Raw genomic sequence first — 57,671 nt, forward strand, 5'->3', positions numbered from 1 at the left:
ATTCTATGTTTGTATTTCTTCATCAGAGCTTCTTTTACTTCTTTCGGAACAAATCCGTGAGAGCTTAGATTCTCGTGATTAGGAACATCATCTTTTGAAATATTTTCAGGTTCTACTGTGTATCCTTCTGTTGGATATTTATTTGCAAATCCTTTTGTTCCAGTAAGTTGATACATACGTGAATAAGGACGAGGAGTCATTACATTATGCTGAATTTGCATTGTTTTTCCTTTTTCGGTTTTAATCATCGTCATTGTATGGTCTCCATTTTGGAAATTATCCCCGTTTTTACCTGTAACCTGCTCATACAATTTTTTCCCTTTGAAAGGTTTTGTATCAAAAGAAACTAAGTAATTCATCTTATCACCTCGGTGGATGTCAAGTGCCTGACAAGCAGGTCCCATACCGTGTGTTGGATACACATCTCCACGATGTTTAGCATTATAATCTAGTCTCCAGTTGTTCCAATAAGCTTTCCAGAAATCATCTAAACTATGAATATACGAACCCTCTGCGTGAATGATTTCACCAAATAATCCTTGTTGAGCCATATTTAATGAAGTTAATTCGAAATAATCGTATACACAGTTTTCAAGCATCATACAATGCAAACGTTTTTTTTCTGCCATATCAATCAATGACCAGATTTCATCCATAGTCATTGCTCCCGGAACTTCAATTGCTACGTGTTTACCTTTTTCCATAGCATACAAAGCCATAGGAACGTGTGACTTCCAATCAGTTACAATATACACTAAATCAACATCATCTCGCTCACAAAGTGCTTTCCAAGCATCTTCTGAACCGCTGTAAGTTGCTGCTTTTTCAACTCCTGCCTTTTCTAAAATTGTTTGAGCTTTCTCAACTCTCTCTGGGCGAATATCACAAAGAGCTGTAACTTTAGCTCCCGGAATATGCATAAAACGCTGTACCGCACCAGGTCCACGCATTCCCAAACCAATAAATCCTACACGAACAGTTTCCAACTTTGGAGTTACTAAATTCACTACATCTTTCTGACCAGCAGCACGTTTTGGCGTAGGCACTTTAATGTGCTGATACATTGTTGTTTTTTCTGTGGTGGGAGTACTCGCTTTTTGTACAGAATTACAAGCCACAAAGCTCAAGCACAACATCCCTCCTAAAAGTACTTGGTTAATTTTTCTTAACATATTATTATGTATTTAGAGGTTAATTACAAAATTCCGAGCAAAGATACTGATTTTCGGATTAATTGCAAAAGTATTTCCATTGAATATTACAAAAAATCTTTCATCAACAATTTACAATGTATAAATGATTATTTTCTCACATTCTGACAACAAACCTCAAAAATAAAGCACTGACTTACAGATAACTACCGTAAAAAATAAAATTCATCACATTATAAAGATATTCCTTGTCTTTAATTTCCTAAACACAAACGTTAAAATCTGAAATACTTTTTATAAATTTGCGACTTTGACAAAATTACGAGAATAGCAATTTTACGAGATTAATAAAAAAATGAGTAAAAACTTAACAAAACGCGGAGAAGATTATTCAAAATGGTATAATGAATTAGTAGTAAAAGCCGAATTAGCTGAAAATTCCGGAGTGCGTGGCTGTATGGTAATCAAACCTTACGGGTATGCTATTTGGGAAAAAATGCAGGCAGAACTTGACCGAATGTTCAAAGAAACAGGTCACGTAAATGCTTATTTTCCGCTTTTCGTACCAAGAAGTTTTTTTGAAGCAGAAGAGAAAAATGCGGAAGGATTTGCCAAAGAATGTGCCGTTGTAACACATTATCGCCTAAAAGCCGACCCTAATGAAAAAGGAAAATTAATGGTTGACCCTGAGGCTAAATTAGAAGAAGAATTGGTAGTGCGTCCCACATCAGAAGCTATCATTTGGAATACATACAAGAATTGGATTCAATCGTATCGGGATTTACCAATCCTTATTAACCAATGGGCAAATGTGGTGCGTTGGGAAATGCGTACTCGCCTATTCTTACGTACTGCCGAATTTTTATGGCAAGAAGGGCATACAGCACACGCCACCAAAGCCGAAGCTATTGAAGAAGCAGAAAAAATGATGAACGTATATGCCGAATTTGCTGAAAATTTTATGTGCGTACCCGTTATAAAAGGTTTTAAAACCGAATCGGAGCGTTTTGCCGGAGCCGATGAAACTTACTGTATCGAAGCCTTGATGCAAGACGGAAAAGCCTTACAAGCAGGAACTTCACACTTTTTAGGACAAAATTTCTCCAAAGCTTTTGATGTAAAATTTGCTTCAAAAGAAGGAACTCTTGACTATGTTTGGGCAACCTCTTGGGGGGTTTCTACCCGATTAATGGGAGCTTTAATTATGACACATAGCGATGATAACGGATTGGTACTTCCTCCAAAATTAGCTCCTATTCAAGTAGTTATAGTTCCCATTTACAAAGGAGAAGAACAATTGGAAGCCGTACGACAAAAAGTATTACCTCTAATAAACGAGCTAAAAAAACGAGGAATTTCAGTAAAACTTGATGATCGTGATACTCAAAAACCGGGATTCAAATTCAATGAATACGAGCTTAAAGGTGTACCCGTTCGTTTGGCAGTAGGGCAACGTGATTTAGAAAACAACACTTTTGAGGTAGCCCGCCGCGATACGTTAACCAAAGAAACCATTTCGGGTGATGTAATTATAGCACATATTGAAAAATTATTAGTTGATATTCAAGAAAATATCTACAAAAAAGCTTTAGATTACCGAAATTCTCATATTACGGAAGTTGATTCGTATGATGAATTCAAAGAAGTTTTGGAAACCAAAGGAGGATTTATTTCTGCTCATTGGGACGGAACTCCTGAAACGGAAGCTGCAATTCAAGAAGAAACCAAAGCAACCATTCGTTGTATTCCTTTGGACGTAAAAGAAGAAAAAGGAGTTTGTATTTTTTCAGGAAAACCTTCTACCAAACGGGTTTTATTTGCTAAGGCATATTAATCAAAGAGTTTAAACAATATGATGAGATTTGAAATTACACATTTTTTTCAAATCTCATTTTTTTGCTTCAAGAGGAGAAAAAAATTATCAAAAAACTATTTTATGTCTGCTAAATTTAATAACTTTGTAGAGTTTTAAAAGCTTAGAAAAATTGTTTAATAACATAAAAATAGAATAAAATGAGTTACAGAATTGAAAAAGACACAATGGGCGAGGTAAAAGTTCCTGCTGATAAATATTGGGGAGCACAAACCGAGCGTTCACGTAACAATTTTAAAATTGGAGCTCCGGCTTCAATGCCAATTGAAATCGTAAGAGGGTTTGCTTACCTGAAAAAAGCAGCTGCTTATGCTAACTGTGATTTGGGTGTGCTTTCGACCGAAAAAAGAGATGCTATTGCACAGGTTTGTGATGAGATTTTGGCTGGCAAGTTAAACGACCAATTTCCGCTTGTAATTTGGCAAACAGGCTCGGGAACACAATCAAATATGAACGTTAATGAAGTGATTGCTAACCGTGCTCAAGTACTTGCTGGCGGAAAAATAGGCGAAGGAGAACCCGTTTTGAAAGCTAATGATGATGTAAATAAATCACAATCGTCAAACGATACTTTCCCTACAGGAATGCACATCGCTTGCTACAAAATGGTGGTTGAAAAAACAATCCCGGGAGTAGAAAAACTTCGTGATACATTGAAAGCCAAAGCAGAAGCCTTCAAAGATGTAGTAAAAATAGGGCGTACACACCTTATGGATGCCACACCTCTTACCTTAGGACAAGAAATTTCAGGATATGCCGCTCAATTGGATTACGGGTTAAAAGCCTTAAAAAACACATTGACACATCTTTCTGAATTAGCTTTAGGAGGAACTGCCGTAGGAACAGGTCTTAACACTCCAAAAGGATATGACGTAAAAGTAGCTGAATACATCGCTAAATTTACAGGACATCCGTTTGTTACTGCACCAAACAAATTTGAAGCATTGGCTTCACACGATGCCATTGTGGAAGCTCACGGAGCTTTAAAACAATTGGCGGTTTCATTAAATAAAATTGCAAATGACATCCGTATGTTGGCTTCAGGTCCGCGTTCTGGTATTGGAGAAATTTTAATTCCTGAAAATGAGCCAGGTAGTTCAATTATGCCGGGTAAAGTAAATCCTACTCAATGTGAAGCACTTACAATGGTCGCTGCACAAGTTATGGGGAACGATGTAGCTATTTCTGTTGGAGGAGCTCAAGGTCATTATGAATTGAATGTATTTAAACCATTAATGGCTTCCAATTTCTTACGTTCAGCAGAATTGTTAGGAGATGCTTGCCTTTCATTTGATGAACATTGTGCTCAAGGTATTGAACCTAACTATAAACGTATCAAAGAATTGGTTGACAATTCACTGATGTTAGTTACAGCATTAAACACCAAAATAGGATACTACAAAGCTGCCGAAATCGCTCAAACAGCTCACAGAAATGGAACTACATTGAAAGAAGAAGCCGTTAGATTAGGTTATGTAACTCCTGAAGATTTTGACGCTTGGGTAAAACCTGAAGATATGGTAGGAAGCCTAAAATAATTTTTTTAAAACGAAAAAGGCTGTTTTTTTAAAAAAACAGCCTTTTTATTTTTCTTCTATTCTTGAGATACTAAACCTGTATAAACTTTTACTTTTTCAAAAATTCAGACAGCTTTATGATTAAAAATTTTGCCAAATGTGAGCTTTGGCAAGATAAAGTATTTTAACAAAATTCGTCGTAAGCTTGTTGAAGATTTTCTGCAATTGTTTCTGCATATCTTCCTTCAATATGATGACGCTCAAGCATATGCACCAATTCACCATCTTTAAAAAGAGCGATACTTGGAGATGAAGGAGGAAAAGGTAACATAAAATGACGAGCTTCCGCAGTAGCTTCTTTGTCAACGCCTGCAAATACAGTTGTTAAATGATCAGGTTTTTTTGGATTTTGAAGACTCATAATTGCCGCAGGACGAGCATTTCTGGCAGCACATCCACAAACCGAATTCACAACAACTAAGGTTGTACCTTGCTTTTTAAGTGCTTCTTGCACATCATCAACTGTTTTTAATTCTTGAAAACCAACCGCTGTTAGTTCTTCTATCATAGGTTTTACCAATTCTGGTGGATACATAATATTTTGCATTTTAGTTAAGTCGCAAAGATAGAAAAAATAATTAACAAATAATCAATGAAGTTAAAAAAGCGAACTAAAATGATAACTTCAAAATTTAAATATCATTTTTCATCATAAAAGCTTAAAAATTTTGAATTTCGAAAAAAAAATGTAATTTTGGAACTTATAAATACATTTTTCACAACAAAACCAATTTTTCGAGCATATATGACTAAATACTCAACCGCAGAAGAAGCTCTGAAAGTAGTAAAGAGCAATGATTTTATATACATACAAGGAGGTGCAGCAGTTCCAACACACTTGGTAGATGCTTTAGTGGCACGTGCCTCTGAATTGAGGAATGTAACCATCGGACATATTCACGTTGAAGGAGATGCTCCGTACGCTGACCTGAAATACAAAGATAGTTTTTTCGTAAATTCTTTCTTTCTATCAAAAAATGTCCGACACGTAATTGCAGCAGGAAATGGGACGTATACACCTGTTTTTTTGAGCGATGTACCTTTATTATTTGACAGAAAACATATATCTGTTGATGTGGTTCTGATTCAAGTTTCGCCTCCTGATAAAAATGGATATTGTTCGATGGGTGTGTCTGTAGAGGCTTGTAAATCAGCTATCAGAAATGCAAAATATGTTATAGCACAGGTTAATAAGTACACGCCTCGTATTTTCGGAGACGGAATGCTCCACATAAGCGAAATTGATTATCTGGTTGAATATGACAGACCTTTATTTTCTGTAAATGCTATCACGACGAACGAAACAGAAAATCAAATAGGGCGGCACATCGCAGGGTTAATCGAAGACGGAAGCACAATACAATTAGGAATTGGAAGTATTCCCGATGCAACTCTCTCGCAAATGACTCATTTGAAAAATTTAGGTGTTCATACAGAATTACTTACTGATGGAGTTTTAAATTTAATTAAAAAAGGCATCGTAAACGGTTCTCAAAAAAACATAGATAAAGGAAAAATAGTTGCCTCTTTTATGATGGGTTCGCAAGAATTTTATGATTTTGTTGATGATAATCCGTTTGTAGAACTCCGAGAATGTTCCTATACGAATGAAGTATCAGTAATACGGCAAAATCCAAAAATGATTTCCATCAATTCAGCCATTGAAGTTGATTTAACGGGACAAGTTTGTGCGGACTCCATTGGAACTCAAATGTATTCTGGAACCGGTGGTCAAGTTGATTTTGTAAGAGGAGCTTCGCTAAGTGAAGGCGGAAAATCTATTATCGCTCTTCCTTCCGTAACCAAAAGAGGTGAAAGCAGAATAGTTCCTTTCTTAAAAAAAGGAGGAGGAGTTGTTACAACGCGTTCGCACGTCCAATATGTAGTTACGGAATATGGTGTAAGTCAATTACATAGCAAAAACATTCATCAACGAATTAAATCAATGATTGATATTGCCCACCCTGACCACAGAGAAAGTTTAGAAAGACAATATTTTGAAGAATTTTGTAAGAAATAGATTTTATTTTTCTATTTTTGTACAAAAATTAAACTAAAAATGACAACACAAGAAATTATTGCATATGTTTTAGTTTTGATTGCTGTTTTTTTTCTCGTAAAGAAATTTTTTTTAACAAATAAAAAGAAAAAATCTTGCGGAAAGGACGACGATCAGTGTAAATGTGGATAAAAATAAAAAGAGTATTGTTATGCAATACTCTTTTTGTTTTATTAATCTGACAAATCTTCATCAGATAAAATTTTGTAACAGAATTACTTGACTACAGCTCCATTTGTAATATTTTCATTATCAGGATTCAAGAAAACAAGTTTTCCTGCTGAATTTTCTGTCATCAAAATCATTCCGTGGCTTTCAACACCTCTCAATTTTCGCGGAGCAAGATTTGCCAAAACAGTAACTTGCTTTCCTACAATATCTTGCGGATTAAAACTTTCTGCAATTCCTGAAACTATGGTTCGCACATCAATTCCTGTATCTACTTTCAAAACAAGCAATTTATCCGCTTTTGGCATTTTTTCAGCTTCCAGAATTGTCCCAATACGAATATCCATTTTCATAAAATCATCATATGAAATCAACTCTTTTTGAGGTTCTACTGACATTTTTTCTTCTTTTTTGTTTTCAATTTTAGTATTTTCCAATCGTTTGAGCTGTTTTTCAATAGCTTCATCTTCTATTTTTTGAAAAAGAAGCTCTGATTTTCCAATAATATGACCACTTGAAAGAATTTTATCGCATTTTTCTATATCATTCCACTGTATTTTCACTTTTAAATCATCAAATTGAAGCATTTTCTTTAATTTTTCAGAAGTAAAAGGTAACAAAGGTTCACTAAGTATGGCTAACGCTCCGGCAATTTGCAAAGCTACATACATTTGTGTTTTTACGCGTTCAGGATTTTCTTTAATGAGCTTCCAAGGCTCTTCATCAGCTAAATATTTATTCCCAAGACGAGCCAAATTCATTAATTCCTGTGAAGCTTCACGGAATCGGTAACGCTCTATTGAATTGGAAATCAATTCAGGAAAAGCTTTCATTAAAGCCAATGTTTGCAAATCTGTTTCAGTAAACTCGTTAGGTTCCGGAACAATTCCATTGTAATATTTATGAGTCAAAACCGTAACCCGATTGATAAAATTCCCAAAAATCGCTACTAATTCATTATTATTCCGAGCTTGAAAATCTTTCCACGTAAAGTCATTATCCTTGGTTTCAGGGGCATTAGCTGTCAAAACATATCGCAACACATCTTGCTGATTCGGAAAGTCTTGCAAATATTCGTGTAACCAAACCGCCCAATTTTTAGATGTTGATAATTTATCTCCTTCCAAGTTCAAAAATTCATTGGCAGGAACGTTATCAGGCAAAATGTAACTTCCTTCGGCTTTAAGCATCGACGGAAATATAATACAGTGAAACACAATATTGTCCTTACCAATAAAGTGAACCAATTTTGTATTTTTGTCTTTCCAATAAGGCTGCCAATCTTTGCCCTCACGCTCAGCCCATTCAATTGTTGATGAAATATATCCGATGGGAGCATCGAACCAAACGTAAAGCACCTTTCCGTCAGCCCCTTCAACCGGAACAGGAATTCCCCAATCCAAATCACGCGTAACGGCACGAGGCTTAAGTTCATCATCAAGCCACGATTTTACTTGACCATAAACATTTGGTTTCCAATCTTTTTTATGTCCTTCTAAAATCCATTCTTCAATAAATTTTTGATAACGGTTCAAAGGTAAAAACCAATGTTTGGTTTCTTTAAGTGTAGGTTTGGTTCCTGTGATGGTCGATTTCGGGTTTATTAAGTCGGTGGCATTCAATGATGTTCCACATTTTTCGCATTGATCTCCGTAAGCCTCTGTATTTGAACACTTAGGACAAGTTCCAGTAACGAAACGGTCTGCCAAAAATTGCTGAGCTTGTTCGTCATACAATTGCTCAGAAACTTCTTCAATAAAATCACCTTGTTCGTACAATTTTCTGAAAAAATCGGAAGCCGTTTTATGATGAACGGGAAGCGAAGTTCGTGAATAATTATCAAACGAAATTCCAAAATCTTCGAACGATTTTTTGATAATGTTGTGATATTTATCAATAATTTCCTGTGGCGTAACTCCCTCTTTTTTAGCTTTAATAGAAATAGCTACACCGTGCTCATCACTTCCGCAAATAAAAGCTACATCGTTGTTTTTCAACCGCTGATAACGAGCATAAATATCCGAAGGCACATAAACTCCCGCTAAATGACCGATGTGTATAGGTCCGTTGGTATAAGGCAAAGCTGCCGTAATGGTATATCTTTTTGACATTTTTTAGAAAAATAAATAGGTTGCAAAGATAAGGTCTTCTTCGGAAATTTGAAAGTTATAAAAGTCGTTTTCCTTTTCAAAAATGAATAATTCCAAACTCAGTAAACTATTTTATCAAACAAACATTTTGAAAAAACAAATTAACACACTAATAATCAAAAACATAACAACAATAAAAGGCTTTGTTTTTCTGTTTTATTTGGTTTGTGTAATGAGATAGACTTCAACAAATTTTCGCTCATAAAAAATTATTATCTAAAAAAAATGAATTTTTAATTTGAAATATAAGCTGATAAACATTGTTTGGCACAAATATTGTGCTTTAAAATATGAAGATTCACAATAAAAAAAAATCTTCCTAACATTACATCATTCCGAAATATTGAGAAGATGTTTGAAGAATTAATTAAATTTTTAGAATTAAAAATTATTTAGCTATGAAAACGAATAACAAACTCAAAAGAAATGTGGCGAAATTTTTAGGTATATTCGCCTTACCTGCTTTGCTTGCCTCTTGTGGGTCGTACTATGTTTATTACAGCGACGGAATTTACGGTGAAGTTCCTCCCGAGCGAGTAACTGTAGTTGAACATTACAACAATTACCCTTCAAGGAATATTCACACTCCTCGAAGTAAATACAGAGATTATTTCAGAGAAAAAGCAGAACAATACAGTAACACTGAAGAAAGTTTCACACACTTTACTGATGTAGATGCCTATACTTCTGATTTTTACACTAATCCAGAAAGAAAGGCTTACGCCGGATGGGGAAGCAACCCTAGCCAAGTAACTGTAAATATATATGATAATAATTGGAATTATCCATATTATGGATACAATTCGTACTGGGGTTATGGAGCTTGGTATCCTTATGAGAGCTATTACGGATATGGTTATTATCCTCATTACAGAAATAGGCTAAACTGGGGATTCTCAATAGGTTGGGGAAACTACTACAATCCTTATTGGAATTGGTATGACCGTTACGGATATGGATATTACGACAGAGGTTATTACCCTCATTATGGATATGGCTATTATCCTTACTATTATGGTGGAAGATATTATCCAAGATATTATAATGATGGAAGATATTATGACAGAGGTTACTACTATCGAAATGATAGCCGAAGATATTCACCTACGGTAGGACGTAGAGGTGATGATAATCGTTATAATAATAACAGACAAGGAAATTATTCGAGAACCTATTCTCCTAATCAACACAGAAACAATTCTGATTCAAGACCTTACAACAGAAGAAATGATAATGATTATAATTACTATAATCGTAATAATGATAACTCTTCCAGAAATTATAATTCAAATAGAGACTATAATAACAATTCTTCTCGTTCGTACAGTCCAAGCAGTAATAGCAATAGTGGCAACCGAAGTAACGGAAGTGGAACTACACGAAGAAGCTATTAAAATCATTAGTCTAAAAGATATAATATATTTGTAATATGAAAAATACTTTTTTAACAGCATTATTTTTGACTGGAATGGCGGTTTCTGCCCAAAATATTACCGATGCTTTGCGTTACTCAACCGAAGATTTAAACGGAACAGCTCGTTTTAAGTCAATGAGTGGGGCTTTTGGGGCGTTAGGAGGAGACTTTTCTGCCATAGGAATAAACCCTGCGGGAAGTGCCATTTTTTCAGGAAGTGAAATCGGATTTACCATTGGAAACGAAACTTTTAAAGATAAAAACACATATCTTTCAACAAAAAGTGAAAGTAAGTCATCTGACTTTTCCTTCAGTCAATTTGGGGCTGCTTTTTCAATTCCGAATTATAGCAAAGATGCTAAATGGAAAAAGTTTTCTTTAACTTTCAACTATCAAACAGCTAAAAACTTTGATGAGAGAGATTTGTATTTCGGCGAAACTACCACAAATAATAATTTAAGTGATTATTTCTTATATTATGCAAGCGGAGTTCAACAACAGGACTTGATGCTTGATGAGTACAAAAATAAAGTCAAAGTGGGTGAAGCTTCTCTTTCGGAACTTTATGATAGAATGGGAAGTTCAAATAGAGCTTTCAAGTTACGCAATGCCATTTTAGGATATACAGTAGGCTTAGTTGATCCTAAAATTGGAAGACGTGAAATATCTACTTCAGATTCAGATCAATTAGCAGATGATATTTTACAAGAAACTGAATATGTTAAAAACGTATCAGAAGGAACGACTACAAAACAATTTTTCAGTGTATTCACAAGGGGTGAGATTGCAAAATACAATTTTAATTTTGCCACCCAGTACGGAGATGACATTTATTTAGGAATTAACTTAAATTCACATCAAGTTGATTACCATAGCGTTACATCACACAGTGAATCTTATGAAACAAATTCAAATATTAAGAGTGCTTTTTTCAAAAATGAATTAAAAACCACAGGTAGCGGATTTTCTTTTCAATTGGGGGCAATTGCAAAAATTACTAAGGAATTGCGTATGGGATTAACTTACTCTTCTCCAACTTGGTATCGTTTACAAGATGAAACTACTCAATATCTCGAAACAAACAAAGGAGAATTTTTTGCAAATCCAAATATAATTGCTGTTTATGACGAATATAAACTCAGAACTCCGGGTTCGTGGACAGGAAGTATTGCTTACATATTTGGGAAAAAAGGTTTAATTAGCTTAGATTACGTGTACAAAGATTATGGTAATATCCATTTTGGTAGCGGAATAAACAACGAAAATACTATTATTCAGCGTGAATTAGGAAGTTCCTCATCAATTCGTTTTGGTGGAGAGTACCGCATAAAGTCGCTCAACCTACGAGCCGGATGGCGTTACGAAAAAAGTCCTTATAAAGGAAATTCCAAATATGTGGGGGACCTTAACGGATATTCTTTCGGGGCGGGTTATTCTTTTGGTGGCATTCGTCTGGACGTTTCATACGATATTGCAAAACAAGATAATATGTTCCAAATGTATGAAGCCGTTTTGACCACTCCGGCAAAAATTTCATCCACAAGAAGTAATTTATTATTTACTTTATCAGCAAAATTATTCTGACAAATTCTATCTACTAACCTATAAATTTAGGCTATCCGCTTTCTGGGTAGCCTATTTTTTTAGTTTTTTCAGAAATAATATCCTACCTTTGTAGCAATTCTTTTTAACCAAAATTTTATTTCCGATGGAGTACAATTCTTTTTACAAAAAGGCAGGAAAAGGAAAAACGGTAATTCTACTACACGGATTTTTAGAGAGTTGCAAAGTATGGAACGAACTAATCGAAGTACTTGAGAAGGATTTTCATCTTATCGTTCCTGACCTTCTCGGACACGGAAAAACGCCCGCAATTTCCAAAATCCATACGATGGAAATGATGGCTCAACAAGTCCTTTCTATTCTGGAAAATGAAAACATAGAAGAATGCATCTTGGTCGGGCATTCGATGGGAGGCTACGTAAGTTTGGCTTTTGCAGAAAAGTATCCGCAGAAAGTAAAGGGAGTCATACTTATGAATTCCACTCCCCTGCCCGATTCTGACGAGAAAAAAGCAAATCGGGAACGGGTTGTAAATTTGGTTGATAACGACAAAACTTTTTTTATTCGCAATTCCGTAACTAATTTATTTAGTGAAGAAAACAAACTATTGATGAAAGAGAAAATAGAAAAAATCATCAATATCGCTTTGCAAACTCCCGCCGAAGGCATCAAAGCGGCTTCCTTAGGAATGAAAGACAGACCTGACAGAACCCTCATTCTAAAAGCATTACACACTCCAAAACACTTCATCATTGGGAAAAAAGATGCGTTAATTCCTCACGAAGAATTGGCTGCTTTGGCAAACGAAATCGGGGCGACTTACTCTCTGCTTGACGGAGGACATATGTCGTTTATCGAAGATAAATTGCAAACCATCAGTATTTTAAAGAATTTTTTCAATGAAGTTTAAATATTTTCTCCCGTTATTTCTCACTTTTCTTGCCGTGAGTTGTGGCGAAAACTCTGCAAAATCCGAGAAAAAGAAAAGCGTCGCTCAATCTGCTAAAAGCCAAGAAAAAACATCTGAAAAAAAAGAAAAAAAGGAAAAACCCCTCGAAACACTGAATACACAAAGCGTTATCCCCTTTTTGTTTAACTATGAGAAGGAAAATAAAGAGCGGTACGTTCGTATCATTACCGACTATGGAAATATTGATATTGAACTATTTAACGAAACTCCGTATCATCGGGCGAATTTCATTTTTCTGACCAAACAACAATATTTTGACGGGTCGGTTTTTCATCGGGTTGTAAAAGATTTTGTAATTCAAGGCGGAAATTCCGATGGCTGGGACATTCGTAAAAAACGCCAAAAGATAGGCTATTATTTACTTCCTCCCGACACCAAAAAAGGATTCAAGCATCATCGCGGAATTGTTTCGATGCCAAGCAGTGATATTGATAACCCGCATCAATTTGCTTCTCCTTATGAGTTTTTTATCGTGGTGCAAAGCCCCGGTGCGTATCACTTGGACGGAAATTACACTGCCTTCGGTAGGGTTATTGACGGAATGGACGTCGTTGATAAAATCAATCAGGTGGAAACCAACGAAAAGAGCGAATGGCCTAAACGTGATGTGAAGATGAAAGTTGTTCTTCTCGATAGATAATCTTCAAGGCAAAAACCGACTTTCAACAGAAGTTTCATAACGAAAAAATCTTTCCTTCAAACACATTATAAAAAAACTGACGTCAAGCTAAAAATTTCTTGACGTCAGGAAATTTATTTTCTCACGGGAAGAAATTATTTTTCTCCCGTCAAGAAATTTTTATGATTCCGTATAAATTTATTTGAGAATTATTCCCGCTTCTATGAGGATTCGTTACAGCAATTCTTACCACTTGAATTGAACCAAAAATTCGTGCGAGTTGCGTGCGTACAAATTTAACTGCGAACGCGTAACACTCTCATATCCGTATCCCACTCCCAGAAAGTATTTCGGAATAAAAAACAGAACGTATCCGCCCAAAGCACTATCAGTGCGGTAAGTTACCCCTATTTCGCTGTTTTTAAGATACACGCCTGCTATAGTAAAATCAAACGACGGGCTGATATCTTTTGCAAAACGAGCCTGAAGCATCGGTTTTAAGGAAAATTCGTTGGAAAGACTCCAATGATATCCGCCCAAAGCGTAAAAATGAAGCCTTTCTGCCACCGAAGTCATCACGTCGTCCTTCAGTTTAACTTCTTTGGAAGCCAACAAATTAGGTATGGATACTCCAAAATAGAACTTAGGATGCTCATAAAAAATTCCCGTTCCTATATTTACTTGGAATTTTCCTGAAATGGTTTGCAAATACGGGTCATAGTGCGTGTTGTGCGGAGTGGTGTAAGTGTGAATGCGGCTTCCGTCGATATTAAAAAAATCACCCCCGAATTTCAATCCCGTGTAGATTTTGGTGCTGTCGCTTATCTGTAACGAATATGAAAAATCGGCATAAATACCCGCTTGTTTTTGTATAAAAACTTTGTTGTTTGCTATGGAAAATCCTAAACCTATGCGGTCATTAATTTTATGCGTGGTAAAGAAGGTTTGGGTTTGGGGAGCATCAACCACTCCTTGCCATTGGTTACGAATATCTATGGAAATCGTATGTCCTTTTTCCGTTCCCACCGCAGCCGGATTGACCAGATTTTTATGCTGATTGTAAAATATATAGCTCGGTTCTTGTGCTTTCAGCCTATTTATTGCCAGAATACTCAATCCTATAAATATGATGTTTTGAATGCGTTTTTTCATCTTCTAATAATTAATAAATATCCTACCTTTAATAATTGATAAATATCCAGCCTTGTCGTTTATGTATTTCTGTATTATCTAACGTAAATATATAGAAATAAGAGCCTTGCGGAACTTTATTGCCATTATTTCCTATACCGTTCCATTGACTTTTATAACCTTTCGTTTCATAAACCAATTGCCCTAAGTGATTGAATACCCGAAGTGTATTTGTCGGATACTTTTCAGCCCGAAGAATCGTGAAATAATCATTCACACCATCTTCATTAGGAGAAAAGGCATTGGAAATCAACACATAATCCAGCGATGTATCGTCAGAATTTACTATTCCGTCCCCGTCAATGTCGTCATCACAAAGGTCTCCGATTCCGTCTTCATCTAAATCGGCTTGATCGGGATTGTACACCATCGGGCAATTATCATCTGCATTTAAAAGACCGTCGCCGTCAATATCGTCATCACAAACATCGCCGACTCCGTCTTTATCCAAATCGGATTGGTCATTGTTAGCCGTTTTAGGACAGTTATCCTTCTCGTTAGGCACATCGTCCCCGTCCCAATCATCGTCGCAAATATCCCCGATGCCGTCGTTATCCAAATCAAGCTGATCAGGATTTGGAATCTCAGGACAGTTATCTTTACTTGACGGAATGCCATCTCCATCAGTATCCTCATCATCTTTGATTGTGATTACTCCCGAATTTACAGCCAAAAAGATATTATCATCAGCTTTAATCATATATTTTCCTTTCGTAGTTCGAAGCGATTCGGGAATGGAAACTCTTGCTTTACCACTGTTTTCAAGCCCCTTTGCCAATGTATGCGGAAAGGTAATTCCTCCATCGGTTGAAAACAAAACAGATACTTTTTTAGCATTTATGTTGCCTGTATTGGTTTTGGCTACATTCCAAGTAATTGTTTGATTCTGCCCTGCAAACCAATTTGAATTTTCACGATGTGAGGTTACTTCAAAAGGTCCTGCCGAGCCATCTACAACCACCTGAATTGTTTTATAAACAGTACCTCCCATTGTGTTTGTTGCCGGCTTTCTGTCCAAAACCATAAACGACCAATTAAGCGTTCGCCCAACAGTCAGAACGGTTTCCCATTCCGAGCCGATAGGTGGGTTAGTCTGCGTAAGTTTTCCTGCTACAATACGGCTTAATCGCGGAATGTAACGTTTGGAGGAGGTTGAAGGAGGAAGCGAACGTGCTATGGCTCCGTTTTTTGAAGTGGGTGAGAATGAATAATCCGCACTTCCTCTGCTGTCCGACTGTTCCCACGTGTAAAGCAACTTGTCTCCGTCGGGGTCTGTAGCCGAACCTTCCAACAAATAGGCCGTTCCTTGAGGAATTGTATAACTCCTTAAATTGTCAATTTCAGGTAATTTGTTTGAGGAAGAAGCCTCTGTAGCACAAGTCCTGTTCTTAGCTACCTGCATAATATCATACACGCTTCTGTGATGAAAATATGCATCTGTTTTTTTCTGTACATTGTGATTTTCAATGACTCCGGCATATCCCATTATCGTTGAACCACTTCCCGGCTCCACTTGGGAACTTGTATTCTCATATTCGTAGGAAAATGTATGATATGCTCCCATTTGATGCCCTATTTCGTGAGACAATATATCTACGTCAAAAAAATCCATATCCATACCTGATCTGAAACGAATCGAAGAAAAGGCTGTCCCTTTTCGTCCTGTCTCACATACGCAACCTATGCAACCTGCATTTCCTCCTAAGTTTTTATTGTGGAATAAATGCCCTAAGTCATAATTTGCCGAGCCTACTTTCGCATCCAATGTTCTTTGCAACACACCCGATTCTGAACTGTACCAATTATCGTAATTAATGTTCTTGAAAGGGTCATCTGCTTCGCTATCAAACAGAATAGACTTATCCGAAACTATCTGAAATTGAATTGATAACTGTGCCCCGTACACCTGATTTACTCGGTTTATTGTACTGACTACTTGTGCAAAAGCTCTATCTTTCCCTCTAAAGTATTGCGTGTACTGATGGGTAGTGGCAATGGCAATTCTGAAAGTTCGCACCCGATTGTCTGTCTGATAAGTAGCTTTTCGGGTTTTATTACCCTTTCGAGCTTCAACTTCTTCCATTGTTTTACAATCAAAGTATTGAGATTCTGAAGATTTTCGACGATAAACCTTATACTTAGTTCCCTCATCATCAATAGATTCTATAAAAGAAAGCTCAAAATTTTCTCCCATAATTGCATTTAAGCCAAATGACGACCACGTAAAACGAATCGTTTTTGAAGGATTTTTAGTTGAAAAACCTACGTACGTTTTTATATCTGTATATTTTTTTGACAAACTCTCCGAAAGTACTTGTGTTCTTTCAATACGATAATTCTCCATATTACCATTACAATCAGGAATTTGAATTAAAACTTCTTTTTTGTCGGCTAAACTCTTCGTAACATTCAAAGCCTCGTCAAAAGCTTTTTTATCTAATGTATAATACTGATATCCTGGTTTTTGTTCTTTTCTATCTGTCAATCCTGTACGTTTCCAATACGTTTGTGCCGATATCAGCCCGAAACCCAAAATAAAAAATAAAATATATAATCTCCTTATAATTCTCATCATTGCATATAATAATTGAACGCTCTGTAAATCAATTCGTTTTCTATTAAACAATCTAATTTTGGTTTGGCAATATCTTCCAAAAGAACAAAATTAATATTCCCGTGTGAGTTTTTTTTGTCAAATTTCATCAAACTAATGATTTGTTCAATTTCATTTTCTGTAAAATACTGCTTTTCAAAATACTGACCTAAAATATCCTTGATTTCAACACATTTCTCTTCAGGAAAATCTAACTTTTCAACCGAAAGAAATACTGCCAAAACCATCCCGATAGCAATAGCCTCTCCGTGTAATAGTGTTTGTCTTTCAGCGTTTTGTAAGCAATACGATTCAATGGCGTGTCCCAAAGTATGTCCAAAATTAAGCGTTTTCCGCAATCCCTTTTCCGTAGGGTCTTGCTTTACTACACGATTTTTGATAAGTACAGATTCGTAAATCAAATCGTCTAAATCATTTAAGGTCAAATCACTCAAATTAAGCATTTTATTCCAATAACTTTCGGATTGAATAAGCCCGTGTTTGAACATTTCTGCCATTCCGCTACGTAATTGTTCGGCAGGAAGTGTAGCTAAAAAACGACTATTTATAATAACCAATAGAGGATTGTTAATCACTCCTATCTGATTTTTTAAAGTCCCTAAATCTACTCCCGTTTTCCCGCCAACAGAGGCATCAACCATCGCTAAAAGTGTTGTCGGAACATTCACAAAATCAACACCTCGCATATAAGTTGAAGCCACAAATCCTCCCAAATCGGTTACAACTCCGCCGCCAAGATTGATTATCAAACTTTTACGGTCTGCACCCAATTCTGATAAAGCGTACCACACTTGCGTACAAGTTTCTATATTTTTAAATTCTTCTCCTGCCTCAATTTCAATGACTTCAATAGGTATTTCCGTTGCTAATTCCGGTAAAAATAATGGCAAACAACACCGATTTGTATTTTCATCTGCCAGTATAAATATCTTTGAATATTTCTTCTCTTGTAACAAATTATTCAGAGACGAAAACCCAATTTCATTAAAATATACTGATTCTATATTTTTCATTTGCACTGATATTCTGTATGTTTGGTTTCAATCTTTTTTAAATGCCTTTTCAAAAATAAAATTCGGGTAAAAATAATCAGAAAAAATGAGATACAGACAAAAAATTACATATATTTGCGATGCTGAAAATCAATCGAACATAATTGGATTCATTTTCACTTTTTGTTTTTACCATAAAAGAATACTGAATTTTAACGCATTAAAAAATTTTTCAATGGCGACACGATTTGGCGACACAAAAACTGCATTCGCACTAAAAGACAATTTTGAATTGGGAAGAGCTTATTGGCTTTTCCGCTTTATCGGAAATAATACGCTAATTGGCATTGGCACGGCTTTGACCAATTTTTCTTTGAAAATGCATCTGCCCGTAGAATGGCTTATCCGAAAAACCGTTTTTAATCAATTCTGTGGAGGCGTTTCTGAAGAAGATTGCAAACCTGTTATCAAAAAGATGTACGAAAAAGGTGTAGGCTCCGTTTTGGATTATTCCGTTGAGGGAAAAGAAGACGAAGCTTCATTTGAAGCCACTTTTAACAAAACGATGGAAATTATTGATTTCGTGCATCAAAACCGAAATACAGGAACTCCGTTTGCTGTTTTCAAACCTACGGGATTCGGAAAAATTTCAATCTACCAGAAAATATCTGAAAAACAACCTCTTACTAAAGAAGAACAAAAAGCGTGGGAACGAATTGTGGAACGCTTCGATCAAGCCTGTGCAAAAGCAGCTGCTTATAAACTTCCTATTATGATTGACGCCGAAGAAAGCTGGATGCAAACCGCTGCCGATGATTTGATTGAACAAATGATGCAAAAATACAATAAAGAAGAAGCCATCGTTTACAACACTTTGCAAATGTATCGCCACGACCGATTACCCTACCTAAAAGGACTTCACGAGCGTGCCACAGCCAATGGTTTTTACATAGGAGTGAAAGTAGTTCGAGGGGCATATATGGAAAAAGAAAATGAAAGAGCCGCCGAAAAAGGCTACACCTCCCCTATTTGTACATCAAAACAAGCCACTGATGATAATTACAATGCCGCCATTACCTATATTCTTGATCATACCGACCGCATTTCGCTCTTTGCCGGAACGCATAATGAGAAAAGTTCGGCTTTAGTGATGGATTTGATGGACAAAAAAGGACTGAAACACAACGACAAGCGTGTTTGGCTTGCCCAACTCTACGGAATGAGCGGCCATATCAGTTTTAATGCGGCAAAATTAGGATACAATGTAGCTAAATATCTTCCTTTTGGTCCTGTGCGTGAGGTAATGCCTTATCTGATTCGCAGAGCACAGGAAAACACCTCAGTAGCAGGACAAATGGGACGCGAACTTTCCCTATTGATGCAAGAACACAAAAGAAGAAAAAAAGAGAAATAACAATCATAATACCTTTATTTATCGGAAAAACCAGATGTTTTGTAATTTCAGAAATATCTGGTTTCTTTTTGCTGAAAATTTGAAACACAAATTAGCTTATTATCAAACAATTATCAAATAACAAAATACAAAGCGAATGGAAAACAAAAAAGACATTTTTGCGAAAACAAGTTACGACAAGTTAAAAACAGCAATTGAAAATATTGCCAACGAAGAAGATGTAAAAGATGTATATGCCCTATCCTTCTGGTTTTATTGCGATGATGATGAACGCTACCCCAAAATTACATTAGGCTACAACACTCTTTCCAACTTTAAGGAAGAAGCGTACAATGCCAGCACTAAAGAAGAAGCAAAATGGAACTTTGCCTACTGGCTCCAAAATGAAATCGAAACCGTTGGTGGTGAAAATGACACTCTTTTAAGCAATTGGTTTGCAGCATCGCCCCACTTTTACACTGAGGAAGAAAACGAAAGAGCAATGGAAGAAGATGAAGCACTCTACGAGAAAATCTTAAAAAAAGGCGAGAAATTCCGAAAAGAATTCATTAATGAGATTATTGCCATCGCCAAGAAGCTCTTTGAAGAAAAAGTAATAGAAAAAACTTTCGAACACGATATTCCAATCATCATACACGAACTGGAATACTATGACGAACCCATACGATGGACCAAAAAAGCAAATCCCGCAAAACTCATCAAGGAATTCATCAAATACTGGGACGACGAAAATTAAACAATACAAAATCAGGAATCCGAGCAATTAAGCCGATTCCTGATTTTCTTTTTGTCCGCATACGAGCTTCAAAGTGATTATCATCTGCAAGTGTGATACTTTTTGCATTTTACACAAAAATATCTTTTATATTTGAGAAATATTCATTATCTTAGCACACAAAAGAACATTAATTATGGAATTGTTAATTTACATTGAGCTCTTCGTTGTGTTAGCTGCCATCTTCATTGGTGCCCGTGTTGGGGGTATCGGACTGGGAATCTTCGGTATAATGGGGTTAGCCGTTTTAGTTTTCGTGTTCGGGCTGAAACCGGGCAGTACTCCCATTGACGTTATGCTTATGATTGTAGCCGTAATCACTGCAGCATCGGCACTGCAATCGGCGGGCGGGTTGGACTATCTGGTACAAGTGGCAGAAAAAATCCTGCGTAAGAATCCCTCTGCGATTACTTTCCTCGCACCTGTGGTATGCTATTTCTTTACTTTCTTTTCCGGTACGGGACACGTGGCATATTCACTTCTGCCCATCATAGCCGAAATTGCTACCGAAAGCAAGGTACGTCCGGAACGCCCAATGAGCATCTCGGTAATAGCCTCGCAACAAGCCATCACTGCAAGCCCCATTTCGGCGGCAACTGCGGCACTACTTAGCAAAGACCTGCTTGGCACGCACGGGGTGGAACTCAGTGATATATTAATGGTGTGTATTCCGGCAACGCTGATAGGTGTTATCGTAGGGGCATTCGTTGTCAATTTCATCGGGGTGCCACTTGAAAAAGATCCTGAATACCAACGCAGACTGGCAGAAGGAACCATTGGCAACTCGCAAGATAAGAAAAAAGCACTTGACCCGCAACAGCAACGCAAGGCCAAAACGGCTGTATGGATATTCCTATGTGGGGTACTCTCTATCGTGTTGTTTGGTTCGGTTGCTTCATTACGACCTGCATTTGCTGACGGAAGCCGATTGGGAATGCCTGAGATTATAGAAATTGTGATGATGACGGTGGCTGGGCTTATCTTTATCATTGCAAAGGCTGACGTTACCAAAGCCGTGAAAGGAAGCGTTTTTTTAGCGGGAATGCAAGCCGTTATCGCTATATTTGGGATTGCTTGGATGGGCGACACCTTCTTTCAAGGCAACTTAGAGTTCTTTAAATCAAGTATTGAACATATTGTAACCGAATATCCGTTCTTGTTCTCATTGGCCTTGTTTGTAATGTCCATTTTGTTATTTAGCCAAGCAGCTACCGTACGGACGTTATACCCGCTGGGAATAGCATTAGGAATTCCGCCAATGACAATGGTAGCAATGTTCCCTGCTGTAAATGGATATTTTTTCATTCCCAACTATCCAACGGTAGTGGCAGCGATAAACTTTGACCGTACGGGAACCACCCGCATTGGCAAGTATGTGCTAAATCATTCATTCCAAATACCAGGCTTTGTAGCTACTATTGTTGCCCTTGCCGTAGGATATGTTATTGTACTGACAATGGGATAACACCAAACTAAATGCCTAACACAATATCTATCGAAATACATTTAAAATAATTAGTATATGCAAAAAACTTTAAGGAAAATTGCCCTTGCATTATGCTTAATGATGTCTGTGGCAGTCTTCGGGCAGAAACCGAAGATACGTATTATTGCAACGGGAGGTACCATTGCCGGAGTGAGCAAATCATCTACCGAGAGTAGTTACAAGGCGGGTGAGCTCGGTATTTACCAATTGTTGCAAGCCGTTCCTGAGGTAAAGAACCTTGCAGAGGTGAGCGGAGAGCAACTCGTTAAAATCGGGTCGCAAGATATGAACGATGACGTATGGCTAAAATTGGCAAAACGCATCAATGAACTCCTTAATAAGGAAGGTTATGATGGGGTCGTTATCACACACGGTACTGATACAATGGAAGAGACGGCGTACTTCCTAAACCTTACCGTTCACAGCAACAAGCCTGTGGTGATGGTAGGGGCAATGCGTCCAGCTACGGGTATGAGTGCTGATGGTCCTGCCAATCTATACAATGCCGTAGCAGTAGCAGCAAGCCCAAGTGCTTCCGGCAGAGGCGTTATGGTATGTATGAACGACATCGTATTGGGGGCAAAAGATGTGGTTAAAACCAACACTACCGCAGTAGAAACCTTCCAAGGGGCGAACTATGGTAAGTTGGCTTACTTGCACAACGGAAAACCCTTCTTCGGGGCAACTCCTCAAAGCAAGCACACCACGCAATCCGTGTTCAACGTGGACAACCTCAAATCATTACCAAAAGTAGGCATCGTGTACGGATATGCCAATATGTCCGAATTACCTATGAAAGCCTTCATCGATGCGAAGTTTGACGGTATCGTATATGCAGGAGTGGGGAATGGAAACTTCTACCACACGTTGTTTGATTTAGCTGTAAAAGCTCAGCAAAAAGGTATTCAAGTGGTTAGGTCTTCTCGTGTACCGTTTGGAGGAACCACTCTTGATGCAGAAGTGGACGATGCTAAGCATCATTTCGTAGCAGCACAGAACCTCAATCCGCAAAAAGCACGCGTATTGCTGATGCTCGCACTTACTAAAACGAAAGACTGGAAACAAATACAACAGTACTTCAACGAGTACTGAAACAATGATTTATCCTTATTATCAAAATGATAGTAATGTATGCCTAAAAAATATACTTTCTATACGGAGAAATACTACACCTATATAATATATATGGTATAAAAATGTTTTCTGAGGTAAGAAACCAACATAGAAAGAAGTATTACAAAGACATACACACATCATAGAATTAACATCGTAACTTTAAAATTCAATTCATATGAGCAAGATGAAAGCGTGGCTTAAACCCAATCTTTTGACAAAGGGAGACACGACCGACTTTATAGCGGTACCTGTTACCGTTGGGAGCATTTCGACTCAGGACATTATCCAACGCCTTAAAGAAGAAGGTATGGAGATACGTACAGAAACGGCTCAGGACATTATCAGCCGATTTAATCGTAAAGTAGCGGAAATGGTATTGGAAGGCTACAATGTGAATACTGGATTGGTGTATATGCGCCCCACCATACGAGGCGTGTTCCGCGACAAAACGTGGAATCCAGAAATACACAACGTACAGATAAGCATTACACAAGGTGCTGAACTACGCAAGGAAGTAACACAAACCTTAGTAGAAATACTTGGTGTACAGGCCGACCCGATGACCATATTAAGCATCACTGATAGTGCTACAAAGAAGACTGATGGTTCTATCACGAAAGGGAAAAATGTAGAAATCAAAGGAGCTTATCTCAAAATTGCAGGAAGTTCACCCACTAACGGAATTTACCTACGAAATATCGACACAAGCCGAGAGACAAAACTCCCTGAGGAAGACATTGTACTGAATGAACCTTCACGACTTTTGATTCTTATCCCACCTGATTTGGAATCAGGGTCGTACGAACTGAGTATTGTTACTCAATTCAGTCAAGGGAAATCTCTGCTGAAAGAACCAAGAAAGACTATCTTTGAAGGGACTATAACTGTTAGTTAAAGCAAGATACTCCCACCCAACCGAGTGCGATAGCAACACTCACCCGAGCAATGGTAGCACACTCACCCGAGTGGGAGATTATCTATAATCCTTTTTATGAAGATTGTATAAGCACGTTTAAGCAAACAAACCTATCTTTACAATGCAAAACATACTGACGATAAAAAACAAAAGCACAGCAGTTTTACAATTGTAATGAAATACTAAACCATTATTATATTTAATTCTACTAATTATGAAAAACATATACACAGCAATGGCTTTCTTGGCAGGAAGCATTGTATTTGCACAACAGGGCTTTCAGGAGCAAATTGATGAGCTGAAAACGAAGTCCGATAAGTTTAATGTATATCTGAATTTTCAGTCAAGTTTTGATGCTACAACTGTAAAAGATACAGATACACACTTTGGTTTTATAGCAAGACAACTTCGGTTGGAATTCAGAGGAAACATTAACGAGCGTATATTCTATCGTCTTCGTCATCGTCTAAATCGTTCAAGCGGAGGGTCTTCTCTTGATAACCTTGCCCGTGCTACCGATATGATGTATGCAGGTTTCCACTTAAATGAAAAATGGACGGTTACCGCAGGGAAAATGTGTCAGGCGTGGGGTGGATATGAATTTGACCTTAACCCAATGAATATCTATGAATACTCTGATTACGTAGAGCATATGGATAATTTTATGGTGGGTGGAATGCTTACCTATACTCCTGATGAAAACCACGAACTGAACTTTCAGGTAACGAACAGCCGTACAAATAGATTTAATGAGCTTTACCCTGATAACAAGGATATAAGAACAACTAATGCACCGCTTGCCTATATCTTCAATTGGAATGGCTCAATGTGGGACGGACTTATACAAACACGTTGGGGCATAGGGTACGAACAGGAAGCTGAAAACCACAGCAGCTCCAAAGTGATGCTTGGTACTATGTTAAACCTGCCTAAGTTCCAGATGTTCTTTGATTATATGCTAGCTAATCAAGGTCTCGACAGATTCGGATACACTGGAATCTATACAGATGCTATTGGAATCAAACACACAGGAGCTCTAAAAGGTACCACTTATAACTCCTTTGTAACCAAAGCCGAATATCAGCCACACGAAAATTGGAATGTATTTGGTAAGTTTATGTACGAGACAGCCCGTGTAGGTAAGGACATTCCTGCTGGTTTTATGGATAGTAAGCGTAACTCCTTTGGCTATTTCTTAGGGATTGAATATATGCCGTTCAAAGACCAAGATTTGCGTTTCTTTGCAACCTATGTGGGTCGTAAGTACAGCTATGCAAGGGATTCGTTTAACACACATTCCAACCGATTCAGCATCGGAATGATGTACCGAATTAAAGCATTTTAATTGATACCTACATATAAAAAACCTTTGCTTTAACAGAATAAAGCAAAGGTTTTTTCCCGTTTAAGTTGCCTGATGTAGGGAGTGCGAAACATTTAGCTTTAGCACAAATGCTCTGTTTCCCATATTTTTTCATACCTTTGGCACGCATAAAAAACAGTATCTATTATGAATAAAATAATGTTCCTCACTGCTTGCTTACTTACCGCTTGCAGTTCTAAATCAACAGACAATAGTAACCGACCGCCCAATGCCTTTGCCATTAGGGTAACCAATGTTACTCCCAACGTGGCAACAATTGCCTGGACGAAAGCCGTTGATCCCGATGGCGATTATGTTACGTATTCCATCAAAGGTGATAATATTGATGTCAGAGGCGTGGAAGCCACACATTATACGTTCTCCAAACTAAAGCCCAACACCACTTATAACATTATCATCACCGCACACGATGGCAAAGGAGGTGCAACTGACCTTAAACACCATTTCACTACTGAAAAAGAGCCTACCAATAACACCTCTTTTAACATTCCTCCCGCCTTGCAGAATTATTACAAATCGGTGGATTTTACCAAAGCAGGACGGGCTTTATATGATGAATTGGCTACACTTACCATTACAAAGCACTCAACTTTTCTGGAGTATAGCAGTCGGCACAAATATTTGCCCACTGCCGACCGTTCAGCAAGTGATGCTAACAAGGTGGTGTTAATCTACACAGGTGAAGTACGTAGCTCCCGAAGTAAAGATGTGAATACGGAACACGTTTACCCACAATCCAAAATTGGCAACACTGCCAAAGGTGACTTGCATCATCTGAGGTATTGCGATATGAATGTAAACTCAAGGCGTGGCAATCATCCGTTCGCCAGTGGCAGTGGTAAGGCAACGTTAGTCAACGGCGACAGCTGGTATCCCGGTGATGAGTGGAAGGGTGATGTAGCCCGAATGGTACTATATCTGAACCTACGCTACAACGAGGATTTAGGAGAAGATATCTCGAGAGAGGGTGTTGATTTGCTCCTGAAGTGGAATGCCGAAGACCCTGTGTCTGCTATTGAAATCAACCGCAATGAGGTTATTCAGCAAGCACAAGGCAATCGCAATCCGTTTATCGACAATCCTTATTTAGCCACTCTGATATGGGGAAAAGCTAATGCTCAGAATCGTTGGTAAATATTCTGGCAACAAAGAGTTAAACGAAGTATTTTAAATTTTGGCACAAAGTAGTATCTTTGCCCAATTATTTCCTATAACAAATGAATAAAACTATAGAACAGTATAACAACGTTATCAATACGTGCAAAAGTATGTTTGTCAATAAGATGAACGATTATGGAAGTGCTTGGCGTATCCTCAGATTACCTTCACTCACCGACCAGATTTTCATCAAAGCACAACGTATCCGCAGTTTGCAACAGAATGGCATTCGTAAGATAGACGAAGGTGAAGTGTCTGAATTTATTGGCATTATAAACTATTCCGTCATAGCTTTAATTCAGCTTGAGAGAGGCGTTGCCCAACAGCCCGACCTAAACACCGAACAAGCTCTTGCCCTTTACGAACAGAAAATTGAAGAAACACGCTCGCTGATGGAAAGCAAAAACCACGATTATGGTGAAGCGTGGCGAGATATGCGAGTAAGTTCACTAACCGACCTTATCTTGCAAAAAGTGTTGCGTGTCAAGCAAATAGAAGACAATCAAGGCAGAACACTCGTTAGCGAAGGCGTGGAGGCAAATTACCAAGATATGCTTAATTACGCAGTTTTTGCATTAATCCACCTAACTGAATCGTAACGTTACATACTCAATCATCATCATTAATCATCATCTAAATATGAGATATATTACACATTTTGTCCGTTTTGTTGTGGGCGTACTATTCATCATCAGCGGGCTTATCAAACTCAATGACCCCATCGGGTTTTCATTTAAGTTGGAAGAATACTTCAGCGAGCCGGTGCTGAATCTTCTCTTCTTGGAGCCGTTCGCCCTTTGGTTGGCAATTGTGGTTTGTATAGCAGAAGTTCTTTTGGGAGTGATGCTTCTTGTTGGCTACAAAGCGAAATTTACGTTGTGGTCACTACTGGCAATGCTGGTATTCTTTGGCTTCCTTACCTTCTACTCTGCTTATTTTAATAAAGTTACAGATTGTGGTTGCTTTGGCGACGTTATTAAATTCACTCCTTGGCAATCCTTTGGTAAAGATGTGTTTCTGCTGGTTTTAACTTTGATTCTCTTTATCGGACAGAAGTACATTACTCCCATCACAAAAGGGAATACTCCTTTAATTATCAGCATTTTATCGTTAATAGGTTGCATTGCTTTTGTGTACCACGTGTACAATCATTTACCTGTGGGAGATTTCAGACCTTACAAAATAGGCGTAAACATCCCTAAAGGAATGATTGTTCCTGAAGGAGCTCCCCTGCCCAAATACGACTATCATTGGAAATTCAACATAAACGGAAAAGAGGAAGTATTTGTAACACAAGGTGATTATCCCAAAGTGGACGGTGAGTTTGTTTCCTTTGAAACGAAATTAATAGACCCGGGTTACACACCTCCTATCCACGACTTCTTCATAGAAAAGAATGGAGAAAGCTATTTCGACGAAATGATGGATAAAGAAAAATTACTTATTGTGGTTTCTTATCGCATTGATAAATCTGATAAAGAAGCGTTTAAAGCTATTAAAAAGGTAACAGACAAAGCCCTGAAGCAAGGATATACTGTAATTGGTTTGACCTCAATCATTGAGCAAGCTGAACAAATCAAAAAGGATTATGAGCTAAACTTTGATTTCTACTTTAACGATGAAACAACCTTGAAAACAATGATTCGTTCCAATCCCGGAGTTATGACATTGCAAAAAGGAAATATCACAGACAAAAAGCATTTCAACGATGTAGAAAAACTGCAATTACACTGATATTTTATCGAATTACGAGTGTCCAATCAAGATATAGAGGGAAACAGTTACAAAATTGTTTCCCTTTTTCGTTTAAACAAGAATAAGCTAACTATCAACTTCTTACAGATTCAGTTTGTTAATTTATTTAACATATTTCGGAAGAAATTTTGTTTATATTATTTTTAATTCTTAATTTGCGTTATAATTTAAAATGAAAGAGCTATGAATGCTGTTACACGTTTGTTTGACATTCCTTATTATCAATTGAAAAATTCTCCTTCGGAAGCGGCTTTCGTCACAAAATATAACGGAAAATGGGAAAAAACTTCCACGCAGGAATACATCAATAAATTCAATCAATTTAGTCGTGGATTGTTGCGATTGGGTGTCGAAAAAAACGATAAAATTGCAGTTATTTCATCTAATAATCGTACGGAATGGCACGTAATTGATATGGGAATTCTGCAAATTGGAGCACAAAACGTACCCGTTTATCCTACTATTTCTCTGGAAGATTATGAATATATTTTCAATCACGCCGAATGCAAATACTGCTTTGTTTCTGATAAAGAATTACTTGATAAAATAACTTCAATTCAAGATAAACTTCCACATCTTAAAGGCATATATACCTTTGATGATGTTCCTTACGCTCACAGCTGGAAAGAAATTTTGGATTTAGGAGAAGATAACAGCAATCAAGAAGAAGTGGAAAAGCTCAAAAACAGTATCCAACCGAATGATTTGGCTACCATTATCTATACCTCAGGAACAACTGCTCGCCCTAAAGGAGTAATGCTTTCACACAACAATATTATTTCAAATGTAATTAACTGTCAAGACAGATTACCTGTTGCCAAAGGCTCTCGTTGCTTGAGTTTTCTTCCTGTTTGTCATATATTTGAACGAATGCTAACGTACTTCTATCAATACAATTTTATGCGGATTTATTTTGCTGAGTCTATTGATAAAATGGGAGAAAACATTAAAGAAGTGAAGCCCAATTTGATGACTGTTGTTCCCCGATTGGTTGAGAAAGTTTATGACAAAATTTACGCAAAAGGAACAGAACTAAAAGGAATTGCAAAATTTTTATTCTTCTGGGCAGTAGATTTAGGACTTAAATATGAACCATACGGAGCCAATGGGTGGTGGTATGGCTTCAAATTGGGAATTGCACGAAAATTAATCTTCAAAAAATGGCAAGAAGCCCTTGGCGGAGAGCTTGAAATGATGGTTTCAGGGAGTGCTGCCTTACAACCTCGATTGGCGAGAATTTTCTCGGCTGCAGGAATTAATATTGTGGAAGGTTACGGACTTACAGAAACCTCTCCCGTAATAGCAGTAAACAGAAAATCAGGAAGATATTGGAAAATAGGAACCGTTGGTAAACCTATTGAAAATCTGGAAGTCAAAATTGCCGAAGACGGTGAAATTCTATGTAAAGGACCAAATGTGATGATAGGATATTATAAAGACCCTGACCTCACAGCGGCTTCAATTACTGATGGTTTCTTTCATACCGGAGACATCGGAGAAATTGATTCTGAAGGTTTTTTGAAAATTACAGATAGGAAAAAAGAAATTTTCAAAACCTCAGGAGGAAAATATATTGCTCCACAAACCATTGAAAATCTGCTGAAACAATCACGATTTATTGAGCAAGCAATGGTGGTAGGCGAAGGAGAAAAAATGCCGGCTGCTATCATCCAATTGAATTTCTCTTTTGTGAAAGAATGGGCGAAAAGACACAATATCAGTTTGGGAGAATCAAATGAAGAAATTATCAAAAATCCGGAACTTTTTGCAAGAATTGAAAAAGAAGTTGAAAAAGTAAATAATAATTTAGGACAATGGGAAAAAATTAAGCTTTTTGCCTTCACTCCCGATGAATGGAGCATTGACGCAGGACAACTTACTCCAACATTAAAACTTAAACGCCGTAACATCAAAGAAAAATACATTGACATTTACAACTCATTCTACAATCATTAATTGAGCTTGATTTTAAAAATTGTTTATTTCATAAATAAAAATGAAAGAAATTACAGATATTTTCAATTTTACGGCAGAAAAAGGCAGTGTAATTACCATTGGTACGTTTGACGGAGTTCATTTAGGACATCGGAAAATAATAAAAAAACTTGTAGAAACAGCTAAGAATCAGGATTTACTGGCAACTATTTTTACTTTTTTTCCACATCCGCGAATGGTTGTTCATCAGGATAGTGAACTAAAACTAATTCATACACTTGATGAAAAAAAACACGTTTTAAAGTCATTAGGAATCAATCAATTAGTTGTTTGTCCTTTTAATGATTCTTTTTCGAAAATGTCAGCAGAAACTTTCGTTGAAGATTTGCTTGTAAAACGCCTGAAAGCTAAAAAAGTTATCATCGGATACGACCATCGTTTCGGGAGAAATAGAACTGCAGATATTAGCGATATGCGAAAATTTGGAGAAAAATATGGTTTTGAAGTGGAGGAAATTCCCGCACAAGAAGTAAATGAGGTGTCTGTAAGTTCAACAAAAATACGAAAGGCGATAAGCGAAGGCGACATCAAAACTGCTTGGGAATATCTCGGAGTCCCTTTTTGTATCAGCGGAAAGGTAATTCACGGGCTAAAAATCGGGAGAACAATTAGTTACCCGACTGCCAACATTCAAGTAAAAGAATCTTATAAACTAATTCCAAAAGATGGAATTTATTTGGTTTATAGCTTCTTTAACGGAAAAAAAACATACGGAATGATGAGTATCGGCAAGAATCCAACCATCGAAGGAAAAGGAGCAACCATTGAAGTCCATTATTTTGATTTTGATGAAGATATATACGGAAATGATGTAACAATCTATTTTTTGGAACGTCTACGCAACGAACAAAAGTTCGAGTCGGTTGAAAAACTGAAAGAACAATTACAAATTGATGAAGCCACCTCAAGAAAACTTATAAAACAAATCGGATAAAGGAAAAATTTCTCGGTATTGATTAATCATTTTGAAATAAAAAAATAGTTAATAACCTCCTGAATAGTAAACCTCTATTCACTAAAAACAAAAGCCTATGAAAACAACTTACGTAGTAAAAGCGTATCGTACAGCTGTGGGGAAAGCTCCACGCGGACTTTTACGCTTTAAACGACCCGATGAATTGGCTGCTGAAACCATCGCTTATATGATGGCACAACTACCTGATTTTGATAAAAATATGATTGATGACGTTATCGTTGGTAATGCAATGCCCGAAGCCGAACAAGGATTGAACATTGGTCGTATAATTTCGCTTATGGGACTTCATACAGACCAAGTTCCGGGAGTAACCGTAAACAGATATTGTGCTTCAGGGCTGGAAACTATTGCAATGGCAATGGCTAAAATACAATCAGGAATGGCAGACTGCATCATTGCGGGAGGTGTAGAAAGTATGAGTTTTATCCCTTTGGGAGGATATCGTCCATCTCCAGATTATAAAGCAGTTAAAGAAGGAAACGAAGATTTCTATTGGGGAATGGGACTTACAGCCGAAAAAGTTGCTCATCAATTCAAAATTTCACGCGAAGACCAAGATTTATTCGCTTTCCAATCTCATCAAAAAGCATTAAAAGCTATCACAGAAAGTAAATTTGAAAAGCAAATAGTTCCGATTGAAATAGAGCAAGTACTTCTCGAAAACGGAAAACGCACAACTCATAAATACACCTTTAAGACCGATGAAGGACCTCGTGCTGACACTTCCTTAGAAGCTCTCGCAAAATTGAAGCCTGTTTTTGCACAAGGCGGAACTGTTACCGCTGGAAACTCATCACAAACCAGTGACGGAGCTGCTTTTCTACTTTTAATGAGTGAAGAAATGGTTAAAAAATTTAACATTGAACCTATTGCACGATTAGTAACTTACGCCGTAGCAGGAGTTCCTCCCAGCATAATGGGAATCGGACCGGTGAAAGCCATCCCGAAAGCACTTCAGCAATCCGGATTAACACTGAATGACCTTCAACTAATAGAACTAAACGAAGCCTTTGCTTCACAATCTTTAGCCGTTATTCGTGAATTAGATCTGAATCCTGAAATAATTAATGTAAACGGAGGAGCAATAGCTTTAGGACATCCGCTGGGTTGTACCGGTGCAAAATTATCCGTACAACTTTTTGACGAACTTAAAAGACGCGGAAAAAAATATGGTATGGTAACAATGTGCGTGGGTACAGGACAGGGAGCAGCAGGTATTTACGAGGTATTCTAACAAAAATTGAAATCTATGAAACAAGCGGATTTGAAAAACTTCGCTCGTTTTTTATTTATTTTCATAATCCAAAAATTCTTTCTTATAAAAATCTTTAAAAATACGCTTGTAACAATATTTTTTCATACCCAAAGCTGTTTTTGTTATTAATTTTTTATATTTTTGCTCTTTGAAAATAATTTGATTATAAGATGAAGAAGCAATTAATAACAGGAGCCATAGCTGTATTTTTTTCATTTACATTTGCTGTAAATGCTCAGGAACAAGGTTTAGACACTATAAATGTTCAAGTTAAGAAGAAACAGAATACACTCAATGAACAGTTTGAAACCTTAGTTGAAAAAGCAAACTCTTGGCAAAGTTATAAAATTATTGATAGAGCTAAACTTGGAAATTATCAAAAAAACGTAATTGATAGTTTACAAAGTGTCAAATCAAAAATACAAGCTCAACAAGATATCATTAACGGACACGAAGAAGAAGTTAAGCAACTAAATGGGAAAATATCTGAGTTACAGAACAATCTTGAAAAAACTCAAAATGAGAAAGATAGTGTCAATTTCTTAGGAATTTTGCTTCCAAAATCAACCTATTCGTTAATGGTTTGGAGCCTTGTTCTGATTTTGACCTGCTTGCTGTTATTCTATGTCTATAAATACATAAATGGAAGTGCTGTTACTAAAAAATCACTTCAAGATTTGAAAGAACTTCAAGAAGAATATGAAAATTACAGAAAATCAGCCATTGAAAGAGAACAAAAAGTGCGTCGCCAGCTTCAAGACGAAATCAATAAACATAAATAACTAATGCGTATTGATATTATTTCGGTGGTTCCGGAACTTTTGGAAAGTCCTTTCAATGCTTCAATTATGAAGCGAGCAATTGAAAAAGGATTGGTGGAAGTTCATTTTCATAACTTACGAGATTACAGCACAGGAAATTATCGGCAAGTAGATGATTATCAGTTTGGTGGAGGTGCAGGAATGGTACTAATGATTGAACCTATTGATAAGTGCATTACCAAACTAAAATCACAACGAGATTATGACGAAGTGATTTATATGACTCCTGACGGGGAAACTTTTAACCAGAAAACCGCAAACCGAATGTCTCTTTGTGAAAATTTAATTATACTTTGTGGGCATTACAAAGGTGTTGACCAACGTGTTCGCGACCATTTTATCACAAAGGAAATTTCTGTGGGTGATTATGTGCTTTCTGGCGGAGAATTGGGAGCTATGATTGTTTGCGATGCAGTTATTCGTTTGATTCCCGGTGTACTTGGAGATGAAACTTCAGCTTTAACTGACTCATTTCAAGATGATTTGTTAGCTCCACCTGTTTACACACGTCCCGCATCGTACAACGGATGGAACGTTCCGGAAATATTACTAAGCGGAAATTTTCCTGAAATAGAACAATGGCGTGAAGAAGAAGCTTACAAACACACCAAAATACGAAGACCTGATTTACTTAAAAAATAAATTAGAAAAGGCTATCTAAATTAGATAGCCTTTTTTTGATTCTTTTTCTGTTTACTAGTTTACCGCGTCAGAAAGTTCAGAGCCTGGCTTGAATTTCACCACATTTTTAGCAGCTACTTTAATCACTTCATTGGTACGAGGGTTTCTCGCCTCGCGAGCTTCTTTTTTAGTTACTGACCAAGAACCAAAGCCTACAATCGAAACTTTATCTCCTTTTTCCAGAGTTTTTTCTACATTTGAAAAGAAAGATTCCAACGCTTTCTTTGCATCTACTTTTGTAATTCCTGCATCAGCAGCAATAGCATCAATTAATTCTGTTTTGTTCATAGTATTGATTTTAATACAATTAATAAAGACAAAGATAGTAATATATTTAATCTGAACAACAACTCTCTGTAAAAAAGCAGATATTTTAAATAAAAATTAACATCATTGCTGGAATTCGCTAAAATAATTATAAAGAACACATTACTTTTCCTTTATTTTAATGGTAAATCCTACAAAGGCAACTTAATATTCACAAGTAAAACAATGTAAAAAATATACTCTTCATAATATCTTTATCCTTAAAATTATTTTATTTTTCTGATATTAAAATGATTTTTTCACAGATATACTCATTTTAAAATTTAAAAATTATATTTTTCGTAAATTTCTTCCATAAAAACAAATAAAAAAGGATTAGAAAACATTTTCCAATCCTTTTCATTATAATTGTTAATTACGAACTAATTTCTTGTACTTAATACGTGTTGGCGTAACTTCTTTTCCGAGGCGTTTGCGTTTATTTTCCTCGTATTCAGAAAAACTTCCTTCAAAGAAATATACTTGAGAATCGCCTTCAAATGCCAAAATATGCGTACAAATTCTGTCCAAGAACCATCGGTCGTGTGAGATGATTACAGCACAACCCGCAAAATTCTCCAAACCTTCCTCCAAAGCACGTAATGTATTAACATCTAAGTCGTTAGTAGGCTCATCGAGTAAAAGTACGTTTCCTTCTTCTTTGAGGGTCATTGCCAAATGCAAACGGTTACGTTCTCCTCCCGAAAGCGTACCTACTTTTTTGTTTTGCTCACTTCCGCTGAAATTAAATCGGCTTAGATAGGCACGTGAATTAACCTGCCGTCCGCCCATCATAATGAGGTCTTGTCCATCGGAGAAATTCTCCCAAATAGATTTTTCAGGGTCAATATTCTTGTGCGACTGGTCAACATAAGCGATTTTTACCGTTTCCCCAACGATAAATTCCCCTGAATCGGGTGTCTCTTCTCCCATAATCATTCTGAAAATGGTCGATTTTCCTGCTCCGTTAGGACCAATCACCCCAACGATTCCCGCTTGTGGCAATACAAAATTCAAATCTTCATATAGGATTTTATCACCAAAGGCTTTGGATACGTGTTTGGCTTCAATAACGTTTGTTCCCAATCGTGGTCCGTTAGGAATATAGATTTCGAGCTTTTCTTCCAATTGCTTTTGGTCTTCATTCAAAAGTCGGTCGTAGTTTTGCAAACGGGCTTTTTGCTTGGCTTGCCGTCCCTTAGCTCCTTGGCGTACCCATTCCAACTCACGTTCCAACATTTTTTGGCGTTTGGATTCAGTTTTTTGCTCTTGTGCCAAACGTTTGGCTTTTTGGTCAAGCCACGATGAATAGTTTCCTTTCCACGGAATACCTTCTCCTCTATCGAGTTCCAAAATCCAACCCGCAACATTGTCCAAGAAATAACGGTCGTGGGTTACAGCGATTACAGTTCCTGCGTATTGTTGCAAATGTTGCTCCAACCACAGAACAGACTCAGCGTCAAGATGGTTCGTAGGCTCATCAAGTAACAGCACATCAGGTTGTTGCAAAAGCAAACGGCAAAGAGCAACACGGCGACGTTCTCCTCCCGAAAGCACTTTTATGGGCGTGTCGGGATCTGGCGTGCGGAGAGCATCCATAGCTATTTCCAATTTATTGTCGATTTCCCAACCGCCACAAGCGTCGATTTTATCTTGTAATTCGGCTTGTTTGTCCATCAACTTTTGCATTTTGTCAGGGTCAGAATACACCTCTTCCAAACCAAACATATCGTTAATTTTGTTGAACTCGTCCAAAATACCGATAATTTCAGAAGCACCCTCGCGAACTACTTCTATAACCGTTTTATTTTCATCTAATTGTGGTTCTTGTTCTAAATACCCGATCGTGTAGCCTGGGGCAAATACCACATCACCTTGATAGTTTTTATCAACCCCTGCAATAATCTTCAAAAGGGATGATTTTCCTGAACCATTCAACCCCAAAATACCTATTTTTGCTCCATAGAAAAAGCTCAAATAAATATCTTTAAGCACTTGTTTATTCGTCGAAGAATAGGTTTTGCTTACCCTCGACATCGAAAAAATTACTTTCTTATCGTCTGACATATTTTTAAAATTTAAGGCTCAAAGTTACATCTAAATATTGAAAAAGAAAAATATAAAAATTTGTACTTCAATCATTATTTTTTCAATCTATTTCACTAATGTTTTGGAGTGACAAACCTCTATTAATAATTTGATTTTCATTAAATTAAATAACTTTAAAACAGATTATAAAACGGATTTTTACGTAAATTAAATGTAAAAAATAAAAATCTTTGTATTACAAAACTCAAGAAAATTACTTATTTTTGTTACATAAACATAAAATGAAATCATAATGAGACTCTTTTTTATCACAATATGTTTAGTACTTTCAATTAATGCAAACGCTCAGAAAATGAAAGACATAGCTAATCGGACGGCTATAAGTATAGGATATGATTATCAAGGAAGAAATAGCCTTACTGCCGGAATTGAATACAATTTGCCTATTGATAGCTATCGTTGGCACGGATACAACTTGGGAATGGCTATACGTTATTTTAAAGGAAAAGATGGCAACCAATATTTTGTTCCGGAAGTAAAATTAATTTACAGAAAAAACGGATTACTATTTGGTTTTCAATCTTCTACAAAGAATTTTTCGCCCATTGCAGGAGTTAATTTTCTTAATTTTTTGCATCTTTATAGCGGATATAGTTTTCCTTTTGATAAAACTCAAACGAATCTGCAAGGTGTAGTTTTTGGAATTAGAATTTTTGTTGCACTTTTTGAAGGAAAATTCTATGATAATTTAAAAATTGGATTTTAATACCGAATAAAAAAACAGCCAAATTTCTAAAAAGAAATTTGGCTGTTTTAACTTTATTAACAATTAACCTATTAGTTCTACTACTTCGTTAGCTATTTGTAACTCTTCGTTTGTAGGAATGATAAGAATCTTTACACGACTTTTATCACTTTGAACCTCAACAGCTTGTTTAGGTCGGTTAAATTCTTTATTTTTATTTTCGTCAATTTCTATCCCTAAAAACTCCATTCCTTGACACGCAAGCAAACGAATTAAATCATCATTCTCGCCCAAACCTGCTGTAAAAGTGATGCTATCCAATCCGTTCAAAATAGCGGCATACGCCCCAATAAATTTCTTAATTCGGTAAGCATACATCTCATAGCAAAGAATTGCATTGGCATCTCCTGCAAAGTATTTGTCCGATACATCTCGTGCATCGGAACTGCCTGTTAGTCCAAGCATTCCGCTTTTCTTGTTGAGAATTGTACTAATTTCATCAGCTGTTAAATTCAATCTGTCAGCAAGATAAAAAATAACTCCGGCATCAATATTTCCACAACGTGTTCCCATCACCAAACCATCAAGTGGTGTAAGCCCCATTGTTGTATCCATACATCTTCCACTTTCATTCACGGCTGCCATACTTGAGCCATTTCCTAAGTGTATTGTGATGTTTTTTATATTCTCATTCAAATGTTTACGTGCTTGTGCATCAACATATTTATGACTTGTTCCGTGGAATCCGTACGCTCTTACACCATAATTTTCGTAATATTCATTCGGGATAGCGTAGCGAAATGCTTTGGCTGGCATTGTTTGATGAAAAGCAGTATCAAAAACAGCTACGTGTTTTGCTTTTTTGAAAATCTTTTCTGCACTGCGAATCCCCTCCAAACAAGCAGGATTATGCAAAGGCGATAGCGGAATAAGTTTTTCTATTTCCTTTTCAACTTCCTCCGTTACAAGTGTTGGTTGCACAAATTTTTCTCCTCCGTGAACCACACGATGCCCTATGGCTTTAATATCATCCGGATTACTGATAACCCCTACTTCTGCATCTGTTAGTAAATCAGTTACTTGCCTCATTGCCTCTTCGTGGTTACTGATTGGTAACTGTTTTTTTATTTCTACTTCTTTACCATCTTTCAAAGCCACATATTTGATTGAACTTCCTTCAATCCCAATTCTATCTACAAGCCCTCTTACTTTTGAGATACCCTTTTGTGAATCAATTAATTGATATTTTAGTGAGGAACTTCCCGAATTTATTATCAATATTTCCATATATTTTTATTAAAAACGATTATATAATTTAATTCAATTTTTTTTGAGATTATATTTACTATTTCCTTCTGAAAGAAAACGGCACAAAGCTACAAAACTTTTTCAAACTCAAAGAATTTTTATTGCAAATATATTTCTAACTCAATATTAATCCAACTAATATGTAACAATATTGTTATAGTAAATGTTTCATTGCAGCTTCTTCTTGTCGAATACGGATTGTTAAAATTACCGCATAAATAGGCAACATAACACAAAGTGTGATGTAAGCCTTACATAAAAGTGCAATTCCCACAAGTTCAGGCAGAATATTCAAAAAATAATTAGGATGTTTTACCCATTTGAATAAAAAAGATTTATTGATTTTATGGTTGGGCAATATGTATATTTTCAGCGTCCAAATTTCCTTAAGCTGATAAATCACATAAAACAGCATCAAATATGCAAAAACTAACAAGGCAACTCCTATATTTGAGGTAAAATCTAATGAAAAATGTTCGTTTCGGATAGCTTCAAATAAACAAAGAAAATAAAAAGATACGTGAGCAAGTGTCAGCAACATCGAGTTGAATTTTCCGTATTGAATTCCTCCCATTTCTTTAATTCGTTTTTCATTTTTAATCGAAATTGCTAAAGAAACTAATCTTAGTGCAAAAAAACAGATAAAAATAATAATGACTTCTTTCATACAATGATTTATAATTTTACAGTTTTAAAAATACATAGTCAAAAAATTTGCCAAAGCTTTAAAGGCTTTGGCAAAAAGTATACATTCAAAAAGAATTCTATTCTTCCATAACTGACTGAATAGCAGTGATTAACACTGTATTATAAATATCAGGAATGGTAGCTCCTCGGCTTAAATCATTTACGGGTTTTTTAAGCCCTTGTAACATTGGTCCTATAGCTAATGCCCCTGTTTCACGTTGTACTGCTTTGTAGGTATTGTTTCCTGTGTTCAAATCGGGGAAAATAAGCACATTTGCTTGCCCCGCTACTTTTGAATCAGGCATTTTACTTTTTCCTACTTTAGGGTCAACCGCAGCATCATACTGAATAGGTCCTTCTACAAGTAATTCAGGATGTTGTGATTTTACAATTTCAGTTGCTTCACGCACTTTATCCACATCGGCACCGCTTCCTGAACTTCCTGAAGAATAGGAAAGTAAAGCAACCTTAGGCTCAATTCCGAAAGCTTTTGCCGATTCAGCCGATGAAATAGCAATTTCAGCCAACTGTTCTGCTGTCGGATTCGGAACGATTGCACAATCTCCATAAACAAGCACTCTGTCGTGCAACAACATAAAGAACACTGAAGAAACCGTATTTACATTCGGTTTGGTTTTTACAAATTGTAATGAAGGACGAATTGTATGTGCCGTTGTATTTACCGCACCCGAAACCATTCCGTCAGCATCACCTAAAAATACCATCATCGTTCCGAAATACGAAACATCAAGCATTAAATCACGTGCTTGCGATAGTTCCATTCCTTTGGATTTTCGAAGTTCGTATAATTTTTCGGCATATGAATTATACTTCGGACTTTCTATCGGATTAACAACAGAAATACGATTTTCATCCCAACGCAATCCCAACTCGTTCACTCGTGCAATTATTTTTTCAGGCTCGCCAAGTATGGTTAAATAAACCAATTCATCCGCTGCCAACTGTGATGCTGCCGTAAGAATACGGTCGTCTGTTCCTTCAGGCAAAACAATGTGTTTCTGAGCATTGCGAGCCTTTTGCACCATATTGTATTGAAACATACGCGGTGTAATAGTCTCGGACTTGAAAGAAGAAATCCTTTTGTTCAAATCCTCCACATCGGCGTATTTTTCAAAAAGTTGTATGCACAACTTAATTTTTTCAAAACTTTCAGGATATATTTTCGATTTAATATTTCCGATGCGATTGGCTGTTTCAAAAGTTCCTAACTTTGATACCATAATAGGAAGCATTTTTTGTGTCCCGTCAAGGATTTTCACGATAGATTTTTCAGGTGTAAGTGCTCCAGAAAGTACTATCCCAGCCACACGCGGATAATTGGAAGAAATATGAGCTGCCAATGTTCCCACAATCAAATCAGAACGGTCAGCGGGCATTACCGCCAAACAACCTTCTGACAGATGGTTTAGGAAATTGTGTAACTGCATTCCCCCTACAATGGTTTTTTTGGTAATTATATCCACGTCATCACCTTTGTACAGAAAGCGGGCACCTAATTCATCGGCGACTTCTTTTACTGTTGGACGACTTAAATCGCCTTCTTTTGGAATAAAAGTAAAGTGAATATCCTTGTACTCTTGTTGAAGTTTTTGTTTTATTCCGTCAACGTAATACTTTGCTTTATTGACAAATACGCCCAAAATTTGAACCTCTTGTTCAAGTAAGGAATTTACCTCTATTTGTATGTGATTTACCAATTCATCTTCCGAAGAAAAATTATCCTTCAATACAATAAGTGCCGGAATGTTCAGACTTTGAGCCAACGACGCATTGAAATTAATGTCAAACACATTGCTTTCTTCCAGTAAGTCTGTTCCTTCAACTAATACAAAATCATATTTGTTTTCCAACTCTTTGTATCTTTTAATAATTGTGTCGTAAACCTCTCCGATTTTCCCTTTATTTTTAAGGCTCGCCACTTCACTACGTGAAAAAACATACGCATCATCGTACTTCATATCCAACTGAAAATGAGAAAGAATCGTCATTATATGATTATCTTTCTGAGTTTTACTTTCCAAAATTGGCTTGAAATACGCTACTTTAGTTGTATTTCGCATAATCATTTGCATTACCCCTATGGTAACCAATGATTTTCCGCTGTAAGTGTCGGACGTGATGATATATACCGATTTATTCATATTTAATTTATTTAATTGATTGAGAGATTAATGCAAAAAATCACCAAAACTCCCCAATTTTGACCGCACAAAGGTAGTAATTTTTGAAAAAAGAATAAAAATTTTTAAGCGATAAAAAAGAAAGAAAACTTCCGTTTAGGATTATTTACAGAAAATCAAATCGTACCATTCCGTCCGAATCAATTTTAGTAAGTTTCACTTTATGCAAAGTGTTTACCAGTTCAGGATTCCAAGGGGTTTTAACTTTCACGTAATTTTCTGTGAAACCGTGAATATATCCTTGTTTATTTTCGCCCTCAAAAAGAACGATTCTTTCTGTTCCTAATTGACTTTGATAAAAAGCATTTCGTTTTTTAGCAGAAAGCCCTCGAAGCATTTTACTTCGTTTGGCACGAACCGCATCAGGCACAACACCATCCATTAACACAGCTTCGGTATTATCTCGCTCAGAATATGTAAAAACGTGTAAATAAGATACTTCCAACTCACTTAAAAAATGATACGTTTCTAAAAAATGTTCATCAGTTTCGCCAGGAAAACCTACAATAACATCTGCACCAATACAAGCGTGTGGCATTACTTCTTTAATTTTAGCAACTCTGCTGGTATAAACTTCTCGCAAATAACGACGCTTCATTTTTTTGAGAATCTCATTACTTCCGCTTTGTAAAGGCACGTGAAAATGAGGAACAAAAGCCTTACTTTTTGATACAAAATCAATGGTTTCGTCCTTCAGCAAATTCGGTTCAATGGAAGAAATCCGCAGACGCTCAATTCCCTTCACTTTATCCAAGGCTTGTACCAAATCCAGAAAAGTATGCTCGTGTTTTTTATTGCCAAATTCACCTTTGCCGTAATCTCCTATATTTACGCCTGTTAGTACAATTTCTTTTATTCCTTGTTCCGAAATTTTGTGTGCGTTTTTAAGAATATTTTCAATGGTATCACTACGCGAAATACCACGAGCCATCGGTATTGTACAGTAAGTGCATTTGTAATCGCAACCATCTTGCACCTTTAAAAAGGCACGTGTGCGGTCGCCAATGGAATAACTCCCCACGTAAAAATCCGTTTCTGAAATTTCACAAGAATGCACCTGTCCTTCGTTATTCTTAGTTAAATCATCAATATATTGTGTAATATCAAACTTTTCTTTTGCTCCCAAAACTAAATCCACACCATCAACGGCAGCCAATTCCTCCGGTTTGAGCTGAGCATAACATCCCACAGCAGCAATAAAAGCCTTATCATTCGTTTTCAGAGCCTTACGAACTATTTGTTTAAATTGCTTGTCGGCATTTTCTGTTACGGAACACGTATTTATCACGTATATATCGGCAGATTGCTCAAAATCAACACGTTCAAAGCCTTCCGTTTCAAAACTACGAGCTATAGTTGAAGTTTCTGAAAAGTTCAACTTACAACCTAACGTGTAAAATGCAACCTTTTTCCTATCTTCTGATGAAGTCATTTTTATTTTTCGTTTTTTGGGTGGCAAAGATATGCTTTTTTTCAGAATATCGGACAATTAAGCCTCATTATGAGTATTACTCATCTTGAAAAAAGCCTCTATTTTCAAAATATTGAACGATAGCTTCTTTCATTAAAATGGACTGTTCGCCGGCTTTTAATGCAGGAAGCTGCTCTACCAAAGAATAATGAGGCCAGCCATCAGAATCCGTATAATCAAATTTATAATAACCATAAGGCTCAAGCAATTTGCAGATGGCTATATGCATCAAATTTACTTTTTCATCTTTTTTATATTTTGATTTTATTTGACCTAATTCCTGAATACCAATAAGATATATAATTGCTTCCAAATCAAGTTTTTCACCATCGGCGAAAGTTTTTGATAGTTCTTCTACTATTTTTTCCCATCGAGCTTTTAAGACCTCGTCTCTTGCCATATTTTACATTTTGGTGGCAAAAATATGAAGATTTTTTCTAAATCCGTGGTTAAGTTACTCTCTGAGTTCCATTTAAAGAAATTAAAATAATTGTTTTTATCAGCTACATTGACATATCAACAGTAAAAATTAATTACAGACATAGAGATTTTGAACCATTATTTTTTTCAGTTCAATCAAATTGTATTAAAATTTAACATAAATAATTATTTACTATACATTTATTTTCGTAGCTTTGACAGAAATTTTGACCACCTTTTAAATTATACATTATGGCAGATTCCAGACATTATTCATTTCAAATCTTGTCACGTATTCAAAAAGTAGTTGACATACAACGCAGGATTATTTACTTTTTGCTGAGTGCTATACTGGCTTTCGGGCTAACGTATTGGCTACACGAACCTGAGCTTAATCGAGCTCAAATTTACGTTCTGTTTATTCTGTTTTTGGCTATCGGGTTATGGGTAACTGAAGCTATTCCGCCTTTTGCCACGGGGCTTTTTATTTTCGGGTTTCTTATCTTTGCTACCAATAGCTATTATTCGGAATTAGATCCCGAAAATGCCAAATCGTATTATCAAGACTATGTAAATACGTGGTCGAACAGTGTGATTTGGTTGATGTTGGGAGGTTTTTTCATCGCCTATGCTATGCAGAAAACACATTTGGACAGAATTGTTTTCAAAATGTCCATTTCACGATTCGGGAAAACACCTGATAAGATTCTTTTAGGATTGATGCTTACCACGGCAGTCTTTTCAATGGTAATGTCAAACACGGCAACTACTGCGATGATGGTAGCCTCGGTAGTTGCTTTTTTACAAACTCTCCCAAAAGATTCTACTTTAAGTAAAGCACTACTGATTGGTATTGCGGCAGCGGCTTCTTTTGGCGGTATGGGAACGTTAATCGGCTCACCACCAAACGCCATCGCTGTTGATGCACTCTCCGATAAAGGTATCGGATTTCTGGAATGGATGTATGTAGGGATACCTGTTTCAATAATTTTAACATTAACTGCTTGGTACTTACTTAAAGCTAAATACATCAAGGAAAACACACCTGTTCATATTCAATTTGAAGACGAATTAACCGAAGAAGAAAAGCAAGAAAGCCCTGCTATCTTGAAAATGAAAAAAAATGTGGTTTTGACAATTCTTTCCGTTACGCTTTTGCTGTGGCTTACCGAAAAACTACATAATATCCCTGCCGCCATCGTTTCTTTTATTCCCATTATGTTACTAACGATGCTCGGAATTGTCAATGGACACGACGTTCGCAAGTTGCCTTGGGATACGTTAATGCTTGTGGCTGGAGGTTTGGCATTGGGTATGGCTATTAAAGAAACAGGATTAGCACAACATTATGTAGATAAACTTCAACAAGTTAATTTAAACTTTTATGTTTTAGTTGTTGTTTTTGCTCTGCTAACTGTTTTAATGTCGAACGTGATGAGTAACACTGCCACCGCAACAATTTTAATTCCCATTGCTGCTATTTTGGCACATCAATACCCTATTGTTTTACCTATTGTCATCGGGCTTAGTGCTTCCACCGCATTATTTTTGCCAATTTCCACCCCACCGAATGCCATTGTTTACAGTACGGGTTACTTACAACAAAAAGACTTCAGATATATAGGATTAATTGCAGGACTTGTAGGACCTTTAGTTACTTGTGCCATTACAATGTTAATTTTTATGGTAATCTTTTAATAGAATAATTAAAAAATAGAATTCAAGCCTCAAGAATACAGTCAGAAGATTGAAATTCTTGAGGTTTTATTTTTATAATAACTAATATTCTAAAAAAATAACATATAAATATTTGGTCTTTTCTATAAGTAGCACAGAATTTGTATGGTAATCCAAAGGAAGGTAATATGTTTAAAAAATCTATCTCTATTGAGCTAACATACAATTAAATACACCCGTTCAGTACCAATCTTTTTCTACTGCAAAAGGTGTAATTCCTTTCTTTTCTGCGATTTGGTTAAAAGCATTGATTCGCGTTTGTTTTGGAAGTTTCAAAAATTTATTTCTCATCATTTGGAAGGGCTTTTTTCATTATGATTCGTATCTATTCGGGAGCTAATTTTATATCGTGTTCCAAACGGTGGGGCTCTTCATTTTTCAAATGTTTTAAGATGATTTCTATTTCCTCATCGCGAACATTTTCCTTGCCAAGTTCTTTAAGTGCCTGAATGACTAAACCGCTAATTTTCCCAATGGCTGACAAATTTTTAGGACTTGCTTTTTTGAAAACTACTTTCCTGTTTACCAAGTTGATAGTTCTTGTTGAACCATCAGTATAATACACCAAATTCAGCGGAACTTGCGTGGATAATCCCAATGCATTCAACGCCAAAACTCCCGACGAAACGATTCGAGCTTTATCTCTTTTTCGTATGGATTCTGCAATTTTTTCGGCTTTGGGCTGTATTTCTCCCAAAATAGGGTCTCGCTCCAAAATAGAAAAAATCCCCCTTGCTACTCGGGAAATTTCACCTTCATTTACTAATCGTTCCAAAGCCTTTGAGATTGCCTTGTGCGTACCGAAAGACAAAAAATCTTCCGTGTAAAACAGCGTACCCCTTTTAGCTTTTTTTATTTTATCAAGAATTTTATTATCAACACTTTCATTTGTTTTTGAATAAATTTCTGTCGCATATTCAGTAAATATTTGCGACAAAGCAATGAGTCTTATACTTACTTTTTATTATCAACTTATGTAACAACATATATCTCTACGGTTTATCTAAATTTATATTTTACGAATTTCACCACCGTTTAACCTGCAACAATTCTTTCCCTCACAAAAGTACTTACCGTCAGCCGATGAACGCCCAAAATCCTGCCAATAGCAGAATATGAGACTTTCTTATCAAGCAATTCTTTAATTTGTTTTTCTTGCCCTGTTAGTTTGGTTTTAGAAGATTTTCTACCTTTGGGTCTGCCAAGAATTACGCCTTCGGCTTTTTTCCGAGCAAGGGCTTCTTTGGTTCGCTGACTGATAAGATTTCGTTCTATTTCTGCGGAAAGTCCGAACGCAAATGCCAAGACTTTGGAATTAATATCACTCCCTAATCTGTAATTATCTTTAATTGTCCAAACTTGAATATCTCGGTTCATACACTCGTTGAGTATTTCCATAATCATCAGCAAGTTACGCCCCAAACGAGATAGCTCAGAACAGATTAAAATATCGTCCTTTTTCATTCGTTTGAGGAGTTTACCGAGTTCTCTTTTTTCTAATTTTTGAGTTCCTGAAATGGTTTCGTTAATCTATTCGTCTATTGTTAAAGCCTCTTTTTTACAAAATTTTTCCACTTCAAAGCGTTGGTTTTCTACGGTTTGCTTATCTGAACTCACACGGATATATGCATAAATCATTGTCTAAAATATTTTGAATTAACCTTTAATATAGTCAATTTAAGAGGAATATTTTTGGACATAAAAAATTTATATTTCACTGAAAATCAATATACTTTTTATTTATTCCACACACCGTCTATTAGTCTAATTATTTCTGAATCTCTTTTATCTTTATTTTCTTTAAGTTTATCCCAATACTTTTTAAATGATTTATTCAGCTTTTCTTTAATATCTCCATTTGGTAATTCAAAACATCTTCCTATAATTTTTTTAATTTCTTTTGCATATGCCATCCAATCTTCTTTTGATTTTCTCTTGAAATTAAGTCCTACCAACTCATCAATTAAAATTAATAAGCTCTGCCAATCCGTATTTTCTTTATTATTCTTTGCTTTCAGCTTCCAAATTATAGGTTTATCAATATCTTTAAGTTTCGTACCATTGAACACTCTTTTAAAATCATCAAAAGCTATTTTCTCTATAAATTTTCCGTTTTCTTTATTTCCTCCAAGTTCTTCCCAAAGTAAATTTAGTTTTTCACCATCATATTCACTTTTTACCATAAAACTATTTCCTTTAGAATACTCATCAAAGGTTTCTAACTCTCCCTTTAGAAATCGTTTATACTCCAAGTATCCATACAAAGGAGCTACCAAATATGCAACTTGAACAAGATAACTTTTAATATTGTCATCGATGTCTATTTCTTTACTAATTTCTATATCAATGTCTTTAAATATTAATTCTATAGAGTATTCTATATCCTCACTACTTTCATAAATACTGACATATTTTTTAGCAATAAAACTTAAACATTTATTCCTTCCTATTAGCTAAGGAGTCTATTATCTCTACAACTTTCTCTATTTTATTTTCAATGAAAGACTTATCTATGATATTCTTACTTATTTTTTGATAATCTTCAATAAGTTCTTTTTTTGTTTTAAAAGCAGGTATATCGTATTTTCTTTCTCCCTTTAGATATAAGTGCCTCAATGCTAAGTGCAACCAATCTACTAATCTTTGAAAATATAAAATTCTTTCTTCTGTATTCTTAGGACTTATATCATATAAGTAAATTGTGTTGTCATATACATTATCATTAACTATCGTCATACACAAAGGACTTATTCCTTTTTCTTGATGAAGATTTAATTTATCTATGTAACGTTTTAAACCTTCACTTTCTTTCATAATCATTTTCAACTCATCTTCCGTATAGCCTTTGATAAACGGCTCTAAATCCTGCTGATTTAATTTAGCTAAATCTGCAACAATTCCTGAAATGCTACACATCTCTAACCACATAACCTCTTTATCAAAATGTTTCATATCTTTGAATCTCTAAAAAATTTATCCAAAGATACAAGGAATTTTAGATACAGCCTCTATTTTTTTCTTATCGATAACTTTTGCATATATTTCCGTAGTTCTTATATGTTTATGTCCCAACAGTTTACTAACCGTGTAAATATTTGTATCAGCAGAAAGCTGTAACGTTGCAAAACTATGACGACCGCAATGGAAAATACTTTCCATTCGAGGAATTGGAAGAATGTAGAGAATAAACCTGTAACGTGTTGTGAATTAATCGTTTTTCTATATTCTGCAACAGATAGAGGTAGGCAGAACTGTGTGGAATATTGAAACCTTTCAGTTACCAAACCGTTATCCTGTTGTTCCCCGAACAAACTGAGGTAACGATTATTGGAAGATTTTTTCATTCGGCTTCTTCTTATCTGTTTATCAATGTTTTGCGTATCAGAGAACGCTTTGATAACGGGTAATTTTGCTCATAAAATTAAAGCGTATGAAAATAGAAAAATTCAAGGTGTTGCTCTACCTCAAAAAGAGCCGATTAAACAAGTCGGGCAAAGCTCCCATCATGGGACGTATCACCGTCAACCGTTCGATGGTGCAGTTCAGTTGCAAAATCTCCTGCACACCCGACCTGTGGAATCCTCGTGAAAGCCGTCTGAAAGGCAAGAGCCGCGGGGACCAATGCGAAGCTGGACAAACTGATGCTCTCCATCCATACGGCATTCAACACGCTTGTGGAAAGAAAAGCAGACTTCGATGTGGAAGCCGTCAAGAACCTGTTTCAGGGAAGCCTCGAAACGCAGATGACCCTATTAGGGATGACGGACATTGTCTGTGAGGAATTGAGAAAGCGTATCGGGATAGACCGTGCAAAAGGAACCTACCCTGCCTATATCTATACCCGGAGAACCTTGGCGGAGTTCATAGAAAAGACGTTTCGCACCAAAGACATCACTTTCGGTCAGATGACGGAGCAGTTCATTCATGACTATCAGAGTTTCATCTTGGACGAGAAAGGACTTGCCATAGATACCTGCCGGCACTATTTGGCTATCGTCAAGAAAGTATGCCGAAAAGCCTACAAGGAGGGACATGCCGACAGATGCTTCTTCGCCCACTTCAGCCTTCCCCAACCAAAGGAGAAAACACCAAAAACCCTAAGCCGAGAATCCTTCGAGAAAATTAGAGATTTGGAAATCCCCGAATACCGAGCCTCCCACATTTTGGCAAGGGACCTCTTTCTCTTTGCCTGCTATACGGGAACAGCTTATGCCGATGCCGTTTCCGTTACACGGGATAATCTGTTCAAGGATGACGATGACGGTTTGTGGCTTAAATACCGCCGCAAGAAAAACGAGCTTCGTGCCTGTGTCAAGCTGCTGCCCGAAGCCCTTGCCTTGATAGAGGGATACAGGGATGACGACCGTCAGACTCTTTTCCCGATGTTGCACTATCCCAATATGCGCCGCCTCATGAAATGTCTGGCTGTCCTTGCCGACATCAGGGAAGACTTGACCTACCATGCCGGCAGGCACTCGTTCGCATCGCTGATTACCTTGGAAGCCGGTGTCCCCATCGAGACCATCTGCAAGATGTTGGGGCATTCGAACCTGCAAACTACGCAGGTTTATGCGAAAATTACGCCCAAGAAGCTATTCGAGGACATGGACATATATATTGAGGCGACAAAAGACCTCAAACTCGTATTATAAACACACAGACATATAGAAAACAAAGTGAAAATCAAAAAACAATGAAACAACCATGCGTAGTACATTCTCTTTATTGTTATACATCAACCGAAGCAAAGTCCGTGCGGACGGTACGACTGCCGTACTTTGCCGAATCTCCATCGACGGGAAAAGCAGGACGATAACCACAGGTATCTCCTGCAATCCCAAACAGTGGAATGCCAAAAAGGCAGAGACTGAGGACGTGCGAACAAACAACCGCTTGAAAGAGTTCCGCAAGCATGTGGAGCAACTCTATGATGAAATGCTCAAAGAGCAGGGTGTGGTTAGTGCCGAACTATTGAAAAACAAAATTGCAGGTCATATGATTGTTCCTTCCCATCTGCTCCAAATGGGAGAAAGGGAGCGAGAACGCCTTTCCGTCCGTTCCAAGGAAATCGACTCCACTTCGACCTACAGGAGTTCTCGGTATTACCAGAGCTATCTCCGTGAGTTCTTGGACTCGAAAGGCAAGACGGACATCGCCTTTTCGGATATCACCGAGGAATTCGGACGGGAATACAAGGCCTACCTGAAGCGATACAAGAACTTCGGAGCATCGCAGACCAACCATTGCCTCTGCTGGCTGAACAGACTGATGTATCTTGCCGTAGATCATGAGATCATTCGTGCCAATCCTCTGGAAGAGTTGGAGTATGAGAAGAAACCACCTTCCAAGCGGATGCATATCAGCAGGACTGAACTGAAACAACTGCTGGAACTGAAACTGCCCGCCAATGACCCTTTGAAGGAACTGGCTCGACGGACTTTCATATTCTCCTGTTTTACGGGGCTTGCCTATGTTGATACCCTACTGCTTTATCCACACCATATCGGGCGGACTGCCGACAATAGAAGATATATTCGCATCAACCGCAAGAAGACGAAAGTAGAGTCCTTCATTCCCCTGCATCCGATAGCGGAGCAGATACTTGATTTGTACAATACGACTGATGACACGCAGCCGGTCTTTCCATTGCCGAGCAGGGATGTCATGTGGTTCGAGATACACGAACTCGGTGTCATTATCGGACAGAAAGAGAATCTCTCCTACCACCAAGCCCGGCACAGCTTCGGCTCATTTCTAATTTCCAAAGGGATTTGCACAGAGAGTATTGCCAAGATGATGGGACACGCTTCCATTACTAGCACGCAGACCTATGCGAAGATTTCCGAGAAGAAGATTGCGGAGGATATGGATAGGTTAATCGAAAGAAGAAAAAGCAATGAATATTGAATTAGTATGAAAACATAAATCATAACCATCAGTGAGAATGGAAATATACACATCCCGACTGCTCCCGTTTGGATGTTGGTTTGCGAGATTACCGACCTGTTCGGTGTTTTACAGAACTAACTCTGTAATTTCTCATCATGTTCAGAAAAGATGTTTTCTATGAGAATATAAAGACACTATGCTTTTCCATAAGGATAGTTTGGTGAAACTATGCGATATAGATGTTTCTGTTTAATTGTTTTTACGCTTATAAACGCAGAAGTCAAGGATTCTCTGCTGATGGTAGTCAGTAGAGAAGACCAACTCTAAGAGAAAGCAAGTCTTCAATCATCCACAGTTATATGCTTCCCTTCGGAAGTACCTAAAAAGATTTTCGTGTTTTCTTTGGTATAAACACGAAAAATGTATACCTTTGTGACGACTTGGAATACAAACTTCGAAAGGGCCTAGGCAATGATAAGATATTACAAGCCAACGCACTCCGCTACGAGGTACACCTGAAAGAGCAGGAAGCTATTGCCCTAATAGAAGCAGTAATTGAAGGAAAATTGTTGAATTTTAAATATAAAAAAACATGGGAGAAAAATCGAAGAAAATAGGCGAATACGGAGAAGATTACGCCGAAAAATTTTTCAATTCAGTCGGCTGGGACAGTTTATCCAAAGGTATTGAATTGAAATGCAGTAATGAATTACATCAAAATAAAAAAGGGAATCCCTCTCGAACACATGGCATAGATTTTTTATACACTTACCAAAGCCCACTTGTAGACGGGCAGTTGAATAATGTAATAATTTCAGTCAAAGATCAAAATTATCCCAATAATCCCAATACAAAGTTTAGGGAATTTATGAAAGAACTAATAGCAATGCTTGAATGTTATGACTGCTCCGAAGAAAAACAGAAGGTGTTAAAAAATTATCGGTGTAATTCAATAAATGACGTTGGTATTTTATTTTGGATAAACAATACTGGAAAATCCGATACAGACTTAATCAAATCAGTATCTTCTGTAAGGCTTGAAGATACAAGGGATAATACCATTTATCTAGTTGATAATAGAAGAGCAACTTTCATATTAGAAGTAATGAAGTTTATTAAAACAAAAAACGATTCTCAATATTCTTTCTATTATCCTTTGACCGGTCGAAATCTCAACCCTCAGAATAGAAGTAATGCAGGGAAAATTCTCCCAATTGAGTATCTTAACTCTAGTGTAATTCCAATAAAATTAGAGAAAAAAAGTAATAACAAAGAGATTTCATTGTTTTTGGCAACAATAGATCATTTTGAAGCTGATGAGTTTATGCGTCTAATGGGATTGGCGAAGGATATTTCGACAAATTTAGTTGGAGAAGTTATCATTGCCTTTCCCGATTACGACCAATTGAAACATAGCAATGTCGTTAATGAATTGAAACAAGGATTCCAAGATGCCGATTTTACAAAAACTGTTTCTGTTATAAATTATATTAATCCTATAAATGCTTTATAATATGAATGTAGAACATAAAGATATAGACAAGTTTATTCCATATGGGGAAATGCTTCGTGGATATGCTAATCAAAATATAATATCCAATGCAGAAATACACAGAATACTGAAAGAACGAGGCATCTTTACTTTAAATCAAGAAAAGGAATATACCGTACCAATATTACAGACTTTGTTATTGTCCCCAAAAGAATTTGAGGAAGTTAGAAATTCATTCTCTAAAAAGGAAGATAACGAAAAAGCATTTTCGAGAGAAATTAATTGGGCAATAACTAATAATATATTTGTCCCTGAAATACTATCGGTTGATATTAACGATTATTTGAAGAAATCATTACCTACTTGCGAACTTAAACAACCAATTCTTTTTACCAAATTAAACAATAACCAGAACCATCTGATTGCTGAATTTACAATTTGTCGCCACGATAGAAACAAATCTTGGTTCGAACAGACCAACGAATTCATCGGGAAAGTTGAGTTTATTAATGAAAATGGGAAAGGGAATATAAGAATTACCCATACTGCACCAGAAACAAAGGATTTGGCGGAACAAATAATAAAAGTGCAAGTGAATAAGTTTAAACAAAAAGGTCTTATTAATCAAGATGAAAAACCAAGAAAGATTCTTTTTTCAGAATTTTCCAATGAAACACGATTTGTGTTTTTTTATAGACTGACAACTCATTTGGATACTGAATATTTTTCTTGCGAAAACATAAAGGATATTTCGATTAAACCAGAAGAAGACATTGCACTTCCAGAAGAAATTAAATGGATGGACAAATTAAAAAAGATACTACTATCGGGAGATTCTCTGGATAAAAAAGATTTTATGAAAGACAATAAGTTTCATAAGTCTCTAGTATTGTGGAATATTGATGCGGCTTTTACGTATGATTATATGGGTGAAAAAGGTAGGATGACCTTGAGTTTAGGTTTTTCGGATTATTCTTCAAAGGCTAATAAATCTGAATTTGAAATTAATATATCTCAATTCAATACTGAACGTAATTTGGGCATACGAGACAAAAGGAAATTAAAATCACAGATACTATCTGAAATGGACAGACAAAAATCTATTGTATATAATAATTTTTTGGCATACGTAAATAACAACAAATAATGAGAATTGTATATTTAGATACCTATATATCAAATATTTGTTTGCATATAGTTGGTAATAAAATTGCAGATGAAGGATCGTTATTCTCCATACTACCTACAGAATTAAATAGTAATATTAAGAAAATTTTAACAACATATTTTATTAATTCTTTCACATCCGAAGAATATTATCAACTCTACCACGAAAGTGATTTGGTGTTGAATGAGGTTTATACCTATGTATCCAAGATTTTCGATGAGCCTGAGCAACTTTATGAACAATCGGTAAATCTGACAAAACATTTGTATGAGCAAAGCACCCACCCAAAAATCAAAGGCGGAGAGTTTTATACTGTCTATTTTAAAGACTGTATATTAGATGGAGAAACTCTTGATGCGGTGGGCTTGTTCAAGTCTGAGAATAAGGATACCTTTTTGAAGGTGTTGCGTGAAAACGGCAGTTTCAATTTAGAGAGCGACAAGGGTATCAACATTAGAAAGCTAGACAAAGGCTGCCTGATTTTCAATAAGGACAGAGAAAACGGATATGTAGTTGCTGTGGTTGATAATACCAACAAGGGCATAGAAGCTCAATATTGGATTGACGATTTCCTACATGTCTGCCAGCGTAAAGACGAATACGCTAATACGCAAAATTTTATGACGTTAGCAAAGAACTTTGTAACCAAAGAATTGCCTAAGGAATTTGAGGTTTCCAAAGTGGACCAAATTGATTTGCTCAACAAGTCGTTGCATTTTTTCAAAGAGAAAGAAACTTTTGATATTAATGATTTTGCCCATGAAGTAATTGCTCAACCCGAAGTGATTGAAAGATTTCATCAATATAAGCAAGAGTATGAGGATCAAAGTGATATTGTCATCGATAATCAGTTCGAAATTTCCGAATCCGCTTGTAAAAAGCAGCAGCGGTCCTACAAACGTGTCATCAATTTGGACAAGAAAATCCAAATCGTCATTGCTGGCAATCGCCAAAACGTAGAACAGGGAGAGGATGATCGTGGAAAATTTTACAAGGTGTATTATAAAGATGAAGAGTGAATTGTGCGATAAAGTGTTCGTGTTTTTGTAGGAATAAAAACGAATTTATGAGCGAAAACATTTCAGAAATAGTAAGAAACAAAATAGAGAGAACGGATTATGGTATTGTGTTTTCCGCAAGCGATTTTCCTGTTGAAGTTACCAAGCAGAAATCAGTAAACAAGGTCTTGGAAAACTTGACTAAAGCTGGTGAAATTAGACGTTTGTCGAAAGGACAGTATTATAAAACAAAAATGACAGAGTTTGGCGAGCTTATGCCCAGCAGCTATCAGATTGTAAAGGACCTACTGGAAGAGAACGGCAAACTGATTGGTTATATTACAGGATATCAAATTTTTAATGAGCTTGGATTGACTACACAAGTTTCTGCCATTTTGCAGATAGGCACTATCAAAGATAAGAAAAGCACAAAGCGTGGTTATTACAGGATAAAATTTGTAAAGCAATGGAATACAATTACAAAAGAGAATATTCCTCTTTTGCAGTTGCTTGATTGCCTTCGTTTCTTCAAAAATATTCCTGACACTAATCCTGCGGATAACTGTAAAAAACTCTTGGGACTATTATCTAAGTTAAGCGAAATTCAACGCAACAAAATAAAAAAACTGTCTTTAAAATACACTCCGCAGACAATCGCATTATTGGGTGCAATGCTTGAAGTGTTGAATCCGAACGAAGATGTTCTGATACTGCAAACGTCGCTTAATTACCAGACATTTTATAATTTATCAATCCCGCAAGAAGTATTGCCTAATCAAAAAAAATGGAATATAAGATGAAACTGCACGAAAATCAACCTCTGTTTGCCCAACTACTCAATTTTGCAGCAAACACCCTGAATATAAGACCAGAATTTATCGAGAAGGACTATTGGATTACTCGTGCGTTACAGAGAATGTCTCAAAATGTCAATGCCGAGAAAGTAGTTTTCAAAGGAGGAACATCCCTCTCTAAAGCATACCGTCTAACCAATCGCTTTTCTGAGGATATAGATATAGCTATTATTGATGCGGATTCTTTTTCTGGGAACCAACTAAAAACATTTATCAAACGGCTTGCTAAGAATATGTCAGCCGATTTAAACGAACTTGTCGTACCCAATGTAACAAGTAAAGGTTCCCGTTTCTACAAGGCAATTTATCAATATCCAAAATTGGTCGGACTAACTTCTTCCGCTGTGAAAGCAGGACAGATTTTAATTGAGGTCAATACTTATGCGAATCCATATCCATACATCAATAAGGAAATCAGCTCGTTTCTGACTGAGTATCTTGTAACTATTGGCAGAATAGATTTGATAGAACAATACAATTTAAAATCTTTCTCAATCAATGTTTTAGACAAACGGAGAACGATTGTGGAGAAATTGGTTTCACTATTTCGTTTCTCATTTGAGGCTGATACCATTAAATCTTTATCTTCGAAAATCCGTCATTTCTATGATTTATATTATTTGATCAACGATAATGAATGCTCTAATTATATCCAATCAGCAGATTTTAGAAATGATTTCCAAGAACTTCTTATACACGACCAACAACAATTTTCCGAACCTGATGGTTGGTGTACAAAAACCGTCAATGATTCCCCTTTGTTTAAGGATTTCTTTGGTATATGGTTGAAATTAAGTCCTAATTATCGGAAAGAATTAACGCCTTTGGCGTTTTCCGAAATTCCCAACGAAACGTTAATTGCAGAAAAATTTATGGAGATTTTAAAGGTATTATTAATTTAATGATGCGCATAGATAAGATATTATGTGATATTGTAGCAATTGAGCACGGATTTCAGCATATCCTTGATGGGGCTGATGAAATCCTTTCGGCGTACTCAAAGGAGCAGTGTTTTCAATTTGTACACACGTTGTTTGAATATGAAGCCTATCAAGCCCGAATGTTGGCAACAACTATATTGGGCAGATTGGCAACAACGAATAATGATGCACTTCATTTTCTGAAAGAACAAGTAAGCACTGATGAAAATTGGCGTGTGCAGGAAATGCTTGCAAAGGCTTTTGACGAAGTTTGCAAACACAGAGGACATGAAGCATCCTTACCTCTCATCGAAGAATGACTGAATGATAACAATCCGAATGTTATCCGTGCCGTAACTGAAGGGTTGAGGATTTGGACAAGTCGCCCGTTCTTCAAAGGAAATCCATCGGTGGCTATTGCCCTAATCAGTAAGCACAAAGCACATGAGAGCGAGTATCTTCGGAAATCTGTTGGAAATGCTTTAAGGGATATAAGCAAGAAGCACGCAGAATTAATCCAGCAGGAAGTACGACAATGGGATTTGTCCAACCCCAAAATTCTCTTCACCTATAAACTTGCAGCGAAGCTATTAAAGTAGAGCATGAGATCATAAACAGATGAGTTATGACGAAATTAGAACTGACAATGTTACTTCTCCCTATTGTATTCATGGTTCACAAATACGAGGAGATTATTATGTTCAGGCATTGGCTTGACAGAAATAGGGACGAATTGAAAAGGCGTTTCCCTCAATTCGAACAGTTTCTTGCACACAGGGGACATTTTGATTATTCCACAGCCACATTTGCCATTTGGACTGCCCACCAGTTCATTCTGATTTCCCTCATTTCTTTCTGTGCCGTGTGGATAGATGCTTATCAATGGTGGTTCGCTGCATTTTCAGGATATTCCATCCATCTTATAGTATATCTTGCTCAATGGGCAATATACCAAAAATATATACCTGTTATCATTACCACAATCTTGACATTGCCTTATTGTGTCTATGCCTTTGTTGAATTTGCAAACGCATCTATTCTATCTCCTTTACAGATGTTCTTATGGGTAGTTGTTGGGATTATCCTAACAATGCTTGGCTTACTCTCCGCTTTTTTCTTGATGAGCAAGTTTCAACAGTGGCATGATAGACATTGAGAGCGTATTGTCAATAATAAAATAATAGAAAGAATGTCCCGGTTCCCCAACCATAGAAGTTCACAACTCTCCGATTTCGGAGTATATCTGAAGACAGTCGTCTTCCAAACATCGGCATCTTCGGAAAAATATGCCTTTTCCCATACCGATGATTATTATTTCTTTGGCTTCATAGAGGATGGGCAATGCTGTCTGAA

52 protein-coding genes and 2 pseudogenes (2 of these 54 only partly in view) are annotated in these 57,671 nt (G+C 36.7%); 35 read left to right on the forward strand and 19 right to left on the reverse strand.

Annotation, left to right across the window (positions count from 1 at the left end; all coding sequences use genetic code 11):
• Positions 1–1,172: the 5' portion of a Gfo/Idh/MocA family protein gene (locus GN105_RS11560; RefSeq protein WP_155285553.1), read on the reverse strand. 259 nt of this gene lie to the left of the window's left edge; the window shows 1,172 of its 1,431 coding nt (coding positions 1–1,172); the start codon lies at positions 1,170–1,172; the stop codon falls past the left edge of the window.
• A gap of 334 nt (positions 1,173–1,506) precedes the next feature.
• On the opposite strand from GN105_RS11560, the gene proS reads away from it, so the two are divergent.
• Both proS and fumC read left to right on the forward strand, forming a co-directional pair.
• A complete protein-coding gene (gene proS, locus GN105_RS11565) occupies positions 1,507–2,985 on the forward strand; it encodes a proline--tRNA ligase (protein WP_155285554.1) in 1,479 nt (492 codons plus the stop codon).
• Positions 2,986–3,164: 179 nt separating this feature from the next.
• Positions 3,165–4,562: a class II fumarate hydratase gene (gene fumC / locus GN105_RS11570; RefSeq protein ID WP_155285555.1), complete on the forward strand. Its 1,398-nt coding sequence runs from the start codon at positions 3,165–3,167 to the stop codon at positions 4,560–4,562.
• Positions 4,563–4,725: 163 nt separating this feature from the next.
• Here the strand turns inward: fumC and GN105_RS11575 are convergent, their stop codons facing one another.
• Complete coding sequence (locus GN105_RS11575) at positions 4,726–5,136, reverse strand: BrxA/BrxB family bacilliredoxin (RefSeq protein ID WP_155285556.1); 411 nt, start codon at positions 5,134–5,136, stop codon at positions 4,726–4,728.
• 210 nt (positions 5,137–5,346) lie between these two features.
• Here GN105_RS11575 and GN105_RS11580 point away from each other — a divergent pair, with 210 nt between their 5' ends.
• Positions 5,347–6,621 carry an acetyl-CoA hydrolase/transferase family protein gene (locus GN105_RS11580; RefSeq protein ID WP_155285557.1) on the forward strand — a complete coding sequence of 425 codons (1,275 nt, stop codon included), beginning with the start codon at positions 5,347–5,349 and terminating at the stop codon, positions 6,619–6,621.
• Positions 6,622–6,660: 39 nt separating this feature from the next.
• Positions 6,661–6,792 (forward strand): FeoB-associated Cys-rich membrane protein, encoded by a 132-nt coding sequence (locus GN105_RS13020; RefSeq protein ID WP_155285558.1) that lies wholly within the window; start codon positions 6,661–6,663, stop codon positions 6,790–6,792.
• An 83-nt stretch (positions 6,793–6,875) separates the two neighbouring features.
• On the opposite strand, the gene metG is transcribed toward GN105_RS13020, so the two are convergent.
• The gene (gene metG / locus GN105_RS11590) at positions 6,876–8,939 is read right to left on the reverse strand and encodes a methionine--tRNA ligase (protein WP_155285559.1); all 2,064 of its coding nucleotides are present in this window, start codon (positions 8,937–8,939) and stop codon (positions 6,876–6,878) included.
• Between the two features lie 437 nt (positions 8,940–9,376).
• On the opposite strand from metG, the gene GN105_RS11595 reads away from it, so the two are divergent.
• The 4 genes from GN105_RS11595 (at position 9,377) to GN105_RS11610 (ending at position 13,565) form a co-directional block, all read left to right on the forward strand.
• Complete coding sequence (locus GN105_RS11595; RefSeq protein ID WP_155285560.1) at positions 9,377–10,372, forward strand: hypothetical protein; 996 nt, start codon at positions 9,377–9,379, stop codon at positions 10,370–10,372.
• A gap of 35 nt (positions 10,373–10,407) precedes the next feature.
• Positions 10,408–11,976 (forward strand): OmpP1/FadL family transporter, encoded by a 1,569-nt coding sequence (locus GN105_RS11600; protein WP_155285561.1) that lies wholly within the window; start codon positions 10,408–10,410, stop codon positions 11,974–11,976.
• 124 nt (positions 11,977–12,100) lie between these two features.
• Positions 12,101–12,865 (forward strand): alpha/beta fold hydrolase, encoded by a 765-nt coding sequence (locus GN105_RS11605; RefSeq protein ID WP_155285562.1) that lies wholly within the window; start codon positions 12,101–12,103, stop codon positions 12,863–12,865.
• The gene (locus GN105_RS11610) at positions 12,855–13,565 is read left to right on the forward strand and encodes a peptidylprolyl isomerase (protein ID WP_155285563.1); all 711 of its coding nucleotides are present in this window, start codon (positions 12,855–12,857) and stop codon (positions 13,563–13,565) included. Before GN105_RS11605 ends, GN105_RS11610 begins: the two co-directional genes overlap by 11 nt.
• 225 nt (positions 13,566–13,790) lie before the next feature.
• On the opposite strand, the gene GN105_RS11615 is transcribed toward GN105_RS11610, so the two are convergent.
• The 3 genes from GN105_RS11615 to aroB are packed head-to-tail and all read right to left on the reverse strand — an operon-like array spanning position 13,791 to position 18,362.
• Positions 13,791–14,696, reverse strand: a complete 906-nt coding sequence (locus GN105_RS11615) for a PorP/SprF family type IX secretion system membrane protein (protein ID WP_155285564.1) — start codon at positions 14,694–14,696, stop codon at positions 13,791–13,793.
• A gap of 28 nt (positions 14,697–14,724) precedes the next feature.
• Positions 14,725–17,310 (reverse strand): reprolysin-like metallopeptidase, encoded by a 2,586-nt coding sequence (locus tag GN105_RS11620; protein WP_173015004.1) that lies wholly within the window; start codon positions 17,308–17,310, stop codon positions 14,725–14,727.
• The gene (aroB, locus tag GN105_RS11625; protein WP_155285565.1) at positions 17,307–18,362 is read right to left on the reverse strand and encodes a 3-dehydroquinate synthase; all 1,056 of its coding nucleotides are present in this window, start codon (positions 18,360–18,362) and stop codon (positions 17,307–17,309) included. The genes GN105_RS11620 and aroB overlap by 4 nt, the downstream gene beginning before the upstream one ends.
• Positions 18,363–18,576: 214 nt before the next feature.
• On the opposite strand from aroB, the gene GN105_RS11630 reads away from it, so the two are divergent.
• From GN105_RS11630 to trmD, 14 genes are all read left to right on the forward strand, one after another.
• Complete coding sequence (locus tag GN105_RS11630; RefSeq protein ID WP_155285566.1) at positions 18,577–19,755, forward strand: proline dehydrogenase family protein; 1,179 nt, start codon at positions 18,577–18,579, stop codon at positions 19,753–19,755.
• Positions 19,756–19,891: 136 nt separating this feature from the next.
• Positions 19,892–20,491: a hypothetical protein gene (locus GN105_RS11635; RefSeq protein WP_155285567.1), complete on the forward strand. Its 600-nt coding sequence runs from the start codon at positions 19,892–19,894 to the stop codon at positions 20,489–20,491.
• Between the two features lie 175 nt (positions 20,492–20,666).
• Complete coding sequence (locus GN105_RS11640) at positions 20,667–21,995, forward strand: anaerobic C4-dicarboxylate transporter family protein (RefSeq protein WP_155285568.1); 1,329 nt, start codon at positions 20,667–20,669, stop codon at positions 21,993–21,995.
• A gap of 57 nt (positions 21,996–22,052) precedes the next feature.
• Complete coding sequence (ansB, locus tag GN105_RS11645) at positions 22,053–23,108, forward strand: L-asparaginase 2 (RefSeq protein ID WP_155285569.1); 1,056 nt, start codon at positions 22,053–22,055, stop codon at positions 23,106–23,108.
• 199 nt (positions 23,109–23,307) lie between these two features.
• Positions 23,308–24,027, forward strand: coding sequence for a DNA-binding domain-containing protein (locus tag GN105_RS11650; RefSeq protein WP_155285570.1), 720 nt, complete (start codon positions 23,308–23,310; stop codon positions 24,025–24,027).
• Between the two features lie 235 nt (positions 24,028–24,262).
• The gene (locus GN105_RS11655) at positions 24,263–25,393 is read left to right on the forward strand and encodes a porin (protein ID WP_155285571.1); all 1,131 of its coding nucleotides are present in this window, start codon (positions 24,263–24,265) and stop codon (positions 25,391–25,393) included.
• Positions 25,394–25,558: 165 nt separating this feature from the next.
• Entirely contained in the window at positions 25,559–26,566 is a 1,008-nt protein-coding gene (locus tag GN105_RS11660) for an endonuclease (RefSeq protein ID WP_155285572.1), read from the forward strand.
• 83 nt (positions 26,567–26,649) lie between these two features.
• A complete protein-coding gene (locus GN105_RS11665; RefSeq protein ID WP_095894681.1) occupies positions 26,650–27,189 on the forward strand; it encodes a DUF1599 domain-containing protein in 540 nt (179 codons plus the stop codon).
• Positions 27,190–27,229: 40 nt separating this feature from the next.
• Positions 27,230–28,324, forward strand: a complete 1,095-nt coding sequence (locus GN105_RS11670; protein WP_155285573.1) for a BT_3928 family protein — start codon at positions 27,230–27,232, stop codon at positions 28,322–28,324.
• 204 nt (positions 28,325–28,528) lie between these two features.
• Positions 28,529–30,301 (forward strand): AMP-dependent synthetase/ligase, encoded by a 1,773-nt coding sequence (locus GN105_RS11675; RefSeq protein ID WP_155285574.1) that lies wholly within the window; start codon positions 28,529–28,531, stop codon positions 30,299–30,301.
• A gap of 40 nt (positions 30,302–30,341) precedes the next feature.
• Positions 30,342–31,274 (forward strand): bifunctional riboflavin kinase/FAD synthetase, encoded by a 933-nt coding sequence (locus GN105_RS11680; protein ID WP_155285575.1) that lies wholly within the window; start codon positions 30,342–30,344, stop codon positions 31,272–31,274.
• A 97-nt stretch (positions 31,275–31,371) separates the two neighbouring features.
• Entirely contained in the window at positions 31,372–32,550 is a 1,179-nt protein-coding gene (locus GN105_RS11685; protein ID WP_155285576.1) for an acetyl-CoA C-acyltransferase, read from the forward strand.
• Positions 32,551–32,741: 191 nt separating this feature from the next.
• Positions 32,742–33,353 (forward strand): hypothetical protein, encoded by a 612-nt coding sequence (locus GN105_RS11690; protein ID WP_155285577.1) that lies wholly within the window; start codon positions 32,742–32,744, stop codon positions 33,351–33,353.
• Between the two features lie 3 nt (positions 33,354–33,356).
• Positions 33,357–34,034, forward strand: a complete 678-nt coding sequence (gene trmD / locus GN105_RS11695) for a tRNA (guanosine(37)-N1)-methyltransferase TrmD (RefSeq protein WP_155285578.1) — start codon at positions 33,357–33,359, stop codon at positions 34,032–34,034.
• Between the two features lie 54 nt (positions 34,035–34,088).
• Here the strand turns inward: trmD and GN105_RS11700 are convergent, their stop codons facing one another.
• Together GN105_RS11700 and ettA are read right to left on the reverse strand one after the other, a co-directional pair.
• A complete protein-coding gene (locus tag GN105_RS11700; RefSeq protein ID WP_262884852.1) occupies positions 34,089–34,376 on the reverse strand; it encodes an HU family DNA-binding protein in 288 nt (95 codons plus the stop codon).
• Between the two features lie 375 nt (positions 34,377–34,751).
• Positions 34,752–36,446 (reverse strand): energy-dependent translational throttle protein EttA, encoded by a 1,695-nt coding sequence (gene ettA / locus GN105_RS11705; RefSeq protein ID WP_155285580.1) that lies wholly within the window; start codon positions 36,444–36,446, stop codon positions 34,752–34,754.
• A gap of 334 nt (positions 36,447–36,780) precedes the next feature.
• On the opposite strand from ettA, the gene GN105_RS11710 reads away from it, so the two are divergent.
• The gene (locus tag GN105_RS11710; RefSeq protein WP_227977425.1) at positions 36,781–37,194 is read left to right on the forward strand and encodes a hypothetical protein; all 414 of its coding nucleotides are present in this window, start codon (positions 36,781–36,783) and stop codon (positions 37,192–37,194) included.
• A gap of 63 nt (positions 37,195–37,257) precedes the next feature.
• Here GN105_RS11710 and GN105_RS11715 read toward each other — a convergent pair whose 3' ends face one another.
• From GN105_RS11715 to GN105_RS11735, 5 genes are all read right to left on the reverse strand, one after another.
• Positions 37,258–38,460, reverse strand: a complete 1,203-nt coding sequence (locus tag GN105_RS11715; RefSeq protein ID WP_155285581.1) for an acetate/propionate family kinase — start codon at positions 38,458–38,460, stop codon at positions 37,258–37,260.
• Positions 38,461–38,635: 175 nt separating this feature from the next.
• On the reverse strand, positions 38,636–39,148 hold the full coding sequence (locus tag GN105_RS11720) for an isoprenylcysteine carboxyl methyltransferase family protein (protein ID WP_155285582.1): 513 nt from the start codon (positions 39,146–39,148) through the stop codon (positions 38,636–38,638).
• A gap of 97 nt (positions 39,149–39,245) precedes the next feature.
• The gene (gene pta / locus GN105_RS11725) at positions 39,246–41,330 is read right to left on the reverse strand and encodes a phosphate acetyltransferase (RefSeq protein ID WP_155285583.1); all 2,085 of its coding nucleotides are present in this window, start codon (positions 41,328–41,330) and stop codon (positions 39,246–39,248) included.
• A gap of 145 nt (positions 41,331–41,475) precedes the next feature.
• Entirely contained in the window at positions 41,476–42,801 is a 1,326-nt protein-coding gene (mtaB, locus tag GN105_RS11730; protein WP_155285584.1) for a tRNA (N(6)-L-threonylcarbamoyladenosine(37)-C(2))-methylthiotransferase MtaB, read from the reverse strand.
• A gap of 76 nt (positions 42,802–42,877) precedes the next feature.
• Complete coding sequence (locus GN105_RS11735) at positions 42,878–43,240, reverse strand: hypothetical protein (protein ID WP_155285585.1); 363 nt, start codon at positions 43,238–43,240, stop codon at positions 42,878–42,880.
• Positions 43,241–43,512: 272 nt separating this feature from the next.
• Between GN105_RS11735 and GN105_RS11740 the strand changes: the two genes are divergently transcribed.
• Positions 43,513–44,958, forward strand: coding sequence for an SLC13 family permease (locus GN105_RS11740; RefSeq protein ID WP_155285586.1), 1,446 nt, complete (start codon positions 43,513–43,515; stop codon positions 44,956–44,958).
• 364 nt (positions 44,959–45,322) lie between these two features.
• On the opposite strand, the gene GN105_RS11750 is transcribed toward GN105_RS11740, so the two are convergent.
• The 6 genes and pseudogenes from GN105_RS11750 to GN105_RS13145 form a co-directional block, all read right to left on the reverse strand.
• Complete coding sequence (locus tag GN105_RS11750; protein ID WP_227977426.1) at positions 45,323–45,934, reverse strand: DUF6088 family protein; 612 nt, start codon at positions 45,932–45,934, stop codon at positions 45,323–45,325.
• Positions 45,935–46,032: 98 nt separating this feature from the next.
• A pseudogene (locus GN105_RS11755) lies at positions 46,033–46,635 on the reverse strand (master DNA invertase Mpi family serine-type recombinase).
• 98 nt (positions 46,636–46,733) lie between these two features.
• Positions 46,734–47,273 carry a hypothetical protein gene (locus GN105_RS11760; RefSeq protein WP_155285587.1) on the reverse strand — a complete coding sequence of 180 codons (540 nt, stop codon included), beginning with the start codon at positions 47,271–47,273 and terminating at the stop codon, positions 46,734–46,736.
• A 160-nt stretch (positions 47,274–47,433) separates the two neighbouring features.
• Positions 47,434–47,949 (reverse strand): hypothetical protein, encoded by a 516-nt coding sequence (locus GN105_RS11765; RefSeq protein ID WP_155285588.1) that lies wholly within the window; start codon positions 47,947–47,949, stop codon positions 47,434–47,436.
• Between the two features lie 21 nt (positions 47,950–47,970).
• Positions 47,971–48,090, reverse strand: coding sequence for a hypothetical protein (locus GN105_RS11770; RefSeq protein WP_444542105.1), 120 nt, complete (start codon positions 48,088–48,090; stop codon positions 47,971–47,973).
• Positions 48,051–48,341, reverse strand: a complete 291-nt coding sequence (locus GN105_RS13145; RefSeq protein ID WP_444542106.1) for a hypothetical protein — start codon at positions 48,339–48,341, stop codon at positions 48,051–48,053. The genes GN105_RS11770 and GN105_RS13145 overlap by 40 nt, the downstream gene beginning before the upstream one ends.
• Before the next feature lie 86 nt (positions 48,342–48,427).
• Between GN105_RS13145 and GN105_RS13130 the strand changes: the two are divergent.
• The 11 genes and pseudogenes from GN105_RS13130 to GN105_RS11825 all read left to right on the forward strand — a co-directional run.
• Positions 48,428–48,595: pseudogene (locus GN105_RS13130) on the forward strand (Arm DNA-binding domain-containing protein); the annotation flags it as partial.
• A gap of 43 nt (positions 48,596–48,638) precedes the next feature.
• A complete protein-coding gene (locus tag GN105_RS11780; RefSeq protein WP_227977427.1) occupies positions 48,639–49,649 on the forward strand; it encodes a tyrosine-type recombinase/integrase in 1,011 nt (336 codons plus the stop codon).
• Between the two features lie 52 nt (positions 49,650–49,701).
• Positions 49,702–50,904, forward strand: coding sequence for a site-specific integrase (locus tag GN105_RS11785; protein ID WP_155285590.1), 1,203 nt, complete (start codon positions 49,702–49,704; stop codon positions 50,902–50,904).
• 574 nt (positions 50,905–51,478) lie between these two features.
• Complete coding sequence (gapS4a, locus tag GN105_RS11790) at positions 51,479–52,399, forward strand: GapS4a family protein (protein ID WP_155285591.1); 921 nt, start codon at positions 51,479–51,481, stop codon at positions 52,397–52,399.
• A gap of 1 nt (position 52,400) precedes the next feature.
• A complete protein-coding gene (gapS4b, locus tag GN105_RS11795) occupies positions 52,401–53,525 on the forward strand; it encodes a GapS4b family protein (RefSeq protein WP_155285592.1) in 1,125 nt (374 codons plus the stop codon).
• On the forward strand, positions 53,525–54,565 hold the full coding sequence (locus tag GN105_RS11800) for a nucleoid-associated protein (protein WP_227977428.1): 1,041 nt from the start codon (positions 53,525–53,527) through the stop codon (positions 54,563–54,565). The genes gapS4b and GN105_RS11800 overlap by 1 nt, the downstream gene beginning before the upstream one ends.
• A 47-nt stretch (positions 54,566–54,612) precedes the next feature.
• Positions 54,613–55,344 carry a DUF6088 family protein gene (locus GN105_RS11805; RefSeq protein ID WP_155285593.1) on the forward strand — a complete coding sequence of 244 codons (732 nt, stop codon included), beginning with the start codon at positions 54,613–54,615 and terminating at the stop codon, positions 55,342–55,344.
• Positions 55,329–56,300 (forward strand): nucleotidyl transferase AbiEii/AbiGii toxin family protein, encoded by a 972-nt coding sequence (locus GN105_RS11810; protein ID WP_155285594.1) that lies wholly within the window; start codon positions 55,329–55,331, stop codon positions 56,298–56,300. The genes GN105_RS11805 and GN105_RS11810 overlap by 16 nt, the downstream gene beginning before the upstream one ends.
• Entirely contained in the window at positions 56,300–56,638 is a 339-nt protein-coding gene (locus tag GN105_RS13030) for a hypothetical protein (protein ID WP_227977429.1), read from the forward strand. The genes GN105_RS11810 and GN105_RS13030 overlap by 1 nt, the downstream gene beginning before the upstream one ends.
• 305 nt (positions 56,639–56,943) lie before the next feature.
• Positions 56,944–57,474 carry an HXXEE domain-containing protein gene (locus GN105_RS11820; protein ID WP_155285595.1) on the forward strand — a complete coding sequence of 177 codons (531 nt, stop codon included), beginning with the start codon at positions 56,944–56,946 and terminating at the stop codon, positions 57,472–57,474.
• 33 nt (positions 57,475–57,507) lie between these two features.
• Positions 57,508–57,671 carry the beginning of an AraC family transcriptional regulator gene (locus GN105_RS11825; protein WP_155285596.1) on the forward strand. The gene runs 685 nt beyond the window's last position, so the window shows 164 of its 849 coding nt (coding positions 1–164); it begins with the start codon at positions 57,508–57,510; its stop codon lies off the right edge, out of view.

The organism is Capnocytophaga felis, assembly GCF_009684755.1.
GTDB classification, from domain to species: domain Bacteria; phylum Bacteroidota; class Bacteroidia; order Flavobacteriales; family Flavobacteriaceae; genus Capnocytophaga; species Capnocytophaga felis.

Bases quoted from the DNA above. Each gene is read 5' to 3' on its own strand.
- GN105_RS11680 (WP_155285575.1), top strand. From the start codon at position 30,342: ATGAAAGAAATTACAGATATTTTCAATTTTACGGCAGAAAAAGGCAGT.
- pta (WP_155285583.1), bottom strand. From the start codon at position 41,330: ATGAATAAATCGGTATATATCATCACGTCCGACACTTACAGCGGAAAA.
- proS (WP_155285554.1), top strand. From the start codon at position 1,507: ATGAGTAAAAACTTAACAAAACGCGGAGAAGATTATTCAAAATGGTAT.
- GN105_RS11735 (WP_155285585.1), bottom strand. From the start codon at position 43,240: ATGGCAAGAGACGAGGTCTTAAAAGCTCGATGGGAAAAAATAGTAGAA.
- GN105_RS11785 (WP_155285590.1), top strand. From the start codon at position 49,702: ATGCGTAGTACATTCTCTTTATTGTTATACATCAACCGAAGCAAAGTC.
- GN105_RS11610 (WP_155285563.1), top strand. From the start codon at position 12,855: ATGAAGTTTAAATATTTTCTCCCGTTATTTCTCACTTTTCTTGCCGTG.
- trmD (WP_155285578.1), top strand. From the start codon at position 33,357: ATGCGTATTGATATTATTTCGGTGGTTCCGGAACTTTTGGAAAGTCCT.
- GN105_RS11805 (WP_155285593.1), top strand. From the start codon at position 54,613: ATGAGCGAAAACATTTCAGAAATAGTAAGAAACAAAATAGAGAGAACG.
- GN105_RS11765 (WP_155285588.1), bottom strand. From the start codon at position 47,949: ATGAAACATTTTGATAAAGAGGTTATGTGGTTAGAGATGTGTAGCATT.
- fumC (WP_155285555.1), top strand. From the start codon at position 3,165: ATGAGTTACAGAATTGAAAAAGACACAATGGGCGAGGTAAAAGTTCCT.
- GN105_RS11605 (WP_155285562.1), top strand. From the start codon at position 12,101: ATGGAGTACAATTCTTTTTACAAAAAGGCAGGAAAAGGAAAAACGGTA.
- mtaB (WP_155285584.1), bottom strand. From the start codon at position 42,801: ATGACTTCATCAGAAGATAGGAAAAAGGTTGCATTTTACACGTTAGGT.
- GN105_RS11720 (WP_155285582.1), bottom strand. From the start codon at position 39,148: ATGAAAGAAGTCATTATTATTTTTATCTGTTTTTTTGCACTAAGATTA.
- GN105_RS11670 (WP_155285573.1), top strand. From the start codon at position 27,230: ATGAGATATATTACACATTTTGTCCGTTTTGTTGTGGGCGTACTATTC.
- ansB (WP_155285569.1), top strand. From the start codon at position 22,053: ATGCAAAAAACTTTAAGGAAAATTGCCCTTGCATTATGCTTAATGATG.
- gapS4a (WP_155285591.1), top strand. From the start codon at position 51,479: ATGGGAGAAAAATCGAAGAAAATAGGCGAATACGGAGAAGATTACGCC.
- GN105_RS11810 (WP_155285594.1), top strand. From the start codon at position 55,329: ATGGAATATAAGATGAAACTGCACGAAAATCAACCTCTGTTTGCCCAA.
- GN105_RS11635 (WP_155285567.1), top strand. From the start codon at position 19,892: ATGGAAAACAAAAAAGACATTTTTGCGAAAACAAGTTACGACAAGTTA.
- GN105_RS11655 (WP_155285571.1), top strand. From the start codon at position 24,263: ATGAAAAACATATACACAGCAATGGCTTTCTTGGCAGGAAGCATTGTA.
- GN105_RS11780 (WP_227977427.1), top strand. From the start codon at position 48,639: ATGCTCTCCATCCATACGGCATTCAACACGCTTGTGGAAAGAAAAGCA.
- GN105_RS11660 (WP_155285572.1), top strand. From the start codon at position 25,559: ATGAATAAAATAATGTTCCTCACTGCTTGCTTACTTACCGCTTGCAGT.
- GN105_RS11665 (WP_095894681.1), top strand. From the start codon at position 26,650: ATGAATAAAACTATAGAACAGTATAACAACGTTATCAATACGTGCAAA.
- GN105_RS11740 (WP_155285586.1), top strand. From the start codon at position 43,513: ATGGCAGATTCCAGACATTATTCATTTCAAATCTTGTCACGTATTCAA.
- GN105_RS11685 (WP_155285576.1), top strand. From the start codon at position 31,372: ATGAAAACAACTTACGTAGTAAAAGCGTATCGTACAGCTGTGGGGAAA.
- GN105_RS11715 (WP_155285581.1), bottom strand. From the start codon at position 38,460: ATGGAAATATTGATAATAAATTCGGGAAGTTCCTCACTAAAATATCAA.
- GN105_RS11820 (WP_155285595.1), top strand. From the start codon at position 56,944: ATGACGAAATTAGAACTGACAATGTTACTTCTCCCTATTGTATTCATG.
- GN105_RS11690 (WP_155285577.1), top strand. From the start codon at position 32,742: ATGAAGAAGCAATTAATAACAGGAGCCATAGCTGTATTTTTTTCATTT.
- aroB (WP_155285565.1), bottom strand. From the start codon at position 18,362: ATGAAAAATATAGAATCAGTATATTTTAATGAAATTGGGTTTTCGTCT.
- GN105_RS11650 (WP_155285570.1), top strand. From the start codon at position 23,308: ATGAGCAAGATGAAAGCGTGGCTTAAACCCAATCTTTTGACAAAGGGA.
- GN105_RS11575 (WP_155285556.1), bottom strand. From the start codon at position 5,136: ATGTATCCACCAGAATTGGTAAAACCTATGATAGAAGAACTAACAGCG.
- GN105_RS11620 (WP_173015004.1), bottom strand. From the start codon at position 17,310: ATGATGAGAATTATAAGGAGATTATATATTTTATTTTTTATTTTGGGT.
- GN105_RS11800 (WP_227977428.1), top strand. From the start codon at position 53,525: ATGAGAATTGTATATTTAGATACCTATATATCAAATATTTGTTTGCAT.
- gapS4b (WP_155285592.1), top strand. From the start codon at position 52,401: ATGAATGTAGAACATAAAGATATAGACAAGTTTATTCCATATGGGGAA.
- GN105_RS13145 (WP_444542106.1), bottom strand. From the start codon at position 48,341: ATGAAAAAATCTTCCAATAATCGTTACCTCAGTTTGTTCGGGGAACAA.
- GN105_RS11595 (WP_155285560.1), top strand. From the start codon at position 9,377: ATGAAAACGAATAACAAACTCAAAAGAAATGTGGCGAAATTTTTAGGT.
- GN105_RS11580 (WP_155285557.1), top strand. From the start codon at position 5,347: ATGACTAAATACTCAACCGCAGAAGAAGCTCTGAAAGTAGTAAAGAGC.
- GN105_RS11615 (WP_155285564.1), bottom strand. From the start codon at position 14,696: ATGAAAAAACGCATTCAAAACATCATATTTATAGGATTGAGTATTCTG.
- GN105_RS11675 (WP_155285574.1), top strand. From the start codon at position 28,529: ATGAATGCTGTTACACGTTTGTTTGACATTCCTTATTATCAATTGAAA.
- GN105_RS13030 (WP_227977429.1), top strand. From the start codon at position 56,300: ATGATGCGCATAGATAAGATATTATGTGATATTGTAGCAATTGAGCAC.
- GN105_RS11630 (WP_155285566.1), top strand. From the start codon at position 18,577: ATGGCGACACGATTTGGCGACACAAAAACTGCATTCGCACTAAAAGAC.
- GN105_RS11640 (WP_155285568.1), top strand. From the start codon at position 20,667: ATGGAATTGTTAATTTACATTGAGCTCTTCGTTGTGTTAGCTGCCATC.
- GN105_RS11600 (WP_155285561.1), top strand. From the start codon at position 10,408: ATGAAAAATACTTTTTTAACAGCATTATTTTTGACTGGAATGGCGGTT.
- metG (WP_155285559.1), bottom strand. From the start codon at position 8,939: ATGTCAAAAAGATATACCATTACGGCAGCTTTGCCTTATACCAACGGA.
- GN105_RS13020 (WP_155285558.1), top strand. From the start codon at position 6,661: ATGACAACACAAGAAATTATTGCATATGTTTTAGTTTTGATTGCTGTT.
- GN105_RS11710 (WP_227977425.1), top strand. From the start codon at position 36,781: ATGAAAGACATAGCTAATCGGACGGCTATAAGTATAGGATATGATTAT.
- ettA (WP_155285580.1), bottom strand. From the start codon at position 36,446: ATGTCAGACGATAAGAAAGTAATTTTTTCGATGTCGAGGGTAAGCAAA.